The organism is Streptomyces sp. NPDC059900 (assembly GCF_050270335.1).
Taxonomy (GTDB): Bacteria; Actinomycetota; Actinomycetes; order Streptomycetales; family Streptomycetaceae; genus Streptomyces.
Genome location: NZ_JBNNJZ010000003.1, coordinates 1 through 57,352, shown reverse-complemented (window position 1 = coordinate 57,352; position 57,352 = coordinate 1). Strand labels below are relative to the sequence as shown.

The window sequence follows — 57,352 nt, the reverse complement described above, 5'->3', positions numbered from 1 at the left end:
GCGCACCACGGACCACGAAGGAGACCGCGATGCCGGGAGGCAGACTCACTCAGCAGGAACGCCAGGAGATCGGGCTCGGCCTGGCCGACGGGCTCGCCTACGCGGAGATCGCCAGGCGCCTCGACCGCCCGACCTCGACGATCACGCGCGAGGTGATGCGCAACGGCGGCCCCACCGCCTACCGCGCCGACCTCGCCCACCGCGCCACCGAACACCGCGCCCACCGCCGCCGGCAGTCCGCACCCCGTGACCCCAAGGCACCCCCGCAGGCCCATGGCCGGGACGCCGAAGCCGTTCACGAGTACGAGGAGCTGTTCACCACCGTCATGATGGGCTCGGGCATGCCCAAGATGATGGCCCGTGTGATGGTCTGTCTCACCATCACCGACTCCGGGAGCCTCACCGCCTCCGAGCTCGTCGAGCGCCTCCAGGTCAGTCCGCCCTCGGTCTCCAAGGCGATCGCGTTCCTGGAGAGTCAGGGCTTCGTCCGCCGTGAACGTGACGAACGCCGTCGTGATCTCTACATCGTCGACGACGACATCTGGTACCAGTCGATGATGGCCAGCGCCCGCTCCACCGCCCGCGTCGTCGACATCGCACGGCAGGGTGTCGGAGTCCTCGGACCGGGCACCGCTGCCGGTTCCCGACTCGAAAACGTCGCCCGCTTCCTCGACTACGTGAACGAAAGCCTCGCCAGAGCCGCGGACCAGGCCCGCGACGTCCTCTACACGAAACCGGAGCCGGGTTCGGACAGCACGACGTCGACCTGATCCGAGGCGGGCCGCGCCCGAACGCGGACGGGTGGCCGCCTTCTCCCAGTGGTCAGACCGGACTCCTCTCCCTCGAGTGGTGTCGGTTGTCTCGACTAAAGAAACCACGCGTGCGGTTTCTAAGTCAATCCATATGGCCTGGGACTTGTCCGCCGTCCACCGGGATTCGACCCTGCCCCGACCGCGTTGGGGCAGGGTTCTGAAGTACGCATGCCCTGTGACCACTTGAGAGTCGCTGGAGGAGTGGTGGAGAAGCGGCGTTCCCATAAGTAAACCGTCTGCGCGGTTTGTTAATCTCCTCGGGTCTTGGTGCCATTCGATCCCGAGGGAGCCCCCCACCATGGCGACGTTGCTCTACAAACTGGGCCGATTCACCTTCCGAAGGCGAGGCGTGACAGCACTGCTGTGGCTCCTGGTGCTCTTCGGAACCGGATTCGCGGCCTCGTCGGCGCCCACCCCGCCCGCTGACACCTTCTCCATGCCGGGAACCGAATCGCAGAAGGCCTTCGACCTCCTCGAAGAGAAGTTCCCGGCCGCGAGCGCCGAAGGAGCCAGCGCCCGGGTCGTCGTGCGCGCCCCCGACGGAGAGCGGATCACCACGCCGGAGCACAAGGCGGCCGTCGCCGACCTCGTCGCCGGCCTGGGCAAGGACCCCAAGGTCTCCCGGGTCACCGACCCGTTCGCGGGCGACGCGGTCAGCAAGGACGGCACCACCGCCTACGCCGTCGCCACGTACAAGGTGGCCGCCACCGAACTCGTCGACAAACAGCACGACGCCCTGGAGAAGACCCTTCAGTCAGGACGCGACGCGGGCCTGACGGTTGAGGCAGGCGGCGACGCGGTGAAGGTCGACGTCGCCATGGGCGGCACCGGCGAGCAGATCGGCGTGCTGATCTCCGCGGTCGTCCTCCTGATGACCTTCGGCTCCCTGATCGCCGCGGGCATGCCGCTGCTCACCGCCCTCGTCGGCGTCGGCGCGGGCATCAGCGCCATCACCGCCCTCGGCAGCACCCTCGGCCTCTCCGCGACCACCTCGAACCTCGCCATGATGCTCGGCCTCGCCGTCGGCATCGACTACGCGCTCTTCATCGTCTCCCGCTACCGCTCGGAGATGCTGGAGGGCCACGACCGCCAGGAGGCAGCGGGCCGGGCGGTCGGCACCGCGGGCTCCGCCGTCGTCTTCGCCGGACTCACCGTCATCGTCGCGCTCGCCGGTCTGAGCGTGGTGAACGTCCCGCTGCTCACCAAGATGGGCCTGGCCGCCGCCGGTACCGTCGCCATCGCGGTCCTCATCGCGATCACCCTGGTGCCCGCCCTGCTCGGCTTCGCCCCGGTCCGCGTCCTGCGCCGCCGCGACCGTGCCGCCTTCCGTACCAAGCCCCTGTCGGCCCGGCAGGAGCGCAAGGCGGCCAAGCGAGAAGCCAAGCGAGCCGGCAAGCAGGCCCCCGGCCAGGTGAAGGAGCGCTCCAACCTCGGTACGCGCTGGGCCCGTTACGTCCTGCGCCACCCCGTGGCCGTCCTGCTGGTCGGCGTCATCGGCCTCGGCGCCGTGGCCCTGCCCGCCGCCGACCTCGAACTGGGGCTGCCGGGCGAGGGCACGATGGCCACCGACACCACCCAGCGCAAGGCGTACGACATGCTGTCGGAGTCCTTCGGCGACGGCTTCAACGGCCCGCTGATGGTCACCGTCGAGTCCGACGACGCGGCGGCCGCCGCGAAGACCGTCGGAGACCGGTTCGCCGAACAGGACGGCGTGGCCTCCGTGGCCCCGGCCGCCGCCAACAAGCCGGGCGACACCGCGATCTTCAACGTCGTACCGGACAGCGGTCCCAACGAAGGCGCCACCGAGGAGCTGGTCCGCTCCCTGCGCAAGATCGCCGGCGGTATGGAGGGTGACACCGGCTCCGAGATCCTGATCACCGGTCAGACGGCCCTGTTCATCGACTTCTCCCGCACCCTGGACGACGCACTCCTGCCCTACCTCGGTCTGGTCGTGGGCCTTGCCTTCCTGCTCCTGATGCTGGTGTTCCGTTCGCTCCTGGTCCCGTTCAAGGCCGCACTGGGCTTCATGCTCTCGGTCGGCGCGGCTCTCGGCGCGGTCGTCGCGGTCTTCCAGAAGGGCTGGCTCGCGGACGTCTTCGGCGTCGAACAGCCCAACCCCGTCATGAGCACCCTGCCCATCCTCATGATCGGCGTGGTCTTCGGACTCGCCATGGACTACGAGGTGTTCCTGGTCAGCCGGATGCGGGAGGCGTACGCCCACGGCGCCACGGCGGGCGAGGCGGTCGTCGCCGGATTCCACTACGGCGGCCGGGTGGTCTCCGCTGCGGCCATCATCATGATCAGCGTCTTCTCCGGGTTCATCGCGGAGGACAACGACCTCATCAAGATGATGGGCTTCGCCCTCGCGTCCGCGGTGCTCTTCGACGCCTTCGTGGTCCGCATGGCCATCGTCCCCGCCCTGTTCGCCCTCCTGGGCACCAAGGCGTGGTGGCTGCCGAAGTGGCTCGACAGGCTGCTGCCGAACCTCGACGTCGAGGGCACGAAGCTGGGCGGCGGCGCGACGGCCGATGTGCCCGCCCCGCGCCGAAGCGAGCCGCGTGAGCACGAACTGATCCGCTGACTGATCGACTCACGGTTGGCGCCGCACCCTGCGGGACTCGTGTCCCGCAGGGTGCGGACGACGCAAGGCGCACCGCACGAAAGCCCTTGCCCAGATGTGACTTTGACGTGAAGATCCGAGATTGTGACTGACGCCGACAGAGCCGGACCTATATCCGGCGGCTCCGTGCCACCTGCCGCGCCCGGCGGCGCAATCGCCCTCGCCGACGTGCCCCCCGAGCCCGTCTCGCGGCCCGCCCACCGCGACACCAACGTGCTGCGCTGGCTCACCGCGTACTTCGCTTCGATCGTGGGCGACAGCGTCTACTTCCTCGCCCTCGGCTGGGCCGCCGCCCAACTCGCCGGCCCCGCACAGGTCGGCATCGTGCTGGCGCTCGGCGCGGTGCCCCGGGCGCTCCTCATGCTCCTCGGCGGTGTGATCGCCGACAGGTTCGACCCGCGCAAGGTCGTCATCGGCTCCGACGCCCTGCGGGCCGCGGTGATCCTCGCGGTGGCCGTCCTGCTGTGGCTCAGCACTCCGCAGCTGTGGCTCCTGATCGCGGTGGCGCTGGTCTTCGGCGTGGTGGACGCCCTCTTCATGCCGGCCGTGGGTGCGCTGCCGCCCCGGCTCACCGGACCCGACGAGATCGTCCGCCTCGTCGGCATGCGGCAGCTGGCGATCCGGATCGGCAAAGCCGTGGGGCCGCCCATGGCCGGGTTCGCGCTCGCCCACCACGGCGAGGCTGCATTCGCCCTCGCCGGGGCGCTGTTCGCGCTCTCCCTGGTCCTCCTGGTCTCCGTACGCATCGCGCCGCTGCCGCAGGGCCGGGCAGCCGGTGAAGCGGGCAGCGCCTGGCACGACTTGACCGACGGGCTTCGCTACATCAGGCGGCACCGGGTCGTCGGCCCGCTCGTGCTCGGCACCGCGCTGAGCGAGATCGGGTTCATGCCGCCGCTCCAGATGGGCGTGTTCCTGCTGACCAAGGAGCGGGGCTTCGGGGCCACCGGAATCGGCTGGATACTCGGCGCGTTCGCGGTCGGTGCGGGGCTCGGCGCCATCGGGCTCTCCTTCGCGGGGCGGATCCGGCGCGCCGGGCTGGTCCAGGTCTGCGCGATGGTCGTGGCCTCCCTGGCGATCGGCGCCATCGGGCTGCTGCCGACCGTGGCAGGCGCGGCGGCGGTGGCGGGCTTCGCGGGCCTGGTGGGCGGGGTGTGCGGCGGGCTCTCCGTCGCCCTGATCCAGCACAACACGGCCGCCGCCTACCAGGGCCGCGTCGCCGCGGTCCTCGCCCTCTCCCATGTCGGCCTCGCCCCGCTCGTCTTCCCGTTGTTCGGTCTGGCCGCCGGGGTGGTCGGGGTGGTGCCGATGTTCCTGGTCGGCGCGGGGATCAGCGCGTGCGCCGCCGTCGTCGGAGCGCTCTCCCGTGAGGTACGGCGGGCGGAACTGCGGGTGCGGTAGCGGACGATGACGGGTTCTGGCCAGCGGCGCCCGACAGGCCGTCGTACGGACCGGGGCCGTCCGCGATGGCCGCGTGCCGGTGGTGGCAGGTGTTTTCGGAGGAAGTGCCTCCGGTGGCGCGGTATCCGGAACCAGCGAATCCAGCCAGTTCTGGGTTGTGGGGACCCGACAGTCGGGGCGTGCCGGTACGGTCTGGCCCATGACGGTGTGCGGGGATCGGCGCGCTGCGGTGTGCCCTGCGCACGCCGGGGCGCGCGGCAGCGGGGCGGGCGTGCCCGGCGAAAGAGCGCGATGTGCTGTGTCGTACGACTCTTGGAGCTATGCCTCATACGGCTGTTGCGGTGCGGATGCGCCGGCGCGGGGCCGGACGCCGAGCAGGCTGCGCCGCGGCGTCGTTGGCGCGGTACAGCGGCCCGGCCGCTTGTCTGCGGTGCGCTTGTGTGCGGTGCGTGCGAAGAGAACCGTCGGCGGAGACGTGCCGTGGGGGGTGGCAGCCGCGCGGAGCAGCTCAGTTCAGGTTCAGCTGCTGGAGCGTGATGACGCCGGAGAAGACGCAGATGTCGTTCTGGACGGCGGTGACCAGGACCCTGTGCCGGTCGGGTCCGGCCATCGGCAGCAGGTCGGTGTGGATCCAGCAGGGCACGTCGAGTTCGGCGTAGCGGGCGAAGACGACGTCCATGCCGGTGACGCAGACGGGCGCGGGGTGGACCGCGGCGTGCGCGGACTGGCGCGCGGCTTCGAGGAGCAGCATGCCGGGGGCGTGGTCGACCGGGTGGTCGAAGAGTACGGGGTGCTTGAGGTCGATCCGGAGCTGGCTGCGGCGCGGCGAAGCGGTCGGCGAGAGCACGACGTCGTCGAAGGACTCGCGGGCCACCTGGGTGGGTGCGGTCGGCGGCGGAAGCGGCAGAGCGCGCGCGGTGGCCTCGGCAAGGTCCCCGTACGGTCCGCGCAGGCGCTTGTACAGCGCCGGGGCGTGGTTGGCGAACCGGGTCAGGCAGGTGCCGACGTGTATCCCGTCACGCACCACGTCGACCTCCATGTTCAGCGAGGCGAGCCGCTGTGATCTGCGGACGATGTCCCGGCAGGCGACCTGGAGTTCTAACTCCGGCGGCGTGGAGCCCACGGCGAGCGCCGCAGGGGCGAGCGAGTAGCTGAAGTGGCTCCAGGACTGGTGGTGGCCGAAGGGCACGTCGTAGGCCGCGTGGCTCAGGAGCGGCACGCACTGGCGGACCGACTCGGCAAGCAGCAGCGGATCGAGCAAGTTGTGCCGCGTACGGTAGAAGCCGTGGTCCTGCGGCCACTGCGCGCGGACGACGAAGTCATCGGCCCCGCTCCGGTGCCACTCCGTGAGGAGCGTCTCGGACGCGGTGTTCTTGTGGACCTGCTTGCTGGTGGCCGACGCCCATCCGGCAGGGCGGGCCGGAGCGGGCAGCATGGTGCTGTACATACGGAAATCCCCCTAGAACGTATGAGCACCTCGAGGCTCGTGGAACCTGGCGGAGCAGCGTGCTGTGGCTCGAGGTTTGCATGAGAGCACCTCGAATTTAGAGAATGCTCTCTTTTTTTGAGACCAATCAACAGCAAAGAAACCCCCACGGAAGGTTCAAGTCCTCATGGCATAAGGGGTAAAGCGGACTATGGGCCTGGAAATCAGAGGCTGACAGGAGGGTGGATCTAAAGTGAGCCATCCTCTAGATTAGAGATCGTTCTGTTTACTTTGGAGGGGCGATGCGGCAGCCGAAACAGCAGCGGGCCGTGGAGACACGCGACGGGATCTTGCGCGCCGCGGCCGAGGTCTTCGACGAGATGGGCTACGCGGGCGCCGGCATCAACCGGATCCTCGAGCGCGCCGGCGCCACCGCCGGGTCTCTGTACTTTCACTTCCAGTCCAAGGAGGGGCTCGCGCACGCGGTGATGGACCAGCAGGCGGACACGATCCTGCCGCTGCTGCGCTCCGAGGGCTTGCAGCGGCTGATCGACATCACCATCGTGTGGTCGCGTCAGTTGCAGACCAACGTCCTGCTGCGGGCCGGTGTCCGGCTCACCACCGAACAGAGCACTCTGGGCATGGGCGAGGCGGCCGGGCCGTACGTCGCCTGGGCCAAGGTGATGGAGGAGTGCCTGGTCGAGGCCCGCGAGCTGGGGGAGTTGCAGGCGGGAGTGGACCCCGCGCAAGTGGCCGACCAGGTCGTCGAGACGTGTACCGGCATGCAGCTCTACTCCGCCGCCGCCGTCGGACGCGCGGATCTGCCCGAGCGCGTGCGGCGGATGTGGCAGATCCTGCTCCCCGGCATCGCCGTCCCGGCCACCGTGGTGCGCATGGACCTCGACGCGCGCCGACTGGAGGACGCCGGGCTCGTCTGAGCCTCTTCCCGCCCCGGGTTCTCTCCCCGCTCCGCGTCCCTCCCTGTCCCGGCCCGGGGCAGCGGTGACGCGCGGTCAAGTGTGCCTGTACAGCGGCGTCTTACTGTGCGCGCACGGTGCCGCGCGGAGCAATGGCGCACGCTGCGGACCGGTCCACAGGTGCGCGAAGAGCGCGCCTCGCCCCGGCGGGGAGCCGGGGCCGAACCCGGGGAGAGTTCATGGGGCTCAGTGCCGGACAGCTACGGCTTGTCGCGGTCAACATCGACGGTGTCCTGCTCAGCGACACCTTCAGTCCTGTCATCCACGACTTCGTCGTCAGCCGTGGCGGGCAGTACACCGCAGAAACCGAACGGAGCATCTTTTCCCAGCCGCAGCGCATCGCGGGGGAGCGCATGGCCGATGCGGTCCCCGTGCCCCTCACCGGTGAGGAGGCGCTGCGGGTCTACTTCGCCGAGCGGGACGCGTACGTGGAGCGTCACCCGGTCACGGTGACGCCGGGTGCGGAGGAACTGCTGCGCCGCGTGCGGGATCTGGGGTTACAGGTGGTGTGCTACGGCGGTCTCGCCAAGGCGCACTTCGACACCCATCTGGGAGCGTACGGGGACCTGTTCGACGGTCCGGGGTATGTCTGCACGGACGGCTTCCGGCCCGGCATACACGAGATCATCACGCAGACCTTCGGCCTCAAGCACGACGAGGCGGTCTTCATCGACGACGTCGCCCGTGTGGCCGAGGAGGCCAGGGCGCTGAACGTCGCGTTCATCGGCCACCCCAGCAGCTATGAGCACAGCTTCCAGCGGCAGTTGATGCTGGAGGCCGGTGTGCGGCACCTGGTGGACCGGCTCGACCAGGTCGATGCCGAGCTGCTCGCGCGGGTCGGTGCCGAGGCGGCGGCGGGCCGGAGCTGGGAGCGATGAGCATGCTGGCAGGCAAGACAGTGATGATCACGGGTGCGTCGAGCGGCATCGGGGCGGCCGCGGCCCGCCTCTTCGCCGAACAGGGCGCCGCCGTCGGCGTCATGGCCAGACGCACGGAACTCCTCGACCGCCTGGTCGAGGACATCACCGCGGCGGGCGGCAGGGCCATCGCGGTCGGCGGCGACGTGACACGCGGGCAGGACGTGGCCGACGCCGTGGCAAGGACCGCCGATACGTTCGGCGGCCTGGACGCGGCGTTCAACAACGCCGGCTTCGCCACCGCGGGGAAGGCCCTCCACGAGATCGACGAGGAGACCTACGCGCGGACCATGGACGTCAACGTACGGGGCGTGTGGAACTGCCTCGCGCACCAGATCCCCGTCATGCTCAAGTCTGGGCGGGGCGGCGCCGTGGTCAACACCTCCAGCGTGGCCGGCGTGGCCGCCACCGGGGCCTCCGCCGCGTACGTGGCCGCCAAGCACGCCGTGATCGGCATGACGAAGGCGGCCGCGGCCGACTACGGGGCCCGCGGGGTACGCGTCAACGCGCTGGTCGTGGGCAGCACGCGTACGGAGATGATGGAGCAGGTCCTGGCCGCGACACCGCAGTTGGAGCAGGTCTTCATGGCCGCCGCGGTGCAGCAGCGGATGGCCGACCCCATCGAGGTGGCGCGGGCGGCGGCGTGGCTGTGCAGCGACCTGTCCTCGTTCGTCACCGGAGCGGCCGTGCCGGTCGACGGCGGCGCCACCGCGCTGTGTGACTGAGGGACCTGAGCGAGCATGACCCGGGCCGGGAGGCGCCGTCCGTCGGGCGGCCCTCCCGGCTTCGCCGTGCCGCGCACCACCGCGCCCGTGGACGGTTTTTTTAGAACGGTCGCCTTCAAATAATTAGAACGATCACTTTGCTTTGGGGTCGGGAGGTGGGTACTGTCTGCTCCAGAGGGGGGCGGACGGGCCGCCGCGGTCCCTGGAGGGCGCATGGTGACTCAGAACAGAGCCGCGCGTACGCGCGAGGCTCTCATCAGGGCTGCGGCCGCCGACGTGGACGCCAACGGGTACCACGGGGCCACCATGTCCTCGATCAGTGCGTCGGCGCGGGTCTCCATGGGCGCCCTGACGTTCCATTTCTCCAGCAAGCGTGCCCTGGCCGAGACGGTCGTCGAAGAGGCGTCGACCATCACGCGGGCGCGGGCCGCGACCGCGGTGGCCGGGTACGCGTCCCCGCTTTCGGCCGTGTTCGCCCTGATGCGGGGCCTTGCGGGCCTGCTCGACGAAGATGTCGTGGTGCGGGCGGCGGCCCTGCTGGCCCGTGAGCGGCCCAAACCGGTGCCGGGCTGGCACGATGCCTGGGTGCCCGTGCTCAACGGTCTGCTGCGGGAGGCGGACAAGGCGGGTGAGCTGCGCCAGGACGCCCGGCCCGACGCGGTGACGGCCCTGGTCGTGTACGTACTGACGGCAGTTGAGGCGTACCGCTGCTCCCCCGTGGGCGAGGGGCTCGGCGCGCAGGCCGCCCTGGAGCGGCTGTGGCCGTTCGTGTGGCGGGGCGTCACTGTCGCGACCGCCTGAGGGTGCAGAACCCGCCCCTGTTTTTACCTGATGCGTACCAAGCAGAGGGTTCCCGGGCCTCAAAAACAAAGAGAACGTTCTACATGTTAGTTACTTGCCTCTGGGAGGAGTGCGCTGTGGGGGCTACAACGGTCCGGGCGGAGGACATCTACCGCGAGGAACTGGCGAAGATCGGTGCGGACGACGGGCGTGTGGTGTGTGTCGAGGCCCTGCCCGGCGGCGCACACCACCCCTTCGAGTCGGCCCACCCGGACCGGTTCTTCCAACTGGGCGGTGTGGAGAGCGCCATGGTCAGCATGGTCGAGGGCCTGGTCACCGCCGGGTTCCGGGTGTTCGTGTGCGGCCTCGGGCTCGGCGCGGACACCAGGGTCTCCCGGCTTCCCCGCCTGACGGTCGCCTATCTGCGGGCGGGGGCCTCGGTCATGGTGCCGCACACGCAGACCGATCTGGCTCAGCTGCGGAGCATGCCGCGCGTTCAGATCGCCGTACCGAGCGGTGCGCGCGAGATCAGGGCGGTGCTGCGCGGTGCGGCCCGCTCGGGGCGGCCCTGCCACATCCGCATCGGCACGGAGACGTCCGACGCGGTGGCCGCGCCCTGGCCCGGAGCCGCCGACGGGGACATCCCCTCGGTCATCTGGGACGTGGCCGCGAAGCCGGGCGATGCGGCGGACACGGACACCTGCCTGGTGTCGATCGGCGAGGAGGGCACGCGGCTCGCCCTCGCGGTGCGGGAGCGGTCCGGGGACCTCGCGCACGCACACCTGGTGTACGTCGACGACAGTCACTTAGCGGCCGCGGCGGGCGAACTGGCCCGCCGCCACGGCCGATTAGTCGTGCTCGGAGGCTCGGCGGGGCCCGACGGAGCGGCGGAAGGCCTGCGCCGGCTGCTGCCCGGATGCACGGTCCTGGGCCTCTCGCACCCGGAGCCCGGCGGGTCGTTCGCCGCCGACGTGGAGCGCGCCCTCTCGATGGCCAAGGGCCCGGGGGAATGAGGGCGATGAGGACGACGAGTGCGACGAGGGGGACGGGGGCGACGAGGAGGACGAGGAGGACGAGCGCCGTTTCAGTCCTCGCGCGGGGCCTCCAGGAGTTCGGACCGGGCGAGCAGATAGGCGAGATGGGCCCGGCTGCGGCTGCCCATCAGCTCCGACGCCTTCTTGATGTGCGCGGAGACGGTCCTGCTGCTGATGCCCAGGCGCTTGCCCATCCCCGCGTCCGTATGGCCCTCGACCATCAGCTGGAGCACCGCCCGGCGGGTCTCGTCCGTCAGGAGCGGGGGCCGGCCGTTGTCGTGTGCGACGGTGACGGGCTCGGCGCGCTGCCAGGCGTGGTCGAAGACCTTGACGAGGTAGTGGATGAGGGCCGGGTGCTCCACGGCGAGCGCGGTCGTCTGGAGGTCGTAGCGCGGGTCGGGGATGAACGCGATGGAGCGGTCGTAGACGATGAGGCGGTCGACGACTTCGTCGAGTGTGCGCACCTGCGCCCCGGCCGCGGTCACCTGCTCGATGTAGGCCAGCGTCGGGCCGTGCGCGCGCACCGAGTGCTGGTAGAGCGTGCGTTGGCGTACGCCGCGGCTGTTCAGGCGCAGCGTGCGGGGCAGGGTCTTGCCCAGGGCGTCGGGGTCGCGGGCCCCGCCGGGATGGGCGGTCAGAAGCTCTTCGCGGCAGGCCTCCGAGGCCCGTTCGAGCGCCGCGTAGATGACGTCCGAGCCGTGCAGCAGCCGCACGGACGCGGCGGAGGCGCGCTGTTGGGTGCGGTAGGCGTCCTCGGCCGCGGACAGGGCGTCGTAGATGCCCGCCACGGTGTGCTGCTGCGCCAGGATCGCGCGCTCCAGGGGGCGGGTGAGCTCGTGCGACGCGATGTCGGGCGGTACCGCCACCCAGCGGTCGCCGGCTTCGGCCTGGCGCCGCATCAGGCCCAACTCGACCAGGCAGTCCGGGACTTCGCCGGACGTGGGGCCTTCCGCCAGCGTACGGCGGTAGCAATCAAGCCCGCGTTCGCACAGCTGTATGACGTTGGGTTGTGGACTTATGTCCGCATCTCTGCACACTTTTCCCCCTTGCTGCTTCGTGCAATGCGAGATCCCGAGCCTACCCGTCCATGGATTCCAGCCGTTTGTGAGCCATGCTGTTTGAGGCGGGAGGGCGAAACGCGAATTCCGTCATACGGGAGGGGAAGGAAATGCGACTGGAGTCAGTTCCGGTCATATCGCTTAGCCGGATGCCCGCACACGTTGCGGACTCCGATGACGACGAGAACTGGAAGGCGTTCGCCCGCCTGGGCCGCCGGGCGGAAGAGTAATCGGAATACGAATAAGACAAACAATTCGCATTCGCGGGGGGTGCAGCGAGCGTGATCCGTGACGAGGGAACTGTCGGCATCATTCTGGCCGGAGGCAGGGGGGAGCGCGCCAAACCGATCACCCTCAAGTCCTCGGACTACATCCGGAGCAAGGCGCTCATCCCCTTCGTCGGACGACGCCTGGTCGAGTGGATGATCGACGCCTGCCGCGAGCAGGGCATACGCCGGTTCTACGTCGTGACCCACGGCCTGGAGAACCGCAACCAGATCAAGCTGCTGCTCGGCCACGGCGAGCGCTTCGGGGTCGACATCACGTACTCGCGCTCCCGGTTCGACCGCTACAACGTGGGGTCGGCAGGGGCCACGCTGCACAATCTGGAGCAGTGGGACCTGCAAGGCCGCGCCCTGGTGCTGCCCGTCGACTCGCTCTTCGACTTCGACCTGGCGGCGATGGAGGAGACGCACCGCGAGCGCGGTGCGGTGGTCACGGTCGCCTCCGTGGCCCGTACTGCCGCCGAGATCGCCACCAAGTACGGCGTCATGCGCACCGACGAACGCGGTCTCGTCCAGGGCTTCGTGGAGAAGCCCGGCATGAGCGAACTGCGCTCGCTCTTCCCGCGCACCGGCGAGGACCCGGCCGCGACCCTGGCGACCAACGCGGGGATGTACCTGGTCGACTGCGGGCGCCTGCGGCTGCTGGCCCGGGAACCGGAGCTCTTCCGGCAGTCCCACCAGCGCCTGGACTGGGGCGGCGACCTGCTGCCCCACCTCGTCGAACGAGGAGTACCGGTGGCCACCCACACCATCGGACGCCTCGGCGACATGGGCAATGTCCCCGACTACCTCCAGACGGTCCAGCTCGTGCTCAACGGCGCGTACGAGCAGATGAACCGCCTGATGGAGGCACCCGGCAGAACCGATCCGCGCTGCTGGATCCACGAGACCAGCCTGCGCACCAAGGACGACGTCACGGGCACCACGCTGGCCCAGAAGATCGAGGAGGGCTCGGTCGTCATCGGGCCCGGAGTGCGCATCGGCCGGGACGTAGAGATCGGCCGCGGGGTGCGCCTGGAACACACGGACATCGGCGACGGGGCCGAGATCCGCGAGGGCGCCACCCTGGCCCGTTCCGCGGTGGGGGAGTCGGCGGTGGTCGGCAGCTGGGCCGACATCACCGACGCCTACATAGGCCCCATGGCCCAGGTGCTCTCCGAGCGCGTCAGGCCACTGCGCCTTGAACAGTTCTCGGCCATCGGCGACGGCGCCGTGCTCTGGCCGGGGTCGCGATTCTGCGGGGTCACCGTGTACCCGCGACTACGGGTGCCGGCGCTGACCGGTGTACCCGCTCAGACAGAGCTCAGGCGCGCCGACGACATCCTGCGCTGGGTGTGAAGGCGCTCATCCCTGGAGGGGACCATGCAGAGCCCCATTGCAGTTATCGGCGGGGCCGGCAGGACGGGCGTGCTCGTCACGCGCCGCCTGCTCGAAGAAGGCCACCGCGTACGAGTGATCAGCCGTGATCCGCAGCGCGCGGTGCTGCCGCTCGGAGTGGAGACGCAGCGTGCCGACGTCCGGTACACGGACTCGCTCGGCCCGGCGCTGCGCGGATGCTCCGGCATCGTGTTCACCGTCGAGCCGGGCACCGCGGACTCCGGTCCGCACAGCCCCGAGACCACCGTCTACGACGGCGTGCGCAACATGCTCGCCGCCGCGGCCGACGGCGCGCAGCGCCCGCACGTCGTGCTGGTCAGCCAGATCTTCGTGACGCGGCGCGAGCACCCGATGAACTCCTACGGACGGCTGCTCGACTGGCGGTTGCGGGGCGAGGACGAGGTCCGTGCCTCGGGCCTGCCCTACACCGTCGTACGGCCGAGCTGGCTGACGGACGACGAGGTCGCGGGCGCCCGGGTGCGCCTGGAGCAGCACGACCGCGGCGACGGCTGGGTCTCCAGGAAGTCGGTGGCGGAGGCCTGCGTGCAGGCACTGCGGCTGCCGGCGGCCGGCGGGACGACGTTCGAGCTCTACAACGAGCCGGGCCTGGCGCCCACCGACTGGGCCCCGCTGTTCGACCGGCTGATCCCCGACCGGGTCCCCGCCTACCAGGGCCCCGTCCACTGACAGATGCCCGGTGCCTCCTGACCGGAGGCTCCGGGGCATCCCGAACGGCGGGACGGAGTCTGTGAGGGGCCCGTCCCGCCCGTGACCTGCCGGTTCATTCCCCCGTCGCCGGCAGGCAAGGACACGGGGCCGGTGCGCGGCCCGCAGGGTGCTGCCGCACCGCTGTGCCGGTCCCGTGTCCGCATTCCCGTTCTTCGGCTTCACGCCGTCCCCGCATGACGCGCAGTCGCGCGCCGAACCCCGGCACGCGGCCATGCGGCCTGCCCGGATTCGGCCGTTCCGGCCGCCGCGTCATGGGGGCGCGGCTCACCGGAACGTGGTTCACGTATTTCTTGGAGAGGGTGGAAAGGTGTCCGCAGAAGAGCAGCAGACGCTTCCCGACGACATTTCGCAGAAAGAATTCACCGAGGTTCTCTCCGCTGCCCTGCGCTCCATTCCGCGAAGCGACCAGCGGCGTTGGGGAGAGCTTTATGTACGCGGGCTTCTCTCGGTCCGGGGCAAGAAGACGATGCGCGCTCTCGCCAATGGCGCGGGCGGCGGAGCCGAGCAGAGCCTCTACCAGTTCATCAGCAAGTCGCCGTGGGACGCCGACCTGGTCCGCGGGGACCTGGCGCGGCTGCTCATCCAGCGCGCGCAGCCCCGCGCCTGGGTCGTACAGCCCCTGGTCATCACCAAGGTGGGCCAGCACTCGGTCGGCGTGGAGCGCCAGTGGGTGTCGCAGATCGGCCGGGTCGTCAACTGCCAGCAGGCGATGAGCGTGTGGCTCACCACGGACCACGGGAGCTGCCCGGTGGACTGGGAGCTCGCGCTGCCCGAGTGCTGGACGGGCAAGGAGGAGATGCGCCGGCGGGCGTCCATCCCCACCCATGTCGGATCCACCCCGCCCGAGCGGTGCGCCGTCGACTCCGTGAGCAAGATGGCCAGGGAGTGGGGTCTGCGCGGCAGGCCGGTGGTGATGGACCTGCGCGAGACGGCCCCGCGTCCGGTCTGCGCGGACCTTGCTTCCCGTCAGATTCCCTTCGTGGTCCGCGTCGACCCCTCCGCCGTCCTGCCCGCGGGCGGCCCGTCGGGTCCGGCGCCCGCGCCGCGCGCGGCGGCCGACGGTGCGGCGGGCCGCGGCAACTCGGCCGATCTGTACACCGCGCTGAACAAGCAGCGCATGCCGGTGGAGTGGTTCGACCACGCCGCGGGGACCGTGCGGGCCACGTCCGTCGGCGCCGCCCGTGTCACCCTGCGCCGCGACCCGGCCGCCCCCCAGGGGCAGCCCGAGCGCCTCGACCTCGTCCTGCTGGGCGCCTGGACGGACCCGGCGCGGCGGACCCCGAGCGAGTTCTGGCTCTCCAACCTCGCGCAGTCGCAGCTGGGCACGGTGTACCGCACGGCGATGCTCTCGCGGCGCGTGGAGCGCGACCTCCAGGAGGAGAGCGACCGGCTGGGCATCCGCGACTTCGAGGGCCGCTCCTACCGCGGCTGGCACCACCACATGACGATGGTGTCGCTCGCCCATGCCGTCACCGTGCTCTCGCCGTCCCGCGCGCAGGACACCAAGGTTCCGGCGCGCTCCGCCGGAACTCCCGTGCGCGAGAACAGAGTTCGGGCGCGCGACACCACCGTTCCGGCGCGCGACGCCAAGGTTCCGGCGCGAGAGACAAAGGTTCCGGCACGAGACACGAAGGTGACTGCCGCATGACCGAGACAACGCAACGCACCCTGCCGCCAGGACGATCCGACGAGCTGCGCGTCGAGGACGTGGACCGCGTCACCGACGAACTGTGCCGGCTGCTGCCCGCCTGGCTGCCCGACCGGCGCTGGTACGCGGACAAGGGCCACGGCGTCCCCGTGGTCCGGCCGGTCCTGGTGGAGGTCGTCGCCCCCGGCACGCCCGCCCTGCTCCAGGCAGTGGTCCGCACCGACGATGGCCAGAGCTACCAGCTGCTCGTCGGCGCCGTGACCGGCCCGGCAGGCACCGGCCCCGGCAGGGGCGTGCCCCCGGACGCGGTCATCGGCACCAGCGCGCGACCGGACGCGGACGGGCGGTGGCTGACGCTCTACGAAGCCGGGTCGGACCCCGACCTGCTCAGCCGGCTGCTGGACCGCTTCGTCTCGGCCGAGCCGTGCGGGGCGCTCGAATACCACCACATCCCCGGCGCGACGATCCCGGCCGGGCTGCGGGCCAGGCCGCTCACCGCGGAGCAGTCCAACACCTCCGTGGCCTTCGGCGACCGGATGATGCTCAAGGTGCTTCGCCGCATCGTGCCCGGAGCCAACCCCGAACTGGAGATGCTCGCCGCCCTGGAGCGGGCCGGTGACGTGCCGAGCGCCGCACCGCTTGCCTGGGCGCAGATCGCGGGACGGCACGACGCGGAACCGACCACGCTCTGCATCCTCCAGGAGTTCGTGCCCTCACGCGGGGACGGCTGGAGCATCGCCACGACCCAGGCGGAGGACTGCATCCGCGGCACCTGCGAATCGGTCGCACCGCTCGGCGGCTTCTCCGACGAGGCGTTCGGCCTGGGCCAGGCCACGGCGCAGGTGCACACGGCGCTCGCCCAGCAGCTGGAGACCCGCCCCCTGAGCTTCGCGGAGGTGGCGGAGCTGACCGACACGCTCATCGAGCGCCTGGAGGACGCCATCGCGCAGGTGCCCGACATCACTCCCTACGCACGCGGCCTGCGCACCGCCTACCAGGACCTGCGCGAAGTGGCCCGGCGCGGCAACCCGCTGCCCATCCAGCGCATCCACGGCGACCTCCACCTCGGGCAGGTGCTGCGGGCCGAGGACGGCTGGATCCTCATCGACTTCGAGGGCGAACCGGGACACCCGCTGGCCGAACGGCGGCACCTCCAGCCCGCGGTGCGCGATGTCGCCGCCATGCTGCGCTCCTTCGACTACGCGGCACATCACGCCCTCGGCGAGATCCTCGGCGGCCCGCCGCGCGCCCAGGCGTCGCGCGACCTGCGCGCCACGCGCCTGGCCCGCCGGGCCGCTGCCTGGGCGGTGCACAGCAGGCGTGCCTTCTGCGCCGGCTACACCGCGGCGGGCGGCCAGGATCCGCGTACGAGCCCCGTACTGCTGCGCGCGTTCGAGGCCGACAAGGCCGTGTACGAGGTGCTCTACGAGGCACGCAACCGCCCCGAGTGGCTGCCCATCCCGCTCGCCGCCGTGCGCAGGCTCGCGCAGGCCGGCCAGGCGGCGGGCTGAGACCGCCGGGGGAGGAGGCAATGGACGTGGCAGCAAGTGAGCCCGACGGCACGGACGCGGCGGTGGTCGGCGGTGGCCCCGCAGGGCTTTCCGCGGCGCTGCAACTGGCCCGCTACGGACGCCGGGTGCTGGTCTTCGACACCGGGCACGGACGCTCGACCCACCACCAGACCAACCGCAACTACCTGGGTTTCCCCGACGGCATCGCCACCACACGGCTGCGCGAACTCGGCGTACGGCAGCTGGCACGCTACCCGCACGTCCGCTTCGCCCGCCACCACGTGACGGGCCTGACGGGCGACGCGCACCAGGGGTTCACCGTCCGGGCCCAGGGCCACCACTGGCGGGCCAGAACGGTGGTCCTGGCCACCGGTGTCCTCGACCACTTCCCGCACTTCCCCGACTGGCATACGTACGTGGGCCGTTCGATGTTCTGGTGCATCGCCTGCGACGGGTACGAGAACCGCGGGCGCCGCATCCTGGTCGTGGGGCACACCGACGCCGCCGCGGGCGAGGCCATGCAGCTGCACAGCCTCACCGACCGGATCGTGCTGCTCACCAACAGCCGCAGGAACGACATCAGTTCACCTTTCACGCGCCGTCTCGCGGTGGCGGGTGTCCCCGTCGTGCACGACCGCATCAAGGGCGCCGAGGGCGCGGACGGCCGGCTCACGGCCATCGTGACCCGGGGCGGCGAACGCCTCGACCTCGACGCCCTGTTCTCCATCCAGGGCGCGACCCCGGAGACGGCCGTGGCCCGCGGCCTCGGCATCCGGCTCAACCGGCACGGCTATGTCGAAGTGGACACCGAGCAGTGCACGTCGGTCCCCGGCGTGTACGCCGCGGGCGACATCACGGCACCGCATTCCCACCAGGTTTCGGCGGCGGTACACGAAGGCGCGCAGGCCGCATCGGCGGCCAACTACTTCCTTTATCCGCCGGAGTTAAAGGCTCCCTGACCGCGGAAAGTTCAGGAAGTAGGTTTTCCTTCTTTGCCCCCCTTGGTGGCCGCTGGACATCATGAGTGAGCCCATCCAAAGGAGAATCCGATGATCCACCAGTTCATTCTGGCTGCGCCCAAGCCGGGTATGACAGCACAGGAATTCCAGGACTACTGGGTAAATGTCCACGCGGTGCAGTACGCCTCGAAGATTCCGCAGATCCGCAAGTACATGGTCGACACGGTGGTGGAGATCGAGGGCAACCTCGGCAGTCCCGCCCTGCCGCACCAGGGCATCGCGGAGATCTTCCTGGCCAACGGCGAGGAGCAGCTGGCCTCGCTGCAGACCGAGGAGTTCCTCCAGGGCGCCCGCCTCGACGAGCCGAACTGGGCCGCGTTCTGGCAGACGATCGTCGTCGACACCACCGCGCACGAGATCGTCGCGGGACCGCCGCTCGCCAAGGGCCAGGACTGGGTCAAGCTCACCGTCCTGCAGAAGCGGCGTCCGGGCCTGGCCCTGGAGGACTACCGCAAGCAGACCCTCGACTCGTACGCCTCCGTGGTCAAGGGCACCCCGGGGCTGCGCCGCTATCTGCACGCCCACACCGTGGACGGCGCCTACGTTTTCGGCGAGGCGTCCTTCGACAGCGTCGAGCAGCTGTGGTTCGACGACGTGAACGCCCTCGAAGAGGCGCTGCGTTCGCCCTATTTCACCGAGCAGGTGAAGGCGGCGCGCGACGAGATCGTCGACGAGAAGTACGTCTTCTCGATCGCGTCGAAGGAGAACTGGATCATCGGCCCGCAGGCCCGCTGATCCCCCTGATCAGGTGGCTGAGGCGCCGCCCCCTTCCGTCGCGGCGCCCGGCCACCCATCCCGAACCGATTACCGAAGGAGCCGGCGTGGCCAGGAAGAACGCCAAGAAGATCCTCGTCATTCTGTCGGAGTACGGCTACTGGGGCGAGGAGCTCGTCGGCCCCCTGCACCACTTCGACCAGCGGGGCTACGAGGTTCAGTTCGCCACCCCGACCGGCAAGCGCGCCCACGCGCTGCCGCCGTCGATGGACCCGGAGTACATCGACCCGCCGCTCGGCCGCTCGGTCACCTCCGAGGCCGTCGCCAAGCTCACGCGCGAGGTCGACGAATCCGAGCGCCTTGACGACCCGACCGACATCTCCAGCTGGATCCCCGAGCGCCCCTACACGGCCGACGACGACTACCTGCGCAAGCTGGAGGCCTACCACCGGGCCGTCGACGTCGTGGCGCAGGAACTCGACGAGTACGACGCGCTGCTCATCGTCGGCGGTTCGGGCCCGGTCGTGGACCTCGCCAACAACGAGCGGGTGCACCAGATCATCCTGTCCTTCCTGCGCGCCGACAAGCCGATCGCGGCCGAGTGCTACGGCGTCGCGCCGCTGGCCTTCGCCCGCGACTGGGAGGACCGCAAGTCGATCATCTGGGGCAAGCACGTCACGGGCCACTGCAAGGAGTACGACTACAAGGACGGGACCGGATTCCTCGGGACCGACTTCGTGATCGGCCCGCCGCCGTACCCCCTTGAGTACATCCTGCGTGACGCCACAGGACCCGAGGGCCGCTATCACGGCAACTTCGGAAAAGAGACCTCGGTGATCGTGGACTACCCGTTCATCACCGGGCGTTCCACGCCGGATTCCTATCTGACCGGAGAAAAGGTCGTCGAGGTGCTCGAAGACGGCCTGCGCCGCTTCGGCTGGTAATGCGCGGCAACGACTGAGGAATCGAGAGAAGGCAGACATGGCCAGGCAGGGCAATGCGGCGATCATCGAGCAGTTCATTGCCGACGGAATTCCCTTTATGTTCGGCAATCCAGGGACGGTCGAGCAGGGATTTCTGGACGCGCTGGAGGACTATGACGACCTTCAGTACATCCTGACCCTGCAGGAGACCGTCGCCGTCGGAATCGCGGACGGCTACGCCCGCGCCACGGGCCGGCCCGCGCTCCTCCAGCTGCACAGCGGCGTCGGGCTCGGCAACGCCATCGGCATGCTCTACCAGGCCAAGCGCGGTCACTCGCCGATCCTGACGATCGCGGGCGAGTCGGGTGTCCAGTACGAGTCCATGGACGCCCAGATGGCCGCCGACCTGGTCGCCATGGCCAAGCCCGTGACCAAGTACGCCACCCGGGTCACCGACCCGCGTTCGGTCCTGCGGGTCCTTCGCCGGGCGATGAAGATCGCGATGACACCGCCGATGGGCCCGGTCTTCGTGGCGCTGCCTCTCGATGTACTCGACGCGCTCAACACCGAGCAGATCGTGCCGAGTTCGGCGCCCAGCACCAGGACCGTACCGGCGGGCGCGCTCGTGGAGCAGGCGGCGCGGCTCCTGACCGGCGCCCGGCGGCCGCTCGTCCTGGCCGGGGACGGCGTGGCGGCGTCCGGCGCGCAGGACGAACTGGTGCGGGTGGCCGAGCAGCTGGGCGCCGACATACACGGCGTCAACTACTCCGAGGTGAACCTCGACGTCACCCACCCGCTCTACCGCGGGGACCTGGGGCACATGTTCGGCGCGGTCAGCACGGCCGCCGTCCGGGACGCCGACGCGGTCCTGGTCGTCGGCACGTACACCTTCCCCGAGGTCTTCCCGGACACCGGCGACCCCTTCCGCGCGGACGCCCGGATCGTCCACATCGACCTGGACGACTACGAGATCGCCAAGAACCACCCGGTCACCCTCGGCCTGGTCGCCGACCCAAAGGAGACCCTCGCCGCGCTCAGTGCGCAGCTGGACCGCGAGTTGTCCGCCACCGACCGGGCGGCGGCGGCCGAACGCCTGGCGGCGCGCCGCGCAGAGCGGCCCGCGCCGGTTGCCGACGACGGCTCGCTGCTCCACGCCTTCCTGCGGGAACTGGCGGCCCAGGTCCCCGACGACGTGATGATCTTCGATGAGGCGCTGACCGCCGCCGGCGCCCTGAACGCCCATCTGCCGGGCCGCAGGCCGGGCCACTGGTTCTCCACCCGCGGCGGTTCGCTCGGCGTGGGCATCCCCGGAGCCATGGGCATCAAGCTGGCCCACCCGGACAAGACCGTGATCGGCTTCACCGGCGACGGCGGCTCCATGTACACCTTCCAGGCGCTCTACACCGCCGTGCGGCACGACATCGGCGCCAAGTTCGTCATCTGCAACAACCGCAGCTACAAGCTGCTCGACAACAACATCGAGCAGTACTGGCGGGAGCGGGACGTCGCCCCCCACGCGTACCCCACGCCGTTCGACCTCTCCCGCCCCGACCTGGGCTTCGCGCAGATCGCCGAGGGGTTCGGCGTCGACGCGCTGCGCGTCGACGACCACGACCAGGTCGGCTACGCGGTCAAGCGGATGCTCGCCGACGACAAGCCGTTCCTCATCGACCTGCGGACCACCGAAGGGGGAGACCGTGGCTGACGTACCGTCCCGTGACGGGGTGCTCAGCGGACAGAAGATCGCGATCCTGGCGGAGAGCGACTTCTACGAGCCCGAAATCGCCTACTACCAGCGCCGGTTCGCGGAGGAAGGCGCCCGCGTCGACTTCGTCACCCGGATGTGGGGCAACAAGTCCATCACCTTCACCGGCCACGAGCACCGCGCGCCCCTGACGGTGACCCGCAGCCTGGAGGATCTGGACGACCGCACGCTGCGCGAGTACAAGGCGCTGATCGTGCCCTCCGGCATGGTCGCCGACCGGCTGCGCTACACCGAGGACATCGAGCGCCTGGCGCCGGCCACGGACCTGCTGCGCCGGGCCTTCGCCCGCTCCGGAGTGGTCAAGGGGATCATCTGCCACGGCATGTGGCTGGCCTCCTCGATCCCCTACGTCGTGCGCGGACGCAAGGTGGTCTGCCACAACAACCTGCTCGGAGACGTACGCAACATGGGCGCCAACTACGTCGACCAGGACGTCGTCGTCGACGGCGACCTGGTGACCGCCCGCACCGGCGACCACTGCCATCTGTTCGCCAGGACCATCATCGACGAACTCGTGCTGCGAGGGGTGTGACAGCAATGCCAGAGATCTCACGGAACGTCGACTTCACCTTCTCGGACACCGTCGCGGGGCGGGTGACCGCGTTCGACGCCGAGACCCGGGTCTTCTCCCTGGTCACCGCCGACGGCCGGTTCTTCGACGTCGGCCTTGACGGCGGCCCGAGCGCCGAGCTCCTGCACAACCTGGGCGAGCCCTACCAGGACGCGTCGGCGCACGTGGACGAGCTGCTCACGCAGGACGCCTTCGTCATCGCGTACGGCATTTTCTACCCGCACAGCCAGGCGCTGCGCTTCGAGGCCAAGCGGCTGATCTTCCTGGGGCGCGACCCCGAGGACTACCGCTTCGAGGAAGCGGGCTGGTGGGTCCGGCAGATCAAGGAGATCGCCGGCTTCTACCGCAAGGCACAGTTCGGCGACGGGCCGGTCGACTTCGGCGACTACCGCACCGAGATCCGGCTCGGCGGCGACAAGACCGCGAGCCACGTCCAGGAGACCGACACCATCTCCCGGCTCGTCTACGGCATGGCATCCGCCTTCCTGCTCACCGGCGAGGACGAGTACCTGGAGGTCGCCGAGCGCGGCACCGAGTATCTGCGCGAGCACATGCGGTTCGTCGACACCGACGAGAACGTCGTGTACTGGTACCACGGCCTCAAGGTCGACGGCGACGTCGAGAAGAAGCTGTTCACGTCCGAGTTCTCCGACGACTACGACGCGCTGCCCGCCTACGAGCAGATCTACGCGCTTGCCGGCCCCGTGCAGACCTACCGCATCACCGGCGATCCGCGGATCAAGTCCGACGCGGACGCCACCATCCGCCTCTTCGACCGGTTCTACCTGGACCCCGAGGCGGGCGGCTACTACTCGCACATCGACCCGATCCTGCTCAGCCCCCACCACGCCTCGCTCGGCCCCAACCAGGGCCGCAAGAACTGGAACTCGGTCGGCGACCACGCGCCCGCGTACCTGATCAACCTGTACCTGGCGACCGGCGAGCAGAAGTACGCCGACATGCTGGAGTACACCTTCGACACGATCGTCGAGCGCTTCCCCGACCTCAAGAACAGCCCGTTCGTGCAGGAACGTTTCCACACGGACTGGTCGCACGACACCACCCACGGCTGGCAGCAGAACCGCGCGGTCGTCGGACACAACCTGAAGATCGCCTGGAACCTCATCCGGATGAACGCGCTGCGGCAGAAGGACGCCTATCTGGAGACCGCCGTCTCGCTGGGCGAGACCATGCCCGAGGTCGGCAGCGACCGCCAGCGCGGCGGCTGGTACGACGTGGTGGAACGCGTCAAGGTCGAGGGCGAGGACAGGTTCCGCTTCGCCTGGCACGACCGCAAGGCCTGGTGGCAGCAGGAGCAGGCGATCCTCGCCTATCTCATCCTGCACGGCGTCACCGGGCGCGCGGACTTCCGCACCGAGGCGCGCGACGCCCAGTCGTTCTACAACGCGTTCTTCCTCGACCACGACGAGGGCGCCGTCTACTTCAACACCATGGCCAGCGGCCTGCCGTACCTGCTCGGCGTCGAGCGCCTCAAGGGCAGCCACTCGATGTCGATGTACCACTCGGCCGAGCTGTGCTACCTCGCGGCCGTCTACAACAACCTGCTGATCAACGGCAAGGCGATGGACTTCTGGTTCAAGCCCGACCCCGCCCTGATCGAGGACCGCGTGCTGCGCGTATCGCCGGACCTGCTGCCCGCGGGCGCCGTGCGCATCGCGGCCGTGGAGATCGACGGCGAGGAGCACACCGACTTCAACGCCCAGGCCCTGACCGTCCGGCTGCCCGAGACCTCGGGCCGCATCAAGGTCAAGGTCCGCCTCGAACCCAACGCCCGCAAGGAGGTGACGGGATGACCGTCAAGGTCAGCTCGCAGGTGCTCGCAGGCGTCACCGTCGTCGCCCTCGAAGGCGAGATCAACTCCACCACGTCCGGGGGACTCCAGTCCCAGCTCCTTCCGTTCATCGGCCACGGCTCCACGGTCCTCATCGACCTCACCGGCATCTCGTACGTCTCCAGCGCCGGCCTGCGCACCCTGCTGATCGTGCACCGGCACGCCCAGCAGCTGGACGCCGGGATCACCCTCGTCGGCCTCTCCGAAGAAGTCTCGTTCGTCATGTCCGCCACCGGCTTCCTGGACTTCTTCAGGATCGCCGACGACCTGGACACCGAGCTGGAACGCGCGGGCCGATGACCACCCCCGACATGCGCGAGCGTATCGACGGCTTCCCGACGCACCGGATCGGTCCGTACCGGGTAAGGGCGGGCCGGCCCTTCCCCTACGGCGCCACTCCGGTGCCCGGCGGCGTCAACTTCTCGGTCTACTCCGACGGCGCGACCACGATGAGCCTGGTGCTCTTCGAACGGGGCGCTGCGCAGCCCGCCGCCGAGCTGGAATTCCCGCCGGAGTTCTGCATCGGCAGCGTGTACGCCATGACGGTCTTCGGGCTCGACCTGGAGAACCTGGAGTACGGCTTCCGCGCCGACGGCCCCTTCGACCCCGCACGCGGTGACCGCTTCGACGCGGGCAAGGTGCTCAGCGACCCCTACGCGCGCCTGATCTCGGGGCGCGAGGTGTGGGGCAGGGAGCCGGACTGGGACAACGTCTACCACTACCGCTCGCAGGTCGTGCACGACGACTTCGACTGGGGCGGCGACCAGCCGCTGCGCATCCCCACCGAAGACCTCGTGATCTACGAGACCCATGTGCGCGGCTTCACCCGGCACGCGTCCTCGCGCGTGTCGGCGCCGGGCACCTACGCCGGACTGCGCGAGAAGATCCCCTACCTCCAGGAGCTCGGGGTCAACTGCATCGAACTGCTCCCGGTGTTCGAGTTCGACGAGCTGGACAACCCGCGCACCGACCCGGTCAGCGGCGAGCGCCTGTACAACTACTGGGGCTACAACACCGTCTCGTTCTTCGCGCCCAAGGCCGGCTACGCGGCGACAGGACCGTTCGGCATGCAGGCCGACGAGTTCAAGACCCTGGTCAAGGAGCTGCACAAGGCCGGCATCGAAGTCGTCCTCGACGTCGTCTTCAACCACACCGCCGAAGGCAACGAGCAGGGCCCCACCATCTCCTTCCGCGGCCTGGACAACGCCACGTACTACATGCTCACGCCGCGCGGCGAGTACTACAACTTCAGCGGCACCGGAAACACCGTCAACTGCAACCACCCCGTCGTACGGGACTTCGTGCTCTCCTGCCTGCGCCACTGGGTCGCCGAGTACCACATCGACGGATTCCGCTTCGACCTCGCCGCCATCCTCGACCGGGCACCGGACGGCACCCCGCTGCCCAACCCGCCGCTGCTCGAACAGCTGGCGTACGACCCGATCCTGCGCCACACGAAGCTGATCGCCGAGGCGTGGGACGCGGCCGGGCTCTACCAGGTGGGCAACTTCCCCAACTACGGCCGCTGGTCGGAGTGGAACGGCAAGTACCGCGACACCGTACGCCGCTTCGTCAAGGGCGAGCCGGGCCTGGTCGGCGAGCTCGCGACCCGGATGGCGGGCTCGCCCGACCTCTACCAGGGCCGCACCTCGTCCGCCTCGGTCAACTTCATCACGGCGCACGACGGATTCACCCTGGCCGACCTCGTCTCGTACAACGACAAGCACAACGACGCCAACGGCGAGAACAACAACGACGGCGCCAACGACAACAACAGCTGGAACTGCGGAGAAGAAGGACCCAGCGCCTCCTCGCACGTCAGGGAGCTGCGGCTGCGGCAGATGAAGAACCTCCTGACCATCCTGCTCACCAGCCAGGGCATTCCGATGATCCTGGCCGGCGACGAGGTCGGCCGCACCCAGCTCGGCAACAACAACACCTACTGCCAGGACAACGACCTGTCCTGGTTCGACTGGGGCCTGGTCGACGTCAACGACGAACTCCTCGGCTTCGTCAGGTCGATGATCGCCTTCCGGCACGCCCACCCCGTGCTGCGCACCAGCGACCACCCCACCGGCACCGACCGGGTCGGCAGCGGCTACCCCGACGTGAGCTGGCACGGCGTGCGCGCCTGGGCGCCGGACTGGGCCGACCACTGCCGGGTGCTCGCCATGATGCGGTGCGGCAAGCACGCCAAGTCCGGCAGCGTCGCCGACGACCACGTGTACGTCGCCGTGAACGCGCACTGGGAGGCGCACGACCTGGAGCTGCCCGCACTGCCCGACGGACAGCGCTGGCACCTCTTCGCCGACACCGGCACCACCGTCCACCCCGTCGGCGCCGAGCCGCAGCTCCAGCACCCCTGGCGCTACCACCTGGGCGCCCACTCCGCGGTCGTCCTGGTGGGCCGGGAGGCCGGCCAGGACCACCATCTGACGCAGAAGGAGAACCACCGTGGCTTTTGACGTGCGGCTCAGGATCAACGACAAGGTCGCCACCATCGAGCTCAAGGGCGAGCTCGACGCCTCCACGGCGGGCGAGTTCCACGAGACCGTCGGCAAGGCCGCGGGCGCCGGCGCCGTCGAACTGGTCATCCGCGCCGAGCAGCTCGGCTACCTCTCCAGCGCGGGCCTGCGCTCCCTGGTCTTCGCCCGCCAGAAGATGGGCGACGGGGTGCGCATCGCTGTCGTCGGCGCCTCCGAGCCGGTGGCGAGGACCATCCGGCTCGCCGGCTTCGACCACAGCATTGATCTCGTCGACGCCTGAAGGGACGAGCCGAGATGACGTTCGACTTCAGGACCGCAGAGGCTCCGGGGACCGCGGAGGCGGGAAAGGCGGCGGGCGTCGCTCAGGCGCCCGGGTGCGGCAGGGCGAACGCACTCCGCATCCCCGCATCGGTCGAATCCCTCGAACCGGTGTCCGACTTCGTGCTCGGTCTCGGCAACCGGGCCCGCCTGCGGGAGAGCTCGCTCTACCGGCTGCGCCTCGCCGCCGACGAGCTGGCGACCAACATCGTCATGCACGGCTACCGCGGTGAGCCCGGCGAGATCACGGTGGACGGCGGGATCGATCCCGGCGAGGTCTGGGTCCGCTTCCAGGACGACGCCCCGGCGTTCGACCCGAGGCAGGGCATGCGGGCACCGGCGCTCGACGTGCCCCTGGAGGAGCGGCCCATCGGCGGCCTCGGCGTCTTTCTGGCCTTCACAGCGGTGGACACCTTTGAGTACGAGCTCGTCGCGGGGCGCAATGTGAGCACCCTCGTGATGCGCCGGCCGACAGCGGACTAGACGAGGCGGAGATGGCGCAGACGAAGGTGCTGATACTGGACGAGCGGCGCAACGTGCCCTCAGGCCTGGCCAAGGCGCTGGACGCCGTGGGAGCCGAGACGCACACCTGCACCCCCGGCGACGTACTGGCGGCGTCGCCGGGGCGGATGCCCGCGGTGACCGCGCTGCTCGCACACGCCACACTGTCGCCGCACACGGTCAGATCGGTGGCCCGGCGCCTCGCGGACGAAGGCCAGCAGCCGACCGTGGTGGCCTACGCCGACCGCGACCTGCACCTCCTGGACGGCCATGTGCGCGCGGGCTCCGACTACCTGATCCCGCCGTTCCACCCCGTCCTGGTCGAGGCACGGCTGCGCGACTGCCACCAGCACGCGGAACACAACCGCAACTTGGAGGAGGTCGCCGCGCACGCCGAACTGCTCAGCTATGAGCGGGAGTTGGAAATAGGCAGGGAGATCCAGCTCGGCTTTCTGCCGGACTCGCTGCCCAGCCCCGACGACTGGCACATCCGGGTGCGCTTCCGGCCCGCGCGTACCGTCGCCGGGGACTTCTACGACGTCTTCGAACTGGTCAACCGCAGACGCCTCGCCCTCGTGGTGGCCGACGTGTGCGACAAGGGAGTCGGCGCCGCCCTGTTCATGGCGCTCATCCGGTCGCTCCTTCGCCACACGGCCGAGCAGAGCGGCCTGCAGAACCTCATCGCGGCGGACCTCATGGGCGAGGAGCCCGGCTGGGCCGAACACACCAGGGCCATCCCGGTCGTGGGCGCGACACCCCTGCTCAACGCGGTCGTGGGCACCAACAGCTATCTGACCCGCAACCACATCAAGCAGGGCTACTTCGCCACCATGTTCTTCGGCGTCCTCGACCCCGTCACCGGCAACCTCGTCTACATCAACGGCGGCCACAACCCGCCCGTCCTGGTCAGCGGGAGCGGCGCCGCACCCGTGCTGCTCCAGCCGACGGGACCGGCCGTGGGCGTCATGCCCGACTGCACCTTCTCCCTGGGATACGCGCAGATCAGCCCCGGAGACACCCTCTTCATCTACACCGACGGGGTCACCGAGGCCCGCTCGGAGACGGGCCGGTTCTTCGGCGAGGACCTGCTCCTGGAGCAACTGACGGACGCCGCGGGGCGGGGGGAGGAGCTCCTGGACCACATGGACGGCGCGCTCAGCGAGTTCGTCGGCCAGGCCGAACAGTCCGACGACATCACGATGATGGCCGTGCACTGGCGGGCGCCGGCCACGACCGCCGACTGACCGGAGCCGCCCGCCGGCCGACGCGCGAACGAGCAACAACTGTCAGGTGGAGAACATGTCGCAGATCATCACGGTGCACTCCTATCGAGGGGGCACCGGCAAGTCCAGCACGGCCGCCAATCTCGGGTTGCTGCTCGCCGCCTCGGGTCTGCGGGTCGCGTTGGTGGACACGGACATCCAGACGCCCGCTCTGGACGTGATGTTCGGCGATGCGACGGCCCCGGCCCGGCGCTCGCTCACCGACTACCTCATCGGCCGCTGCGAGATCGAGGAGGCGGCCTACGCCGTCGACCGCACCGGCGGGCACGAAGGACTCTTCCTGGTCCCGGCCAGGAGCCAGGCCACCGGCGTCAACGAGATCATGGGCCGCGGCTACGACGTGGGCCTGCTGAGGGAGGGCTTCGACCGGCTCATCGACACGCTCGCGCTCGACGTGCTGCTGCTCGACACCCACGCCGGGTTCAACAACGAGACCGTCACCGCCATGGCCAGCTCGGACGGCCTGGTCGTGGTGACCCGCGCCGACCGGCTCGACCTCGCCGGCGCCAAGGAGACGATGGCGCTTGCCGGGCGCCTGGGCCTGGGCAGCATGAGCATCGCCGTGAACATGGCCCCCGACGGCACCATGGCCGACCGGCTGCGCGGCGAGGTCGAGACGGCCTACGACACCCGCATCACCACCGTGCTGCCCTACGCGCCCGAGATGGCCTCACTCGCGGGTGAGCAGCTGTTCTCCACGGCGTACCCGCACCACCCCCTGGTGTCGGGATACCGCCGGATCATCTCGGAGGTCAGCAACGGAACCACCGCGATCCGGCGCTGACCGCGCCCGCAGGCCGACGCGACCCGCTCGCACCGCCGAACACCCCTGTCCAGCGACCGCACCCCGGTGCGAGGAGGCACGAGCACTATGGAGGGCAAGCCCATGCAGCGCGACACGACGCGCCCGACTGCCGGAGCCGCACCGCCGCCCGGCGGGCCGACGGGCACAAGGCGGCGGCCCTGTGTGGGCCGGATCCCCGTCGTCGACGTGCTGCCCTGTGTGGACGGCGGCCTGACCCCCGCCCGTGCCGTACCCGACGAGGTCTTCGAGGTCTCCGCCACGGTCTTCAGGGAGGGACACGACGCGGTCGGCGCCGGCGTCGTGCTCACCGACCCCGACGGCACCGCGCAGGTCTTCACCCCCATGCGCCTGGTGGCCCCCGGCACCGACCGCTACACCGCGTGGATCAGCGCGGGATGCGAGGGCGACTGGACCTACCGCGTGGAGGCCTGGACCGACCCCTGCGCCACCTGGCGGCACAACGCCGACATCAAGGTGCCCGCCGGAATCGACACCGAACTGGTCCTGGAAGAAGGGGCGTTGCTCCTCGAAGAGGTCGCCGGACGGGTCCCCGCCGACGCGGCGGCGCAGCTGACCGACGCGGCCGCGCGCCTGCGGGACGGGCGCCTGGACCCCGAGGAACGGCTCGCCGCCGTCGACGCCCCCGAAGTGAGCGCCCTGCTGACCGCCCACCCGATACGGCGGCTGCTCACCCGCTCGTCCGAACTGCCCCTGCGGGTCGACCGCCAACGCGCCCTGTACGGCGCCTGGTACGAGTTCTTCCCCCGCTCCGAGGGCGCCGTCATGCCCGCCGTGCGGGACGGCGTGCCCGAGCCCGCCAGGCCGGGCACCCTGCGCACCGCGGCCAAGCGCCTGGAGGCCGTCGCGGACATGGGCTTCGACGTGGTCTACCTGCCGCCGGTCCACCCCATCGGCAGCACCCACCGCAAGGGCGCGGGCAACACCCTGGAAGCGGGCCCGCACGATCCCGGCTCGCCCTGGGCGATCGGCTCCGCCGACGGCGGACACGACGCGATCCACCCCGAGCTCGGCACCCTCGACGACTTCGACCACTTCGTGGCGCGCGCCGGTGAACTGGGACTCGAAGTGGCGCTCGACTTCGCCCTCCAGTGCTCCCCGGACCACCCCTGGGTCACCGAACACCCCCAGTGGTTCAAGCACCGCGCCGACGGCTCGATCGCGTACGCCGAGAACCCGCCGAAGAAGTACCAGGACATCTACCCGATCGACTTCGACACCGACCCCGACGGACTGCACGCCGAATGCCTGCGCGTGCTGCGGCACTGGATGGACCACGGGGTGCGGATCTTCCGCGTCGACAACCCGCACACCAAGCCCGTCGCCTTCTGGGACCGCCTGATCGACGCCGTCCACGAGAGCGACCCCGACGTGCTCTTCCTCGCCGAGGCGTTCACCCGCCCCGCCATGCTCCACGCCCTGGCCCGCGCGGGCTTCCACCAGTCGTACACGTACTTCACCTGGCGCAACTCCAAGGAGGAGGTCGAGTCCTACCTCTCCGAGCTGGCCGGACTCGACGGCGAGGAGAGCTCCGCCTATCTGCGGCCCAACCTCTTCGTGAACACCCCCGACATCCTCAACGCCTACCTCCAGTACGGCGGCCGTGCGGCCTTCGCGGCCCGCGCGGTGCTCGCCGCCATGGCCGGGCCGACCTGGGGCGTCTACGCCGGATACGAGCTGTACGAGAACGTGCCCACGGGACCCGGCAGCGAGGAGTACCTGGACTCCGAGAAGTTCCAGCTGCGCCCGCGCGACTGGGCGGCTGCCGAGGCCGCGGGCGACTCCCTGGCCCCCCTGATCCGCTCCCTCAATGACATCAGGCGCGCCCACCCCGCCCTGCACCAGCTGCGCAACCTGCGCTTCCACCGCACCGACAACGACGCGGTGCTCTGCTTCTCCAAGCGGGCCGCCGGCGGCGACTGGGTCCTTGTCGTGCTCAACCTCGACCCGCACGAAGCACGCGAGGCGACGATCACCCTCGACCTGCCGGCGCTGGGCCTGGAGCGCTCCGAGACCTTCCAGGTGCACGACGCCCTGTCGGGCGCGAGCTACCGCTGGGGCCGCGACAACTACGTACGCCTCGATCCGCGGCACCAAGTGGCCCACATACTCACGGACGGGACCCCGCAGTCGTGACCACCGCACAGCACCCAGCGGCCCTGGCCGCCACCCACCTCAAGCGGCTCACCACCGGCGACGTCAGCGATCCGCACGCCCTGCTCGGACCGCACCCGGGCGCGGCGGGCGTGAGCGTGCGGGTGCTGCGCCCGCTGGCCGACGCGGTGTCCCTGACCACCCCGTCCGGCGAGCCGCTGCTCGACCTCGACCACGTGGGCGAGGGCGTGTTCGCGGGCCGCCTGCCGGGCACGGTCGTCCCCGACTACCGGGTGCGCGTCCGCTACGGCACGGACGTCCACGACTACGACGACCCCTACCGCTTCCTGCCCACCCTCGGCGAACTCGACCTGCACCTGATCCGCGAGGGCCGGCACGAGCAGCTGTGGCGGGTGCTCGGGGCGCGGGTGTGCGAGCACCAGTCCGGCTGGGGCACGGTCGCGGGCACGGCGTTCGCCGTGTGGGCCCCCAACGCCCGCGCCGTGCGGGTGGTCGGCGACTTCAACCACTGGGACGGCCGGGCGCACGCCATGCGCTCGCTCGGCGTCAGCGGGGTGTGGGAGCTGTTCGTGCCGGGCGTCGGCGAGGGCTGCCGGTACAAGTACGAGATCCTCACCCCGGACGGCCGCTGGATCAAGAAGGCGGACCCCCTCGCCGCCTCCGCCGAGGCGGCGCCCGGCACCGCCTCGGTCGTCTTCCGCTCCCGGCACCGCTGGAGCGACGACGCCTGGATGGCCCGGCGCGGCGAACGCACCGTGGACCGCAGCGCGATGAGCGTCTACGAAGTCCACCTGGCCTCCTGGCGCCCCGGCCTCGGCTACCGAGAGCTCGCGGTCGAACTGCCCGCCTACGTGAAGGCGCTGGGCTTCACGCACGTCGAGTTCATGCCGGTGGCCGAGCACCCCTTCGGCGGCTCCTGGGGCTACCAGGTCTCCTCGTACTACGCCCCGGCGGCCCGTCTGGGCGGCCCCGACGACTTCCGGGCCCTGGTCGACGCGCTGCACCGGGCGGGCATCGGCGTCATCGTGGACTGGGTGCCCGCGCACTTCCCCAAGGACGACTGGGCCCTGGCCCGCTTCGACGGGACCGCGCTGTACGAACACCCCGACCCGCGCCGCGGCGAACACCCCGACTGGGGGACCCTCGTCTTCGACTACGGGCGCAACGAAGTGCGCAACTTCCTGGTCGCCAACGCCGTGTACTGGTGCGAGGAGTTCCACGTCGACGGCCTGCGCGTCGACGCCGTCGCCTCCATGCTCTACCTCGACTACTCGCGCGCCGAGGGCGAATGGCTGCCCAACGTGTACGGCGGCCGGGAGAACCTGGAGGCCGTGGAGTTCCTCCAGGAGATGAACGCCACCGTGCCCCGGCGCTGCCCGGGCGTCCTGACCATCGCCGAGGAGTCCACCGCCTGGGACGGCGTGACCCGGCGCACCGACCACGCGGGCCTCGGCTTCGCCCTGAAATGGAACATGGGCTGGATGCACGACTCCCTGTCGTACATGGCGCAGGACCCCGTGCACCGGCAGCACCACCACCACGCCATGACCTTCCCGATGGTGTACGCCTACGCGGAGAACTACGCGCTGCCCATCAGCCACGACGAAGTGGTGCACGGCAAGGGCTCGCTGCTCACCAAGATGCCAGGCGACCGCTGGCAGCAGCTGGCCAACCTGCGCGCCTACCTCGCCTTCATGTGGGCCTTCCCCGGCAAGCAACTCCTCTTCATGGGGCAGGAGTTCGCCCAGGACACCGAGTGGTCCCACGAGGCGGGCCCCGACTGGTCCATGCTCCGGCACGGCGCGCACACCGGGGTGCGCGACCTGGTGCGCGACCTCAACCGCAGCTACCTCGCCGACCCGGCGCTGTGGAGCCAGGACACCCGCCCGGAGGGCTTTCGCTGGATCGACGCGGACGCAGCCGAGGACAACGTCTACTCCTTCGTGCGGTACGGCGAGGACGGCGAGGCACTGGTGTGCGTCTTCCACTTCCAGCCCGCCGTCCGGCACGGCTTCCGCCTCGCGCTGCCCGAGGAGGGCGCCTGGACGGAGGTGCTCAACACGGACGCCACGCAGTACGGGGGCTCCGGGGTCACCAACCCCAGGCGTATCCACGCCGCTCCCGAGCCCCGGCAGGGATGGCCGGCGAGCGCGACGGTCGTCCTGCCGCCCCTCGGCGCCGTGTGGTTCCGCAAGCAATGACGCAGACCGAAGGAGAGACATCATGCCTGCACCCCGCCTGAGGACCACCCCGTTGCCCGGCATCGGGGTGCAGTACGAACTGACCACCCGGCGCCACGACACCCTGTCGGTGATCGCCCACCGCGACCGCAACCGCACCCTGAACGTCCACCACGACGACGACCCCGACTCGGCGGGCCTCTCCCTGGTGCTCACCGGCGCGGAGGCCCTCTCCCTCGCCGACGCCCTGCTGCCCAGCCACAACAACCCGAACCTGCTGCACACCAGCGACTTCGGCCTGATCGCCGAACAGGTCACCATCACCGGCGGCTCGTACTGGAACGGACGCACCCTGGGCGAGACACGGATGCGCACCGACACCGGGGCCTCGATCGTGGCCGTCATGCGCCGGTCCCACGCGATCCCCTCGCCCAGCCCCGACTTCCGGCTGCACGGGGGCGACATCATCATCGTCATCGGCACCCGGGAAGGCGTGGACGGCGCCCACGAGATCCTCGAGCGGGGCTGATCGCGTGCACTCCGCAGTCTTCCTGATCGAGTTCGGCGCGGTGGTCCTCGCCCTCGGTCTGCTCGGCCGCTTCGCCGTGCGCCTGAAGTTCTCGCCGATCCCCCTCTACCTCCTCGCGGGGCTCCTGTTCGGCGCGGGCGGCGTCGTCCCGCTCGGTGGCAGCGAGGAGTTCATCGAGGTCGGCGCCGAGATCGGCGTCGTCCTGCTGCTCTTGATGCTCGGCCTGGAGTACACCGCGGGCGACCTCGTGGGCCACCTCAAGACCCATGCCCCCGCGGGAGGCGTCGACTTCCTGCTCAACGCGCTGCCCGGCGCCGCGGCGGCCCTGCTGCTGGGCTGGGGCCCGGTGGCCGCCGTGGTCCTCGCGGGCGTCACCTGGGTCTCGTCCTCCGGGGTCATCGCCAAGGTGCTCGGCGATCTGGGCCGGCTCGGCAACCGGGAGAGCCCGGTCATCCTCAGCATCCTCGTGCTCGAAGACCTCGCGATGGCGCTGTACCTGCCCATCCTGACCGCGCTGCTCGCCGGCACGGGCCTGCTCGCGGGCGGTCTGACGCTGGGCATCGCGCTCGCCGCGGTCGGCACCGTCCTGCTCGTCGCCGTGCGCTACGGTCGGGTCATCTCGCGCTTCATCTCCAGCGACGACCCGGAGAAGCTGCTGCTCGTCGTCCTCGGCATGACGCTCCTGGTGGCCGGTGTCGCCCAGCAGCTCCAGGTCTCGGCGGCCGTGGGGGCGTTCCTCGTGGGCATCGCCCTGTCCGGGGAGGTGGCCGAGAACACCCACCATCTGCTGATGCCGCTGCGGGACCTGTTCGCGGCGGTGTTCTTCGTGTTCTTCGGCCTGAGCACCGATCCCACCACCATCCCCTCGATGCTGCTGCCCGCCCTCGCCCTGGCCGCGCTCTCCATCCTGACGAAGGTCGCCACCGGGTACTGGGCCGCGAAACGCGCCGGGATCGCCGAGCGCGGCCGGTGGCGGGCGGGCGGCGCCCTGGTCGCGCGGGGCGAGTTCTCCATCGTCATCGCCGGGCTCGCGGTCTCCTCCGGGACGGTCGCGCCCTCCCTCGGACCGCTGGCCACCGCGTACGTGCTGCTCCTGGTCATCATGGGCCCGCTCGCCGCCCGCTTCACCGAGCCGATCGCGCAGCGCGTCATCCTGTGGCGCGGCAAGGAGTACCCCGGCGCGGGAACCCCCGCCAAGCCGGTGCCGGACCCCGTGCCGGAGCGGACGGCCGCGGCCCCCGAGTGACGCCGGCGGCGGGGGCCCGGCCCGCGACGGGACGAAACGGAAGCTTCGCCACCATACGGAATCACGTCAGTCACCTACGAAAGTCGCTGCCTTCACATAGGTAATTTCAGCCCCGAGGCCCGACCGTCACATCACGGTTCACCTGTGCTTTTGCGATCCGCAGGCGATTTCGAGCCCTCGTCGGGCACCCCAACTCCCGCTCAGATCCAGCCATATGGTCCTCAACGCCCGCCGGGGCACACCCGGCGTTTCCGCAGTTCGAAACGAGGACCCCATGCATCTGACGCATGCCCGCCGACGGCTCACCGCCTGCGCTCTCGCGCTGGCCTTCGCACTCGCCGCGGGACTCACCGCGCCGGCCACCGACGCCAGCGCGGACGCAGCGGCCCCCGGTGCCGCCGAAGCCGTCACCGTCAGCCGCGCCGTCGCCCTGCCCGGCAACCAGGCCTACCCGGAAGGCATGGCCACCGACCCGAAGAACGGTGACCTCTACATCACCTCGTTCGCCACCGGAGCGGTCTACCGCGCCCCCTCCGGCCAGACCCAGGCCACCGAGTTCCTGCCCGCGGGCACCGACGGCCGCACCCAGGCCATGGGCACCGAGGTCGACAAGCACGGCCGGGTGTGGGTCAACGACGCGGACGGAGTGACCCTGTACAGCACGGCGGACGGCAAGCGCCTGGCCCGCTTCGTCAGCCCCACGCCCGGCAAGTCCGTGCTCAACGACGTCGACCTGACGCCGGACGGCACCGCCTACGTCACCGACTCGCTGCGCCAGCTCGTCTACCGGCTGCCCGCCGCCACCATCGAGAAGACCGTCACCGCGCGCGGCACCGACACCCTGTCCACCGGGTTCGACCTGAACGGCGTCGTGGCCCCCCACCCCGACGGGGCCATCACCCTCAACGGCATCGAGTCCGACGCAACGGGCAAGTACCTGCTGACCGTCGACATGGCCTCCGGCGACCTGTTCCGCCTCGAACCCGCCACCGGCGGCATCCGCAAGCTGACGGTGACCGGCGGCAAGCTCGTCTCGGCCGACGGGCTGCTCTGGGAGAAGAACCAGCTGTGGGTCGTCCAGTTCGACTCGGACAGCATCAACCGGCTCACCGTCTCCTCGGACGTCACGTCGGCGTCCGTCGTGGCTCACGCCACCGATCCGGCCCTCCAGCACCCGACGACGCTCATACGCAAGAGCGGGTCGCTGCACGTGATCCGCTCCCAGTTCGGCTCGGCCACCCTCGACCTGCCGTTCTCGGTGGCCAAGGTGAGCGGCATCTGAACGACGAAGCCCGTTGCCGCGACGCCATGGTGCGTCACGGCAACGGGCTTCGTCCCGTGTCCGGTTGCCGCTCAGTTCCTGCCGCTCAGTTGCTGCTGCTCAGCTGGGCATACCGGCCCGACGCGACGGTGGTCTTGTCGATGGCGGCCAGGAAGTCCTGGGTCTGCGAGGCGCCGAAGAAGCCCTGCATGGTGGCGTCGGCGTCCTGGACGGTGGCCCAGTGCACGATCACCAGATACTCGCCGTCGTCGCTGCGGGTCACCTCCCGCGAGACGAAACCGGGCTGCTTGGCCATGTAGTCGTTCTCGACCGACCGGTCGAGGTCGGCGAACGCGGCGGCGTCGAAACCGGGAGTGAGCTTGAAACGGACGGTCTCCACAGTGGTGGTCACGGCGGGTACTCCTTCAGAGGTCGGGTGATGTTGATGGGGGCGGTTCAGCGGAAAGCGCTCGCGTGCTGCTGCGCCCACTGCTCGAAGGTGCGGGGCTCGCGGCCGAGCAACTCCCGTACGGTCGGCCGTACCCGGGAGTCGTCGAGGGTGCCGTCCGCGTAGTAGCGGAAGAAGGCCTCGATGTAGGGCGCGGGAACGCCCTGCCCGACCATCTCGCTGCGGGCCTCCTCGTCGGACTGGCCCTCGAAGCGCAGCTTGCGGCCGAGCACCTCGCCCAGGACGCGCACCCGGTCCGCCGGCAGCAGGGGCTCTGGGCCGCTGAGGGCGTGGGCCAGGCCATGGTGGGCGTCGTCGAGCAGGACCCTGGCGGCGACGGCGCCGATGTCCGCCGGGTCGATCATGGCGACGGCGACATCCGGGAACGCCGCACGCACGGTGTCGCCCGCGGCCAGCTGCTCCGTCCACTGGAAGGTGTTCGACATGAAGCCGCTGGGCCGCAGGATCGTCCACGGGATGCCGGAGGCGCGTACGGCCTCCTCGGAGCCAATCATCATGGCCGAGATCGCGTTGTCGAGGTCGCCGTCGGGCGCGGCGATGCTGGAGAGCAGCACCACATGGCCGACCCCCGCCTGACGCATCTCGGCGAGCAGCCCCGGCATGTCCGGGTAGCCCGGCAGCAGGAACACGCCGTCCACCCCGTCGAGCGCGGGGCGCAGCGAATCCGGCCGGTTCAGATCGCCCCCGACGGCCTCGACCGTCGGCGGCAGGTCGGCCTTGGCGGGATCACGCACCAGGGCCCGGGGCGGAGTGTCCGCCGCGGGCAGCAGATGGGCGAGGACCTCGCCGCCCACGTGCCCGGTGGCGCCGGTGACCAGGATCATCGGGCTTCCTCATTTCTCTGGTTGGGGGTCGGGCCCTTGTGGGGGCAGGTCAGCGCAGGTCGAGGACCAGACGGCCGCGCACATGGCCCTGCTCGCCGATCTCGTGCGCGCGGGCGACCTCGGTGAGGGGCAGCACCTCCTGCACGTACGGCTTCAGCGTGCCGTCGGCCAGCAGGGGTGCGGCCTGCTCCAGGACGGCCCGGTCCGGGTGCACATAGGTGAAACCGGCGCGCACCGCGCGGGCGTCGGCGGCCGACCGGTGACCGTCGGCCTCTCCCTTGAGGGTGACGACGATCCCGCCGGGGCGCACCACGTCGAGCAGCCGCAGGAAGTCGGCGCCGCCCCGCGGGTCCACCGCGATGTCGACGTCCTTGGCGGCGCGGCCCACCGCGTCGTGCTCGACCACGTCGTGCGCGCCGAGGGAGCGCACGAAGCCGTGGTTCGCGGCGGACGCGGTGCCGATGACCTCGGCTCCGGCCGCCGCGGCCAGCTGGACGGCGATGTGTCCGACGCCGCCCGACGCGCCCTGCACGAGCACACGGTGTCCGCTCTCCAGGCCGCCGTGCTCGTACAGCGACTGCCAGGCGGTGAGCACGACCATCGGCGCCGACGCGGCGACGACGTCGTCGACTCCGGCGGGCTTGAGCGCGAGCTCGTTCTCGTCGGCGACCGCGAACTGCGCGTACCCGCCCGCGAGACCCGGGAAGCGGGGCATGCCGAACACGGCGTCGCCCACCCGCAGCCGTGAGGTGCCGGGCCCGAGCGCGGTGACGGTTCCCGAGATGTCCCAGCCGAGGACGGCGGGGAAGACGGGCACGCCCACCCCCTGGCCCGCCCTGGTGGCCCAGTCGATCGCGTTGACGCCCGCGGCATGGACGCGGACGAGGACTTCCCCTTCGCCCGGTACCGGCACGGGCTGTGGTGCGGTGTGCAGTACGCCGGGTGCGCCGAAGCCGTCGATGACGGCTGCCTGCATGGTGTCCTGGCCGGCCATGCCGTTCGCCTCTCTGTTTTTCTGTCGGACCTTCAGGCGCCGCGCGGGGCGGCAGACCGCCGGGCGCCTCCCGCCGGAGGCGCCCGGCGGGACTCACAGCGACAACTGCAGGTCGTGCTGGGGGGCAAGATCCACGATCTGTCGCTGCTGTTCCGGAGTCAGGGGCAGCGGCGCCTCCCCGGCACGTGCCTCCTGGCCGATCTCCATGAAGAACTTCTCCAGGTAGGCCGGCGTGAACATGAACAGCAGCCGTGCGGTCTGCACGCCGACGTTGCGGAACCGGTGCCGGGTGCCGCGCGGCACGAACACGAAGTCCCCGTCACCGGCGACGAACGTCTTCTCGCCGTTGAGGAACTCGATGGTCCCGTTGAGGATGAAGAACGCCTCGTCGGCCCGGGGGTGGATGTGCGGCGGCGGGCCGCCGCCGGGCGGCACGGTCGCCTCGGCGAGCGTCAGCGACCCGTTGGTGTTCTCGCGCGTCGCCTTGAAGGTGTAGATGGCGTCGCCGAACCAGATGGACTGGCCCTCGCCCGCGGGCTGGTGGATGACGTTGCCCTCCGGGTGGTAGGGCGCCTCGTCGGCCCCGAGGGGCTGGGCTGTGGTGGTCACGGGCATCTCCCGATCGTCGTACGAGCAGGGCTGGTTGGGAACGAACCGTCTGGTGGAGAACGGACCGTCAGAGCCGGAACAGGCCGGGGTCGGCGACCATGACGTCGAGCAGGACGGGGCCTTCCGCGTTCAGGGAGTCCCGGAGCGCGTCCTGGAGGCCCTCGGGCGTCGTGATGCGCTCGCCGCGCACCCCGAAGCCGCGGGCCAGCTGGGCCATGTCGACGCCGCTGAGGTCATAGCCCTTCTCCCAGGACTTCTGGTCCTGGAGGTAGTACTTGAGCGAGAGATAGCCGGAGTTGTCGGGGATCACGAACGTCACCGGCGCGTTCTGCTGGGCCGCCGTCCACAGCGCGTGCAGCGTGTACTGCGCGGAGCCCTCGCCCACGACGACCACGGCGCGCCGGTCGGGCTTGGCGATGGCGTAGCCGACGGCCCCGGCGAACGGGAAGCCGAGCGCACCGCTGGCCGTGGCGAAGTAGCCGTTGTCGGCGCCCAGCGGAATCTGCTCGTGGAAGTCGGCGCGGGCGATCGGCAGCTCCTCGAACAGCACCGCGTCGTCCGGGAGTTCCTTGGACAGCAGGTGGAAGAGGTACGCCTGGGTCAGCGGCGTGGACGGCTCGGGCACCGCCACGGGCTCGCGCACGGGGGCGAGTTCGACCCGCTCGCGCTGCGTGACACGCGGGACGAGGGCCTTGACGACCGCGCCCGGCGGCGCCACGAAGCTGTGGTCGGCGAGCGTCGCCGCGGCGGCCTGCGGGTCGTCCGTCACGTGCAGGAACCGCACCGAGTCCGGCAGCGTCGGCCGCGGGCTGCGGTCGAGGTCGGCCGGCGCGGTGGAGAACAGGTCCCAGGCCGTGAACAGGGTGAACGCGGGTCCGCCGAACACCACGACCACGTCGTGCTGCGCCGAGAGCCGCTCGCTGATCAGCTCGGGGATGGGCGGCAGGACCCCCGCGAACAGCGGGTGGTTCTCGGGGAAGGCGCCGCGGTTCCACACCGGCGCGCCCCAGACCCGGGCGTTGAGCTTCTCGGCGAGTTCGATCAGGGCGCCGCGGGCCCCCTGCGCGTCGACCGGGCCGCCCGCGACGATGCCGGGCCGCTCGGCGCCGTCCAGGGCGGCGGCGATCTCCGCGAGCGCCTCATCGGACGGCGCGACCGCGCTGGTCACCTGCGCGATGCGCACCGGGTTCGGGTCGGCGGGCCTGACCCAGTCGTCCTCGGGGACGGACACGAAGACCGGGCCCTGGGGGGCCTGCTTGGCGATCTGGTACGCCTGGGCGATCATCGCCGGGACGTCCTGCGGGCGCGCGGGCTCACCGGCCCACTTGATGTACGGCTTCGGCAGCTGCGTGGAGTCCTTGGCGACCAGGAACGGCTCGCCGAGCAGCATCTTGCGGGCCTGCTGCCCGCCGAGGATCACCATCGGGGTCTTCGCCGACGCGGCGGTGTAGACGCTGCCCATGGCGTTGGCGAGGCCGGGGCCGCCGTTGATGATGACCAGGGAGGGCTCGCCGGTTGCCTGCGCGTAGCCGTCGGCCATGCCGACGACCGAGGCCTCCTGAAGGCCCATGACGAAGCGGAACTCGTCGTCGGGCCAGGCCTCGAACAGCTTCATCTCGCTGTGGCTGGGATTGCTGAAGATCGTGGTGAGGCCCAGTTGCCGCAGTACATCCAGGGTGGCTTCGCGTACGGTCTGGTGGCCGGTGTCGGTCACGTCGTTACTCCTGACGGGGATTTCTGGGATGCGGGGCGTGTTCCGGGACTCAACTGCTCGCGGACACAGGGGCGTTGTCGCTCGCGGCGGCGGCCGGCGCGGAACCGGCGGCCGGACCCGGTGCGACAGGCGCCTTGAGGAATCGCGTGGCCCATACGGCGGGCAGCGCGATGACGGAGAAGACCAGCGCGGTCAGCGGGACGTCGCCGATGCCGAAGGAGGCAAGCGCCCAGCCGCCGACCGCGGCGCCCGAAGCGACGCCCACGTTCGCGGCGGACGCGCCCAGCGTGGCGCCCAGGTCGGCGCCCTCGCCGGCCAGCGAGATGACGCGCAGCTGGAGCGAGGGGGTGACGCCGAAGCCGACGATGCCCCAGGCCGCGAGGGCGATGCCGACGAGCAGCGGGCTCTCCCGGAAGAAGTACAGGCCGAGCAGGGCCACGATGAGCACGCTGTTGCCGACGAGCAGGGTCCGCGAGGCGTTGATGTCGGCGAAGCGTCCGCCCGCGATGGTGCCGATGGCGCTGAACACACCGAAGATCATCAGGAAGGCGCTGACCGCGGCGCCCTCGATGCCGGTGACGTCCTCCAGGAACGCCGCCAGATAGGTGAAGGCGATGAACTGGGAGCCCATGAGCAGCACTTCGGCCGCCAGCATGGCGAGCACCCGGGGGTGGAAGGCGTGCCTGGCCTGCGAGGCGAGGTCGGTCGATCCGGTGCTCGGCACGGACGGCACCCAGACCATGATCACGACGAGGGCGATGAGCCCCAGGACGACCACACCGGCGAACGTGGCCTGCCAGCCCAGGTTCTGGCCGAGCAGCGTACCGAGCGGCACACCGAGCACCGTCGAGACGGAGATGCCGCCGAAGACCAGGCCGACGGCCTGACCGCGGTGCTCGGGGGCGACCAGGCTGGTGGCGACGGCGGACGCCGCGCCCAGGAACAGGCCGTGCAGCGCGCCGCACAGCACACGGGCGACGACGAGCAGGCCGAAGACACCGGCGAAGACCGCGGCGAGGTTGCCGAGGACGAAGACGACGAGCGCCCCCCACAGCAGGGTGCGGCGCGGCACCTTGATGGTGGCGGCCGTGACGATCGGGCCGCCGATGGAGATGCCGAGCGCGTAGGCGGTGACCAGCAGGCCCGCCGTGCTCAGCGAGACGTCCAGATCGTCGGCGATGAGATTGAGGACGCCGACGATGACCAACTCGGCGGTGCCGATGACGAAGGCGCCCAGGCCGAGGGCGCCCAGGGCGAGCTTGTTGCGGGTCTCGCCGGGCCCCGTTGCGGTGGCGGTACTCATGAGGGCCACTCCTTGTGAGGGGGACGGAAGCGATCAGGCGTACTGGAGGTTGAGCTTGGCTATGCGGCCGTCGCGCACCTGGAACTCGTAGTTGGCCTCGAAACCGCCGGTGCCGCCGGGGGCGAAGCGCACGAGCAGCGTGGTGCCGTTGCTCTGGGGGGTGTTCTTCAGGACGGTGAGCTTGCCGCCGATCACCTCGTCGTCGGCCCAGTCACGTATCTCGTCGTGACCGTTGAACTCCCGCCCCACGTCCGTGAGTTGTGCGTCGGAGTGGAAGGCGTCCACCAGTCCTTCGAGGTCCTCGTCGGCCACGGCGTCGACATAGGCCTGGGCTGCGGGGTCCACTCCGTCGTCCTTCCGGTCCGCGTTCTTGGTGTCCTGGCCGGCCTTCTCGCCGGCCTTCTCACCGGCCTTGTCCGGTGCCGCTGCCTGTGTGGAGCCGGAGGGGCTTTCCGACTGGTCGTCGGAACCCTCCGAGCAGCCGGCGAGGAGCAGGGCGGCGGACAGGGCGAGAGCGGGTATCAGGGGTCGGGTGCTCGGCATGGAGGCTCCTGAGGGCGTCGGTGGGTCAGGCGTAGCGCAGGGTGATCCGGGTGATCAGGTCGTTCTCGACGTCGAACGTGTAGCGGGCCCGGAAGCCGGCCATCAGCCCCTCGGGATCGAAACGGAGGAGCACCGTGGGCCCTTTCGGCCCGTGCGTGGTGCGCAGCACGGTCAGCTCGCCGCCGACGACCTCGTCCCGTGCCCAGTCCCCGATCGCCGCGCGACCGCGGAAGCTGCGTCCCGTGTCGGAGACGGTGGCGTCCGGCGCGAAGACGGTGACCAGGGCGTCGGCGTCCTGTGCGTCGACGGCCTCGACATAGCCGCGCACGGCCGGTTCGAGCGCGGCGAGGGCCGCCGGGTCGTGCGCGGACGGGGTGTCGCGGACGGCTTCCTTGGCGACCGCGCGCACGTAGTCGCTCGTCATGATCGTCACGGTGAGGGCGGCGACGGCGATGGCCACCACGACCGCGGCCGCACGGAGCGCGCTCACCAGTCGATCCTTCTGCGGTTGCGGAAGAAGCCCCCGGTGGGCCCCGAGTCGGGCAGCCGCGCCAGCCAGGCCACGGTGTCCGCGCCCTTCTCGACGCTGGTCGGCGCGCCCCGGCCGCCCATGTCCGTACGGACCCAGCCCGGACAGACCGCGTTGACCTTCACGCTCTGCGGGACCGCGGCGGACACCACCAGGGTCAGCGCGTTGAGCGCGGCCTTGGAGATGCCGTAGGCCGCGGGCGACGGCACGTTCTCGGTGAGGGCGCCGAGCCCCGAAGAGACGTTGACCACCCGGCCGTAGCCGCGCCGCACCATGTCGGGGACGAAGGCCTGGCAGGTGTGGAAGGCCCCCATGAGGTTCACGTCCAGGGCCCGGCGCATCACGTCCTCGTCGAGCGAGAAGTACGAGACGGTCGGATAGACCCCGGCGTTGTTGACCAGGACATCGACCTCGACCCCGGCCTGGTCGAGCCGCTCCGCGCAGCGCTGGACGCTCTTGGCATCGGTGACGTCCAGTTCCTCCGCCCGGATGCGCGGGCTGTTCAGCGTCCGTGCGGCCGCCCGGCCGCGCGCGAGGTCGCGCGAGGCGAGCACGACGTCGAGACCCGCCAGGTCCAGCTGACGACAGGTCTCCAGGCCGATGCCTCGGTTGGCCCCGGTGACAAGGGCGGTGCGGTTGCGTTCCCGGTTCACGTCCTCGGACTCCCCGCGCCGGGTCAGACCTTGTAGCGCTGCTTGACGTCCTCGGCGAAGCCGAGGTAGTCGCGCAGCGGCCAGACGGTCTCGAACTCCAGGTACTCCCGCATGGGGAGCCGGCCGAGCGCGGTGCGGTCGAGCTCCTCGGCGTCCGGCGAGTCGATGATGGCGATCACGCGCTTCTGCGCGGCGACCTTCCAGATGCCCACGCAGAAACCGGAATCCACGGTCTCCTGCGCGTGGGCCGCCTCGTCCTGCTCGAGCTCCCACAGCTCGTCGAGGGTGATGCGTCCCTCGTGCTTCCACTTCATCTGGACGTAGAACAGCATGCTGCAACTCCCTGCCTGTGCAGAGTCGTCGGGGCGTGGATACGGGTCAGCTGGTGGCGCGCGTGCGGATCAGGCCGGTGAGCGCGTGGTCGGCGCCGAACACCTCGACGGCGAGGTCGAGCGGCGTCTTGCCGTCGTGGCCGACCAGGTCGAGCCGGGCGCCGGCCTCGACGAGCGTGCGCGCGCACTCCTCGTAGCCGTGCCACAGGGCGTCGTGCAGCGGGCTGTACCCGTTGGTCGCGCCCTGGAAGTCGAGGTCGATGCCGCTCTGGCGGACCAGGTCGGCGGTGATGCCCGCATGGCCGTTGTAGACGGCCTTGTGCAGCGGCACGGCTCCGAAGGTGGGCTCGACGGCGTTCACGTCGGCGCCCGCGGCGAGCAGCAGCCGCACGATCTCGTCGTGACCGTCGCGGCAGGCCACGAGCAGCGCGGTGTGGCTGTCGTTGAAGCCGCTCAGGTTGGGGGAGCGCTCGTCGACCTCCGCACCGGCCTCGATCAGCTTGCGCACCCGCTCGGTGTCGCCCTCTGCGGTCGCGGCCATCAGCTCCTGGCGGGCCACCGCGCGCTCGTCGGCACCGCGGCGGGCGCCCAAGTGCTCCTCGGCCTTGAGCAGCTTGTCCTTGCCGAACGTGTTGACGTTCAGCTCGTACGCGAAGTGCTGCTCCAGCGAGAAGCCGTAGTGCGTGTAGACCTGGAGCACGGTGCCCTGCGCGAGGAGGTACTCGGCGATGTCCGGGTACTTGTACCAGAGGGCGTCCATCAGGGCGGTGTGCCCGGTCGTGGGCGCCACCGCGTCCACGAAGGCCCCGGCCTCGACGAGCGCCTTCACGACGTCGAGGCTGCCGCCCTGGCAGGCCTTGTGCAGCGCGGTCGCGCCGGCCCTGCTGTCGGCGGTCAGGACGTCGGCGCCGCCCTCGATCAGGACGCGGACGGTGGGGGCGTCCGCCTGGCCCGCGGCGATCATCAGGACGGTGAGGCCGGTGCCGGACTCGCGGTGACTCGCGTCGGCGCCGTCCGCCAGCAGCGCCAAGACGCGTGCGGTGTCCCGGCCGCGTACGGCGGTGATCAGTTCGGCACTCATCAGGCGGCCTCCTGCCCCGACTTGTCGCCCCGCAGGGCCCGGATGATCTGGGACGGATCGGTGTAGGACTTCCAGCGGGCGATCTTGCCGTCGCGGACCGTCAGCCACTGGATGAACTCGATCTCGAACTCGACGCCGGTGCCCCGCACGGTCGACATCTCGTGGATGACCCCGGCGGCCTGGTCGCCGTCGACGACCAGGTTCACCAGCTTCTCGAAGCGCACGTCCACGGCGCCGGTGAAGATCTGCAGGGTTTCCAGAACGGCGTCGCGTCCGCGGTAGCTGCCGATCCACTTCATGTCGTCGTTGTAGCCGGGCACCGGCGTGTAGTTGATCCACTCGACGTCCTCGGCGAGCGTGTCGAGTGCGGTCTCGAAATCGCCCGACGTCAGTGCGTCGAACCACCGCTGGACGACTTTCCTGGTCTCTTCCGTGGTGTTGCTCATGAATGCTCCTAGAAATGGAAGGAATCCCGGGGAAATCCTGATCGAGGCAATCAGGAGCCAGCAAGAAACAGGTGGTCGACTTCCTGAGATTGCCCGGCGTACCGCCGCGATATCGCCGCTGTACCGCCGCTCAGGAATACGCGGGTCTATGCCTGCGCGGCGGCCTCGGCCTGCGCGGCGGCGCGCGCGAAGAGGTGCTGGTTGCCGTCGGCCCACGTGGTCGTCATGACGATGCCGTTGATCCGCCAGCCGCCCGCCGTGCGCTCCAGGTCGATGCGGTAGGTGCCGCCCAGGGTCCACAGCGGGCCGCCGTGGTCGTTGGGCATGCGGTGGGTGGCCTGGAACATGGCGGTCGTCACCGCCGTGTCGCCCTGCACGTCGACCAGGAAGTTGCTGAGCAGGTGCTGGGTGGCGGCGAAGTTGCCGAGCAGCCCGGACCAGGCGGCGACCAGCTCCTTGCCGGTGACGGTGCCCGGCTCGCCGCCGTTGAGGCTGGTGTAGTCGAGCTTGATCTCGTCACTGAACACATCGGCCAGCGAGTCCCACTCACGCTGGTCGATGTACCAGCCCATGCGGGTGCAGGTCTCGATGATGTCCAGGCGATCCACCGCGGAACTCATGGAGTCTCCTTCTCTTTTTCTTGATTCATTGATGTAAGTGCGCCGCACTGATACGGGCGCGCCTCACTGATATAGATGCGCCATCTGCTTGGTCCAGCGGTGATCGCTGAGCAGGGCGGTGCCGATCAGGACACCGAGCAGCACGACTTCGGCCACCGCCGTTCCGTAATGGCCCACGGGAATGGCGGCCACGGCGAGCAGAGCGGCCGTGAAATGGAAACGCTGCGGGCCGATTTTGAGAATTCCGTGGAACCAGGCGATCCCGGCGAGGTAGAGCGCGACACCACAGGCGAGGGCTATGGACGGGGCCAGGGCCAGCGGGTCGTAGGGGTGCACGATCGTCTTCTTGACCGCGGCGGCGATCAGGATCAGGCCGAGCAGCATCGGCACATGGGCGTAGAAGAACGCGGCGAGCGCGAGCCGGGAGCGCTCGGCCGCGGCCTGCCGCTCCAGGGCGAGTTCGGCGCGCCGGGCCTTCTCCGCCTCGTCGAAGTACACCCACCACAGGCAGGCGGGGATGACGAAGATGAGCATGGCCGTGGTCACGACGCCGAAGCCGGCCTGGCCGCCGTTGGTGCCGATGCCGAGCGCGAGGAACGAATCGCCGAGCGCGATGATCATCAGCAGGCCGTGCCGCTCCACGAAGTGACCCGGCTTCAGCTCGAAGCCGGACACCCCGGTGACCATCGGCGCGATGATCTCAAGGACGACGGCCGCCGCCCACAGCGCGTACACGATCCATCCGTCGAGGAATCCCGCCCCGATGATGAGCAGGGCGCCCACGGTGTGGAACGGCGCGATGCGCAGCATGTTGCGGGCCGCTCCCGGACCGCCGAACGCGAAGAGCGCGGCGTGCACGGAGACGATCAGCAGATATCCGATGCCGAACGCGACACCGTCACCGCTGAAGGCGTTGGGCGTGGCAAGACCGATGACCAGGAAGGAGGCCATGCCCAGAAGCAGCAGGACCCGGTGGTGCCTGCGCTGCGGCGGCAGATGGTTGGTCAGCCAGGCGTAGCCGCCGTACATCCACCACAACAGCCAGAAGATGAGCAGTACTTGGACGACTCCGCGCAGCGACATGTCACGGCTGAGCACCCTGGCCAGCTGGGTGAAGTTGAAGACGAACGCGAGGTCGAAGAACAACTCCAGGGTCGTGACCCGGGTTTCGCTCTCGGGGGCGGACTCGTCCTCTGCGGACCCGGCCACGGACCCGACATTCTCCGGGACGACGCCGCTTTCTGCATCGTGCGCGGAAGTCGTGTGAGACATGTCTGGGAACGTAACGGCGGCGCCGGTGGTGCGGTCAACGAGATCAAACAGACAACCAGAGGTTGCGGCGCGGTGGTTCTCGTGCCGGCGGGGATCAGCGGATCAGTGGCGGGTCACCAGGGGATCAGCGGTGGATCAGTGGCGGATCACCGGTGGATCAGCGGTGGCCGCGCAGCACGGAGCGGTACACGGCGTGTGCCCGCTGCGCGGCCACCTCCCAGCCGAACTCCTTCTGGGCCCGCGCGAGCCCCGCCGCCCCCAGCCGGTCCGCGTGGTCCGGGTCGGCCAGGAGCCGGTTCACGGCGGCCGCCAGGTCAGAGGCGAAACGCTGGGGCGCGAGCGGCGTACCGCTGCCGTCCTGCTCCTGCTCGATGGGGACGAGGAGCCCGGTCTCGCCGTCCGACACCACCTCCGGGATGCCGCCTGTCGCCGTGGCCACCACGGCCGTGCCGCACGCCATGGCCTCCAGGTTCACGATGCCCATCGGCTCGTACAGGGAGGGGCAGACGAAGACGGACGCATGGGTGAGCAGCTGGAGCAGCGAGTCCCGGTCGAGCATGCCGTCGATACGGACGACCCCGTCGCGCACCCGGCGCAACTCCTCGACCAGCGCCGCCGTCTCGGCCCCGATCTCCGCCGTGTCGGGCTGACCGCAGCACAGCACGAGCTGCGCGCGCGGATCGAGTTCGAACGCCGCGCGCAGCAGGTGCGCGAGACCCTTCTGCCGGGTGACACGGCCGACGAACAGGACGATGGGGCGATCGGGGTCCACGCCGAACCGCTCAAGGGCCGCCGTGCCGTGATCGGGGTGGTAGATGCGGGTGTCGATGCCGTTGTGCACCACGTGCACGCGCTCCGGGTCCACCTCCGGATAGACGCGCAGGATGTCCTCGCGCATGCCGTGCGACACCGCGATCAGCGCGTCGGCGCTCTCCAGCGCGGAGCGCTCCACCAGGGACGACAGCGCATAGCCGCCGCCCAGCTGCTCGGCCTTCCAGGGGCGCAGCGGTTCGAGGCTGTGCGTGGTGGCGACGTGGGGTGTGCCGTACACGACCTGGGCGAGCCGGCCTGCGGCGTTGGCGTACCAGGTGTGGCTGTGCACCACGTCCGCTCCCTCGCACGCCGCGGCCATCTCGACGTTGGCCCCCAGGGTGCGCAGCGCGGGGTTCCCGTCACCGGGCAGCTCCGGTTCCGCGTAGGCCGTCACGTCCGGGGCCTCGCGGGGCGCGCCGAAGCAGCGCACCCGCAGATCTACCAGTGCGCGCAGTTCGCGGGAGAGTTCCGCGACATGGACGCCGGCACCTCCGTAAATCTCCGGCGGGAATTCTTTGGTCAGCAGGTCGACGCGCATTCGGGACGGCTCAGACGGATCGGCGGGCGACTGAAGATGCATGTCGACTTCCTGAGGTCGGTGGACGTTGACGGGCTCTCTGCACCGGCGACGGCGCCGACCGCCCATGGAATAAGGGCAGTTCGGCGCCGCTCCGACAGTTCCTTTGCACAGGCTACTGAAAGCTCGCGTCCTGCCGCATCGCACCGCACCGCCGACGGAGGCCGCCCCTGCTGCCCGGGCCGATCCGAATTCCTCAGAGCATGATGAGCAGACGCGTCTTCGGCTTCAGCTTCCTGTTCACCGAACGGCTCTGTACGTAGACCTCCAACTTGGGATTGTTACCCGCCTTCACCGACACGGTTCCCTGAATTCCCGTACCGAACAGAAGGCTGCGTGCCGCATCTCCCGTATAAGCGCGGTCGGTTTCCTTCTCGACCACGATGACTTCCTTGTTCGGCTGGACCTGGGCCCGCGCACCCAACTGGTAATAGCACGCGCCGCGCTCGTACGTGACGCCCGGATGCGAATCGACGAAGGGGCGGATCTCGATCTCCTTGTCGACCTTCAGGAGCCGGTACCTGTCGGCCGGTATCGGTTCCAGATTCGCCCGCACCTCGTCGATCGATATGTCCTGGCCGACGGCGAAGAGGTTCTTCGTGCCGCGCACGCCCTGCTCGCGGGCCCGCAGGAAGCTGGTGGCGGCGGCGCGAACGGTGCCTATCGCCTCCTCGACGCCTTCTTGCGAATCCGCGTCCCAGATGGCGATGTTGCCCGCCGGGAAGCCGTAGTTCTGGGCGGTCCGCTTGGCCAGTGAGTTCGGCACGAGGATGGCCGACGTCCAGTGGCCGGGAAGCCCGCCCATCTTCGCCGAGATCCTGTCGAGCCAGGGTCCCAGGATGGTCATGTCGCCGTCGTGCCGCCGGTCGCCGCCGGAGGCGTTCTCCTCGCCGTCTGTCACGACGATCTGGAGGAAGCTGTGCTCTCCGTATTCCTCCCAGATGTGTCCGAGGTCGTCCAGGGACTTCAGCGAGGCTTCGATGAGCGCCGTAGCACCGTTGTTGACCTGATAAAGCCCGCGCATGGACGGAAGGTGCTTCACGTCCATGTCCCAGACCAGATTCTCCACCCTGTGATCGAAGGAATAGAGGCTGATCCGGGTCTCGTGTCCGAGGCTGTCCGACTCGGCCTTCAAGCCCGCCACGAACTCGTCCACGACACGGATGAGTTGATTCTCGTGCGGGCGCATGGAACCCGAACAGTCCACTACCAGAGCGACGTGATTCACCTTGTGCTGAATCCTGTTGGCGGACATGCTTCTGCTCCTTCTCCGAGGGCTTCTCCGAGAGCTTCCCGAGTGATTTCACTCTATGCGGAGGCACTGACAATCCCCCTCGCCGAACGATCACCTCCCCTTCGGCGGTACAGCCCCGGGAGGTGCCGGGCCAGGGCGAGTACGGCGAGCGACGCGACCAGCGCGCACACCCCCGGCCACCCCGCCCGGCCGTAGGCGCGTACGCCCAGCCAGGAACCCGCGCTGCCGCCCAGGTATACGCACGTCATATAGGCGGTGTTGAGCCTGCTGCGGGCTTCGGGGCGCAGGGCGAAGACACGCGCCTGGTTGGCGACCATGCCGGACTGCATGGCGATGTCGAGCAGCAGCGTGCCGAGTACCAAGGCGGTCAGCCCGAGTGCTCCGCCGCACGCGCCCGCGGTGAGGATTGCGGCCGCGACGAGAGTCCCGACCAGGCAGACGAGGTTGACGGGGTCGGGGCCCCTGCGGTCCACCAGGCGTCCGGCGAACGGGGTCCACAGCATGGTCGCCGCACCGACCAGGGCGAGCATCCCCACCGCCCGCGCGTCCAGACCGTAGGCCGGACCGGCGAGGAGGAGCGCCAGACAGGTCCAGACGGCAGAGAACCCGGCGAAGACCGTTGCCTGGTAGAGACAGGAGCGCCGCAGCTCCGGCTCGCGCAGGAGCAGGCGCAGGGGCTCGGCCAGGAGCGCCGGGTACGGCTGGCGCGAGGGCGGTGTCGTGGCCGGCAGCATGCGGGCCAGGACGGCGGCGAGGATCATCACCACGACCGCGGCCACCAGATAGGGGGCGCGCCACCCCAGCCATTCGCCGAGCGTCCCGCCGAAGGTACGGGCCAGCAGCATGCCGCCGATAGACCCGCTCAGGAGGGTGCCCATGACCGCTCCGTGGCGGTCGGCGGCGACGAGTCCGGCCGCCAGCGGGGCGATGATCTGGGCGGCCACGGTGGTGACGCCGACGAGCGCGCCGGCAGCGACGAGCGGCGGCAGGGCCGGAGCACAGCCGGCGGCGAGCAGGCCCGCCCCGGTGAGGGCGAGCAACGTGACGAGGAAGGGGCGGTGGGGGAGCCGGTCGCCGAGCGGCACCAGCAGGAAGATTCCGGCCGTGTAGCCGACCTGGGTGGCGGTCACCACCATGGCTGCGGAATCGGGCGGCAGATGAAAACCGGCGGCGACCAACGGGCTGATCGCCTGCGGGAAGTAGACATTGCCCACGCCGACGGCGCAGGTCAGGGCCAGGAGCAGGACCAATCGGCGGCTCATGCTCAGTTGACCGGCCCGCCTGCGACATAGATGACCTGGCCCGACACGAACCCGGCTCCGGGACTGGCGAGGTACGACGCGGTGTGCGCGATGTCCTCGGGTTCACCGACACGGCCGACCGGGATGGACTGCGCGGCGAGACGCCGGTGCTCCTCGAAGGAGCGGCCCTGTCGCCGGGCCGTCGCCCTGGTCATGTCGCTCACGATGAATCCGGGAGCGATGGCGTTGGCGGTGACACCATGCGGGCCGAGTTGGAGCGCGAGCGTCTTGGTGAAGCCGATGAGACCGGCCTTCGCACTGGCGTAGTCGGCGCGACCGGCATCGCCGAGCGCGGAGATGCTCGACATGTTGATGATCCGGCCCCAGCCGGCCGCCTTCATGTACGGGCTCACCGCCCGCGCGAGGAAGAACGGGCCTCGCAGGTTGACCCCCGTGACCGCGTCCCACTGCTGCGTCGTCATCTCCGTGATGCCGACGTCGGCACAGCCGAAGCCGGCGTTGTTGACCAGCACGGTCGGCGGTCCCAGCTCAGCGGCTATCCGGGCGACGGCCGCCGTCACCGCCGACTCGTCGGCGACATCGGCGGCGACCGCTGCCGCTGTTCCGCCGTTGCCCGTGATGGCGTTCACGGTGCCGGCGCATTCCGCCTCGTGCCGATCGACCACGCCGACCGCAAAGCCGTCCCGCGCGAGTTGCCCGGCTACAGCGGCACCGATGCCGCGGGCCGCTCCGGTGACGATGGCCACGCGCCGGGCTTGAGCCGCACGAACCTCAGCTGTCTCTGTCATGCGGGGAAGTTCACGGCACCCGCACACCGCTGCCAATCGATGTAGCTTATGGCTTAATGATCAGCTTCGAGCTCGGCGTCGAGGATCTCGCGGACACGCGGTTCGCCGTATCGCCCCTGCACGAAACCGTGCTCAGCCTGCGCGTGCTGCGCGAGCCGGGGCTGTCCGCGCTGCACCTCCCCTGGCGCAGGTCCGTGTTCGGCGGATTGGACGCGCTCGACACTGACCTGCTCATGTCCCTGGCCTCGGCCAGGCGCACCCTCCCCGACTTCCTGACGCCGAGGCCCACACGGTTCGCCCCGACCTTCGAAGAAGAACTGGCCGTCGTCCGCGCGACCTCCCCCGCCCAGATCCGCCGCGATCTGCTGGCCACGCACGCGCCCGACCCGATCCCCGACGCTCTGCACGCGGCCACCGCCGCCGACGACGCACCGGTCGTCGAACTCTGCGACACCCTGTGCGAACTCCTGCGTCAGCTCTGGGAAGCCGCCATCAAGCCGACCTGGCCGCAGATGCAGCTGCTGCTGGAAGCCGACATGACCTACCGCGCACGGCAACTGGCCATGGGCGGCGCACGTTTGCTGTTCGCCGACATGCACCCCAATCTGAGGTGGCACGACGGCGTGCTGCACATCGACAACATGACCGGCAGCCACCGCGCCACGGCGTCCGGCCGGGGGCTGCTGCTCGTACCTTCCGTGTTCGCCCACAGGCCCTCGCCCCCCGTCAGCCCCGATGAACCGCTGATGCTGGCGTATCCGAGCCGGGGAGTGGCAACGCTCTGGGCCGCGCCGCCCGTCGCCGACGCGACCGCTCTCGTATCCCTCCTGGGCGCACCCAGATCGCGACTCCTCGCCCTTCTCGAAGAGCCGCTGTCCACGGCCGAGCTCGCCCGCCGCCTCAGAGTCACCCCGAGCGCCGTCTCCCAGCACCTGCGCGTACTCCACGCCACCGGCCTCGTCACCCGGGCTCGCGCGGGCCGGCAGGTCCTGTACCGCCGCAGCGCACTCGGCGACCAGCTGATCGCTGGCCCGCCCCGGTCGATCTGACCTGTCCCGATCGATCTAGCCTGTCCCGATGACGTATGAGGGGGACTTCCGGGTCGGTGACGTGCTGTCGGTGGCCTGCCCGTTCACGCCCGCCAGAGTCGAACGAGGCCTGACATGGGGCCATGTGTCGGTGCGATGGCCGTGGTGGGGCATCGATGCCGGCAGCGACTTCTACCACTGGAACGGGATCGTGGCCCTGGGCGTCGACAGCGGCGGGCACACGCCGCCCGAGGTCGATGCCGAGCTCTTCCGGACCGACCCGCCTGCCGAGCACCTTCAGGCAGGGGACACCTGCCGGGTAGGAGTGCCTCCGACCGTGGTCCATGTGACGACAGTCGACCACCACGAACCGCCGCTGGAAACGGGCTGGCTCCCCCGTCCCCGGCTGACGGTTGCCGTGCTGCGGCGAGGCCGTTCCTACCGGGACTACCCGAGCGAGAGTCACCTCAGCGGCGCGGGATACACCCTGCACCCCGGCGACGGGATCCCGTACACCATCGAGCTGTTGATGCGGCCCTACATGTTCCTGAGCCCCGGCGACGAGGCCGCCGACGCCGCCGGGCGCGCGTGGCGGTTCAACGGGCCCTGGGACTGGACCGCCTTCGACGGGGCGGGGCCTGGCACCGTCCCTCAGTGGCCGCTGATCCTGCTGACCCGCTCGGACGTGCCCTGTTCCCCCGAGGACGCGGAAACGGTGGCCGCAGCCACGGCAACCGGCTCCCACGAGGAGACGGTACGACACTGGATGACGCTCACCGAGGCTTCACCGACGCCGTGAGCGCCCCATGCTGCCGGGTGCTTCTCACTCAGTACGATGCATCGGTGATTCCCCGCAGAGTCGGCAGTGCGCGGCGGTTGCTGGTGGTCGGCTGCACAGTTGTCGTCGTTTTGGCCGCCGTGCCCGTGGGTTGGTATGCCACGCAGAGTGTGGGTCCTGAGTGCGTCGTCGGCATCTCGAAGATCACCGACGCCGAGGGCGGTCGCGTGGGGTCGGACAAGGAACTCATCGACCGCGCCTACCAGCAGGCCATCGACTCGGGGCACTGCGATCCGCCCCGCGCACGCTGGAAGCAGTGGCTGGACTGAGTGGATCACCGCACACGTCGACTGGTAGGCCCGTATGGGGAGTTGACGGCGTGGGTACGGTGGTGGGGAAACGCATCAATGCCTGTCCCGTGCCGTGAGCCGGGTGGGCCGGATGGGGGAAGAAAGGTGCGTGCCCGATGGCGATCGGGCTCCTCTCCACGATGGCCGCGATGCTCTACGGAGGCACGGTCTCGATCCTCGCTTTCACCGCGACCTTCGCCCGCCGCCGCACGCTGCGGCGCGAAGCGCGCAAAACCCTTGCCGTACTGGTACCGGGGAGGGTGGTGGAGACGCAGCAAGCAGAGGGGGCAGCGGGCGGCGGCACCAGCGGCTGAGCGGCCCGGGAAGGCCCCGGGGGACGCATGCGGCTGGTTTACCGCGGTAAACCAGCCGCGGTAGCCGCGCCGGGAGTTGAGTCCGCTTCGGGGCACGTGAGCAGCCGGGGCGGGAAAATCGCGTGCCGTCGCCGGCCTTGCACCGCTAGCGTGAACCTCGTTCAGGTGCGCAGGCTGCGGCTACTTCTCCTGTCAAGAGAGCAACGCGGGTTCGAATCCCGTCGCCGGCCCCGGCCGGTGTCGTCCAGCGGCCAAGGACGCTTACGTTGCCGCCGCCGAATTTGATCTCTGAACACCCAGACATGAGCCGTCCGCCGGGAAACCCGCGGGCGGCTCTGTGCGTGCCGCACCCGACTAAAGTCGGGGGTGGTTGCGCACTTTCGCCGGTGCCGGGCGCCACCCCGCCGTTCATACGCTCCCGGACATGACCAGAAACCGCACCCAGCGGCGCGGAGCCGCAGTAGCCGTGGCCTCCCTCGCTTCCATCGCCTCCCTCGCCCTCCTCACTCCGGCATTCGCGGACGGAGCGGCATCCGTGCCTGCGTCCGTACCTGCGTCCGCGTCCGCGTCACCCCCGGCGGCGCAAGAAGCCGCGCTCTCCCTGCCGCGCCCCTCCGGGCCCCACAGCATCGGACGGGACACCCTCCACCTCGTGGACAAGAGCCGCCGCGACATGTGGGTGCCCTCGTCGGGGGCCAGGGAGCTGATGGTGTCCGTCTTCTACCCGGCCCGGCCCGGCGGCGACGCCGACAGTGCTCCTTACCTGGGAATCAAGGAAGCCGAACTGCTCCTGAAGGGGCAGAAGTTGGACCAGGTCATCGATGACGACAAGGTCGCCGCCGTACGGACCAATGCCATGCCCGCCGCCCGTCCGGCCAAGGGCAGGCACCCGCTCGTGGTCCTCTCCCCGGGCTTCACCCTGCACCGCGCCACCCTGACCGGCCTCGCGGAGGAACTGGCCTCCCGGGGCTACCTCGTAGCTGTCATCGACCATGCGTACGAGTCCTTCGGAACGGAGTTCCCCGGCGAGGACATGCGTACCTGCGTCGCCTGCGACAAGGTCGAGGACGCGCCGAACGGCGACGCGGGGGAGAAGCGGATGATGGCCAAGGCCGCCAGGAACCGGGCCGCGGACCTCTCCTTCGTCATCGAGGAGCTGACCCACGGCCGGACCCGCGCCGGCCACGGACAGCACCCCGACTACCCCGCCCTGATCGACCCCCGGCGGATCGGCGCCGCAGGCCACTCCCTCGGCGGCAACGCGGCAGCCGCAGCGATGGGCACCGACCACCGTATCCGCGCCGCGGCCAACATGGACGGCACCTTCTTCGCCCCGATCTCAAGTGCCGCCACCGACCGCCCCGTGCTCATGCTCGGCACCCGCAGCGGCCACAACCCCACCGCCGAGGACACCTCCTGGCCGCGCGAGTGGCGGCGCCTGCACGGCTGGAAGCGCTGGCTCACCGTCGTCGACTCCGGGCACCTCACCTTCACCGACATGCCGGTACTGGGCGGTCAGCTCGGCATGACCGACCCCGAGGCCCCGCTGTCCGGCAAGCGCTCGGGCGAGATCACCAATGACTACGTGACTGCCTTCTTCGACCGGCATCTCCGGTCGCGGAACGCACCCTTGCTCGACGGCCCGTCGGAGGAGAACCCGGAGGTCGCCTTCCACGCCCCCTGATCCCCCGCTGTCCGCACTCCCGGGTCTTCAGCCATCCTCCAGGGCCCCGGTCGGGCCGATCTTCAACCCGGTGAAGGGGGCGTCCACGCGGATCTTGGGAATCCGCAGCCGAATGGGGGCGGAGCGCGGCATGACCGGGCTGTTCATCGAGGTCTCGCCGGGTTCGGACGAGGCAGAGGCGTGCGGTCGAGCGGGTTGTGGTGCGGCCGCCGGGGCCTGTTTCGTCACAGAA

General features: G+C 70.2%; 53 protein-coding genes, 1 tRNA gene and 1 pseudogene. 35 read left to right on the top strand and 20 right to left on the bottom strand.

The features are described from left to right. The first annotated feature begins 29 nt into the window (after window positions 1–29). From ACQKIP_RS01310 to ACQKIP_RS01300, 3 genes are all read left to right on the top strand, one after another. Window positions 30–770, top strand: coding sequence for a helix-turn-helix domain-containing protein (locus tag ACQKIP_RS01310; RefSeq protein ID WP_427741859.1), 741 nt, complete (start codon window positions 30–32; stop codon window positions 768–770). Window positions 771–1,110: 340 nt separating this feature from the next. Further along, on the top strand, window positions 1,111–3,393 hold the full coding sequence (locus ACQKIP_RS01305; RefSeq protein ID WP_365865542.1) for an MMPL family transporter: 2,283 nt from the start codon (window positions 1,111–1,113) through the stop codon (window positions 3,391–3,393). Between the two features lie 207 nt (window positions 3,394–3,600). Then, window positions 3,601–4,830: an MFS transporter gene (locus ACQKIP_RS01300; protein WP_427741857.1), complete on the top strand. Its 1,230-nt coding sequence runs from the start codon at window positions 3,601–3,603 to the stop codon at window positions 4,828–4,830. A 508-nt stretch (window positions 4,831–5,338) separates the two neighbouring features. Here the strand turns inward: ACQKIP_RS01300 and ACQKIP_RS01295 are convergent. Further along, window positions 5,339–6,277, bottom strand: coding sequence for a ScbA/BarX family gamma-butyrolactone biosynthesis protein (locus ACQKIP_RS01295; protein ID WP_365865546.1), 939 nt, complete (start codon window positions 6,275–6,277; stop codon window positions 5,339–5,341). Window positions 6,278–6,558: 281 nt separating this feature from the next. Between ACQKIP_RS01295 and ACQKIP_RS01290 the strand changes: the two genes are divergently transcribed. The 5 genes from ACQKIP_RS01290 (at window position 6,559) to ACQKIP_RS01270 (ending at window position 10,668) form a co-directional block, all read left to right on the top strand. Beyond that, the gene (locus ACQKIP_RS01290) at window positions 6,559–7,194 is read left to right on the top strand and encodes a ScbR family autoregulator-binding transcription factor (protein ID WP_365865548.1); all 636 of its coding nucleotides are present in this window, start codon (window positions 6,559–6,561) and stop codon (window positions 7,192–7,194) included. A 218-nt stretch (window positions 7,195–7,412) separates the two neighbouring features. Beyond that, on the top strand, window positions 7,413–8,111 hold the full coding sequence (locus ACQKIP_RS01285; RefSeq protein WP_365865550.1) for an HAD family hydrolase: 699 nt from the start codon (window positions 7,413–7,415) through the stop codon (window positions 8,109–8,111). A 2-nt stretch (window positions 8,112–8,113) separates the two neighbouring features. Then, window positions 8,114–8,875, top strand: a complete 762-nt coding sequence (locus ACQKIP_RS01280; RefSeq protein ID WP_365865672.1) for an SDR family NAD(P)-dependent oxidoreductase — start codon at window positions 8,114–8,116, stop codon at window positions 8,873–8,875. Window positions 8,876–9,088: 213 nt separating this feature from the next. After that, on the top strand, window positions 9,089–9,676 hold the full coding sequence (locus ACQKIP_RS01275) for a TetR/AcrR family transcriptional regulator (RefSeq protein ID WP_365865552.1): 588 nt from the start codon (window positions 9,089–9,091) through the stop codon (window positions 9,674–9,676). A gap of 116 nt (window positions 9,677–9,792) precedes the next feature. Further along, on the top strand, window positions 9,793–10,668 hold the full coding sequence (locus ACQKIP_RS01270; protein WP_365865554.1) for a transketolase: 876 nt from the start codon (window positions 9,793–9,795) through the stop codon (window positions 10,666–10,668). A gap of 71 nt (window positions 10,669–10,739) precedes the next feature. On the opposite strand, the gene ACQKIP_RS01265 is transcribed toward ACQKIP_RS01270, so the two are convergent. Then, window positions 10,740–11,726 (bottom strand): helix-turn-helix transcriptional regulator, encoded by a 987-nt coding sequence (locus tag ACQKIP_RS01265; protein WP_365865555.1) that lies wholly within the window; start codon window positions 11,724–11,726, stop codon window positions 10,740–10,742. A gap of 302 nt (window positions 11,727–12,028) precedes the next feature. Here ACQKIP_RS01265 and ACQKIP_RS01260 point away from each other — a divergent pair, with 302 nt between their 5' ends. From ACQKIP_RS01260 to ACQKIP_RS01160, 21 genes and pseudogenes are all read left to right on the top strand, one after another. After that, entirely contained in the window at window positions 12,029–13,369 is a 1,341-nt protein-coding gene (locus tag ACQKIP_RS01260; RefSeq protein WP_365865557.1) for an NDP-sugar synthase, read from the top strand. A gap of 24 nt (window positions 13,370–13,393) precedes the next feature. Beyond that, on the top strand, window positions 13,394–14,095 hold the full coding sequence (locus ACQKIP_RS01255) for an SDR family oxidoreductase (protein ID WP_365865559.1): 702 nt from the start codon (window positions 13,394–13,396) through the stop codon (window positions 14,093–14,095). Window positions 14,096–14,444: 349 nt separating this feature from the next. Further along, window positions 14,445–15,671 (top strand): annotated as a pseudogene (locus ACQKIP_RS01250) (IS701 family transposase); the annotation flags it as partial. A gap of 110 nt (window positions 15,672–15,781) precedes the next feature. Next, window positions 15,782–17,296: a maltokinase N-terminal cap-like domain-containing protein gene (locus tag ACQKIP_RS01245; protein ID WP_365865563.1), complete on the top strand. Its 1,515-nt coding sequence runs from the start codon at window positions 15,782–15,784 to the stop codon at window positions 17,294–17,296. Window positions 17,297–17,322: 26 nt separating this feature from the next. Beyond that, a complete protein-coding gene (locus ACQKIP_RS01240; RefSeq protein ID WP_365865565.1) occupies window positions 17,323–18,255 on the top strand; it encodes an NAD(P)/FAD-dependent oxidoreductase in 933 nt (310 codons plus the stop codon). A gap of 90 nt (window positions 18,256–18,345) precedes the next feature. After that, window positions 18,346–19,050 (top strand): EthD domain-containing protein, encoded by a 705-nt coding sequence (locus ACQKIP_RS01235; protein ID WP_365865566.1) that lies wholly within the window; start codon window positions 18,346–18,348, stop codon window positions 19,048–19,050. A gap of 86 nt (window positions 19,051–19,136) precedes the next feature. Next, window positions 19,137–19,973, top strand: a complete 837-nt coding sequence (locus tag ACQKIP_RS01230) for a type 1 glutamine amidotransferase domain-containing protein (RefSeq protein ID WP_365865568.1) — start codon at window positions 19,137–19,139, stop codon at window positions 19,971–19,973. A gap of 37 nt (window positions 19,974–20,010) precedes the next feature. Next, the gene (locus ACQKIP_RS01225; RefSeq protein WP_365865570.1) at window positions 20,011–21,657 is read left to right on the top strand and encodes a thiamine pyrophosphate-binding protein; all 1,647 of its coding nucleotides are present in this window, start codon (window positions 20,011–20,013) and stop codon (window positions 21,655–21,657) included. Beyond that, on the top strand, window positions 21,650–22,249 hold the full coding sequence (locus tag ACQKIP_RS01220; protein WP_361196143.1) for a DJ-1/PfpI family protein: 600 nt from the start codon (window positions 21,650–21,652) through the stop codon (window positions 22,247–22,249). The genes ACQKIP_RS01225 and ACQKIP_RS01220 overlap by 8 nt, the downstream gene beginning before the upstream one ends. A 5-nt stretch (window positions 22,250–22,254) precedes the next feature. Continuing rightward, complete coding sequence (locus ACQKIP_RS01215) at window positions 22,255–24,102, top strand: AGE family epimerase/isomerase (RefSeq protein ID WP_365865572.1); 1,848 nt, start codon at window positions 22,255–22,257, stop codon at window positions 24,100–24,102. Further along, window positions 24,099–24,440, top strand: coding sequence for an STAS domain-containing protein (locus ACQKIP_RS01210; RefSeq protein ID WP_365865574.1), 342 nt, complete (start codon window positions 24,099–24,101; stop codon window positions 24,438–24,440). Before ACQKIP_RS01215 ends, ACQKIP_RS01210 begins: the two co-directional genes overlap by 4 nt. After that, window positions 24,437–26,605 (top strand): glycogen debranching protein GlgX, encoded by a 2,169-nt coding sequence (gene glgX, locus ACQKIP_RS01205; protein ID WP_365865576.1) that lies wholly within the window; start codon window positions 24,437–24,439, stop codon window positions 26,603–26,605. Before ACQKIP_RS01210 ends, glgX begins: the two co-directional genes overlap by 4 nt. Then, entirely contained in the window at window positions 26,595–26,906 is a 312-nt protein-coding gene (locus ACQKIP_RS01200) for an anti-sigma factor antagonist (RefSeq protein ID WP_190085640.1), read from the top strand. Before glgX ends, ACQKIP_RS01200 begins: the two co-directional genes overlap by 11 nt. A 14-nt stretch (window positions 26,907–26,920) precedes the next feature. Further along, the gene (locus tag ACQKIP_RS01195) at window positions 26,921–27,427 is read left to right on the top strand and encodes an ATP-binding protein (RefSeq protein ID WP_365865578.1); all 507 of its coding nucleotides are present in this window, start codon (window positions 26,921–26,923) and stop codon (window positions 27,425–27,427) included. Window positions 27,428–27,438: 11 nt separating this feature from the next. Next, window positions 27,439–28,689, top strand: a complete 1,251-nt coding sequence (locus ACQKIP_RS01190) for a PP2C family protein-serine/threonine phosphatase (RefSeq protein WP_365865579.1) — start codon at window positions 27,439–27,441, stop codon at window positions 28,687–28,689. A 55-nt stretch (window positions 28,690–28,744) separates the two neighbouring features. Then, window positions 28,745–29,512, top strand: a complete 768-nt coding sequence (locus ACQKIP_RS01185) for a MinD/ParA family ATP-binding protein (protein WP_361196133.1) — start codon at window positions 28,745–28,747, stop codon at window positions 29,510–29,512. Between the two features lie 87 nt (window positions 29,513–29,599). Continuing rightward, window positions 29,600–31,687, top strand: a complete 2,088-nt coding sequence (locus ACQKIP_RS01180) for a maltotransferase domain-containing protein (protein ID WP_365865581.1) — start codon at window positions 29,600–29,602, stop codon at window positions 31,685–31,687. After that, window positions 31,684–33,867, top strand: a complete 2,184-nt coding sequence (gene glgB, locus ACQKIP_RS01175) for a 1,4-alpha-glucan branching protein GlgB (RefSeq protein WP_365865583.1) — start codon at window positions 31,684–31,686, stop codon at window positions 33,865–33,867. The genes ACQKIP_RS01180 and glgB overlap by 4 nt, the downstream gene beginning before the upstream one ends. Before the next feature lie 22 nt (window positions 33,868–33,889). Further along, window positions 33,890–34,375, top strand: coding sequence for a cation:proton antiporter regulatory subunit (locus tag ACQKIP_RS01170; RefSeq protein ID WP_365865585.1), 486 nt, complete (start codon window positions 33,890–33,892; stop codon window positions 34,373–34,375). Between the two features lie 4 nt (window positions 34,376–34,379). Then, window positions 34,380–35,621 carry a cation:proton antiporter gene (locus ACQKIP_RS01165; protein ID WP_365865587.1) on the top strand — a complete coding sequence of 414 codons (1,242 nt, stop codon included), beginning with the start codon at window positions 34,380–34,382 and terminating at the stop codon, window positions 35,619–35,621. 274 nt (window positions 35,622–35,895) lie between these two features. Further along, the gene (locus ACQKIP_RS01160) at window positions 35,896–36,903 is read left to right on the top strand and encodes a superoxide dismutase (protein WP_365865589.1); all 1,008 of its coding nucleotides are present in this window, start codon (window positions 35,896–35,898) and stop codon (window positions 36,901–36,903) included. An 85-nt stretch (window positions 36,904–36,988) separates the two neighbouring features. Here ACQKIP_RS01160 and ACQKIP_RS01155 read toward each other — a convergent pair whose 3' ends face one another. The 18 genes from ACQKIP_RS01155 to ACQKIP_RS01070 all read right to left on the bottom strand — a co-directional run bounded on the left by ACQKIP_RS01155 (window position 36,989) and on the right by ACQKIP_RS01070 (window position 52,966). Continuing rightward, window positions 36,989–37,294, bottom strand: coding sequence for an antibiotic biosynthesis monooxygenase family protein (locus tag ACQKIP_RS01155; protein ID WP_365865590.1), 306 nt, complete (start codon window positions 37,292–37,294; stop codon window positions 36,989–36,991). A gap of 44 nt (window positions 37,295–37,338) precedes the next feature. Then, window positions 37,339–38,175: an NAD(P)H-binding protein gene (locus ACQKIP_RS01150; RefSeq protein WP_365865592.1), complete on the bottom strand. Its 837-nt coding sequence runs from the start codon at window positions 38,173–38,175 to the stop codon at window positions 37,339–37,341. A 49-nt stretch (window positions 38,176–38,224) separates the two neighbouring features. After that, a complete protein-coding gene (locus ACQKIP_RS01145) occupies window positions 38,225–39,169 on the bottom strand; it encodes an NADP-dependent oxidoreductase (protein WP_365865594.1) in 945 nt (314 codons plus the stop codon). 93 nt (window positions 39,170–39,262) lie between these two features. Then, complete coding sequence (locus ACQKIP_RS01140) at window positions 39,263–39,778, bottom strand: cupin domain-containing protein (RefSeq protein ID WP_365865595.1); 516 nt, start codon at window positions 39,776–39,778, stop codon at window positions 39,263–39,265. 67 nt (window positions 39,779–39,845) lie between these two features. Then, window positions 39,846–41,492, bottom strand: a complete 1,647-nt coding sequence (gene mdlC / locus ACQKIP_RS01135) for a benzoylformate decarboxylase (RefSeq protein ID WP_365865596.1) — start codon at window positions 41,490–41,492, stop codon at window positions 39,846–39,848. A gap of 49 nt (window positions 41,493–41,541) precedes the next feature. Then, window positions 41,542–42,795 carry an MFS transporter gene (locus ACQKIP_RS01130; RefSeq protein ID WP_365865598.1) on the bottom strand — a complete coding sequence of 418 codons (1,254 nt, stop codon included), beginning with the start codon at window positions 42,793–42,795 and terminating at the stop codon, window positions 41,542–41,544. A 33-nt stretch (window positions 42,796–42,828) separates the two neighbouring features. Then, window positions 42,829–43,338 (bottom strand): nuclear transport factor 2 family protein, encoded by a 510-nt coding sequence (locus ACQKIP_RS01125; protein WP_365865600.1) that lies wholly within the window; start codon window positions 43,336–43,338, stop codon window positions 42,829–42,831. A 25-nt stretch (window positions 43,339–43,363) separates the two neighbouring features. Next, window positions 43,364–43,828 carry a nuclear transport factor 2 family protein gene (locus tag ACQKIP_RS01120; protein ID WP_365865602.1) on the bottom strand — a complete coding sequence of 155 codons (465 nt, stop codon included), beginning with the start codon at window positions 43,826–43,828 and terminating at the stop codon, window positions 43,364–43,366. Next, complete coding sequence (locus tag ACQKIP_RS01115; protein WP_361196107.1) at window positions 43,825–44,520, bottom strand: SDR family NAD(P)-dependent oxidoreductase; 696 nt, start codon at window positions 44,518–44,520, stop codon at window positions 43,825–43,827. The genes ACQKIP_RS01120 and ACQKIP_RS01115 overlap by 4 nt, the downstream gene beginning before the upstream one ends. Window positions 44,521–44,543: 23 nt before the next feature. Continuing rightward, window positions 44,544–44,852, bottom strand: a complete 309-nt coding sequence (locus ACQKIP_RS01110; protein WP_161304493.1) for a muconolactone Delta-isomerase — start codon at window positions 44,850–44,852, stop codon at window positions 44,544–44,546. Between the two features lie 46 nt (window positions 44,853–44,898). Then, window positions 44,899–45,933: an ankyrin repeat domain-containing protein gene (locus ACQKIP_RS01105; RefSeq protein ID WP_365865604.1), complete on the bottom strand. Its 1,035-nt coding sequence runs from the start codon at window positions 45,931–45,933 to the stop codon at window positions 44,899–44,901. Continuing rightward, window positions 45,933–46,379 (bottom strand): nuclear transport factor 2 family protein, encoded by a 447-nt coding sequence (locus ACQKIP_RS01100; RefSeq protein WP_365865605.1) that lies wholly within the window; start codon window positions 46,377–46,379, stop codon window positions 45,933–45,935. The genes ACQKIP_RS01105 and ACQKIP_RS01100 overlap by 1 nt, the downstream gene beginning before the upstream one ends. Window positions 46,380–46,525: 146 nt before the next feature. Continuing rightward, window positions 46,526–46,999 (bottom strand): nuclear transport factor 2 family protein, encoded by a 474-nt coding sequence (locus ACQKIP_RS01095; protein ID WP_365865607.1) that lies wholly within the window; start codon window positions 46,997–46,999, stop codon window positions 46,526–46,528. 63 nt (window positions 47,000–47,062) lie between these two features. Beyond that, window positions 47,063–48,271 (bottom strand): low temperature requirement protein A, encoded by a 1,209-nt coding sequence (locus ACQKIP_RS01090; protein WP_365865609.1) that lies wholly within the window; start codon window positions 48,269–48,271, stop codon window positions 47,063–47,065. Window positions 48,272–48,428: 157 nt separating this feature from the next. Next, the gene (gene glgA / locus ACQKIP_RS01085) at window positions 48,429–49,622 is read right to left on the bottom strand and encodes a glycogen synthase (RefSeq protein ID WP_365865674.1); all 1,194 of its coding nucleotides are present in this window, start codon (window positions 49,620–49,622) and stop codon (window positions 48,429–48,431) included. Window positions 49,623–49,857: 235 nt separating this feature from the next. Then, window positions 49,858–50,916, bottom strand: coding sequence for a vWA domain-containing protein (locus ACQKIP_RS01080; RefSeq protein ID WP_365865611.1), 1,059 nt, complete (start codon window positions 50,914–50,916; stop codon window positions 49,858–49,860). A 53-nt stretch (window positions 50,917–50,969) separates the two neighbouring features. Then, window positions 50,970–52,178, bottom strand: a complete 1,209-nt coding sequence (locus tag ACQKIP_RS01075) for an MFS transporter (protein WP_365865613.1) — start codon at window positions 52,176–52,178, stop codon at window positions 50,970–50,972. A 2-nt stretch (window positions 52,179–52,180) separates the two neighbouring features. After that, on the bottom strand, window positions 52,181–52,966 hold the full coding sequence (locus ACQKIP_RS01070) for an SDR family oxidoreductase (RefSeq protein WP_365865615.1): 786 nt from the start codon (window positions 52,964–52,966) through the stop codon (window positions 52,181–52,183). Window positions 52,967–53,022: 56 nt separating this feature from the next. Here ACQKIP_RS01070 and ACQKIP_RS01065 point away from each other — a divergent pair, with 56 nt between their 5' ends. From ACQKIP_RS01065 to ACQKIP_RS01040, 6 genes are all read left to right on the top strand, one after another. After that, a complete protein-coding gene (locus ACQKIP_RS01065) occupies window positions 53,023–54,015 on the top strand; it encodes an ArsR/SmtB family transcription factor (RefSeq protein ID WP_365865617.1) in 993 nt (330 codons plus the stop codon). 28 nt (window positions 54,016–54,043) lie between these two features. Further along, on the top strand, window positions 54,044–54,793 hold the full coding sequence (locus ACQKIP_RS01060; protein WP_365865618.1) for a hypothetical protein: 750 nt from the start codon (window positions 54,044–54,046) through the stop codon (window positions 54,791–54,793). 44 nt (window positions 54,794–54,837) lie between these two features. Then, a complete protein-coding gene (locus ACQKIP_RS01055) occupies window positions 54,838–55,101 on the top strand; it encodes a hypothetical protein (RefSeq protein ID WP_365865619.1) in 264 nt (87 codons plus the stop codon). A gap of 137 nt (window positions 55,102–55,238) precedes the next feature. After that, window positions 55,239–55,436: a hypothetical protein gene (locus ACQKIP_RS01050; protein ID WP_365865620.1), complete on the top strand. Its 198-nt coding sequence runs from the start codon at window positions 55,239–55,241 to the stop codon at window positions 55,434–55,436. 89 nt (window positions 55,437–55,525) lie between these two features. Then, window positions 55,526–55,669: transfer RNA gene (locus ACQKIP_RS01045), tRNA-Asp, on the top strand. Window positions 55,670–55,860: 191 nt separating this feature from the next. Next, entirely contained in the window at window positions 55,861–57,120 is a 1,260-nt protein-coding gene (locus tag ACQKIP_RS01040; RefSeq protein WP_365865622.1) for an alpha/beta hydrolase family protein, read from the top strand. Window positions 57,121–57,352 lie beyond the last annotated feature (232 nt).

Bases quoted from the DNA above. Each gene is read 5' to 3' on its own strand.
- ACQKIP_RS01310 (WP_427741859.1), top strand. From the start codon at position 30: ATGCCGGGAGGCAGACTCACTCAGCAGGAACGCCAGGAGATCGGGCTC.
- ACQKIP_RS01305 (WP_365865542.1), top strand. From the start codon at position 1,111: ATGGCGACGTTGCTCTACAAACTGGGCCGATTCACCTTCCGAAGGCGA.
- ACQKIP_RS01295 (WP_365865546.1), bottom strand. From the start codon at position 6,277: ATGTACAGCACCATGCTGCCCGCTCCGGCCCGCCCTGCCGGATGGGCG.
- ACQKIP_RS01290 (WP_365865548.1), top strand. From the start codon at position 6,559: ATGCGGCAGCCGAAACAGCAGCGGGCCGTGGAGACACGCGACGGGATC.
- ACQKIP_RS01285 (WP_365865550.1), top strand. From the start codon at position 7,413: ATGGGGCTCAGTGCCGGACAGCTACGGCTTGTCGCGGTCAACATCGAC.
- ACQKIP_RS01280 (WP_365865672.1), top strand. From the start codon at position 8,114: ATGCTGGCAGGCAAGACAGTGATGATCACGGGTGCGTCGAGCGGCATC.
- ACQKIP_RS01275 (WP_365865552.1), top strand. From the start codon at position 9,089: ATGGTGACTCAGAACAGAGCCGCGCGTACGCGCGAGGCTCTCATCAGG.
- ACQKIP_RS01255 (WP_365865559.1), top strand. From the start codon at position 13,394: ATGCAGAGCCCCATTGCAGTTATCGGCGGGGCCGGCAGGACGGGCGTG.
- ACQKIP_RS01245 (WP_365865563.1), top strand. From the start codon at position 15,782: ATGACCGAGACAACGCAACGCACCCTGCCGCCAGGACGATCCGACGAG.
- ACQKIP_RS01235 (WP_365865566.1), top strand. From the start codon at position 18,346: ATGATCCACCAGTTCATTCTGGCTGCGCCCAAGCCGGGTATGACAGCA.
- ACQKIP_RS01225 (WP_365865570.1), top strand. From the start codon at position 20,011: ATGGCCAGGCAGGGCAATGCGGCGATCATCGAGCAGTTCATTGCCGAC.
- ACQKIP_RS01215 (WP_365865572.1), top strand. From the start codon at position 22,255: ATGCCAGAGATCTCACGGAACGTCGACTTCACCTTCTCGGACACCGTC.
- ACQKIP_RS01210 (WP_365865574.1), top strand. From the start codon at position 24,099: ATGACCGTCAAGGTCAGCTCGCAGGTGCTCGCAGGCGTCACCGTCGTC.
- glgX (WP_365865576.1), top strand. From the start codon at position 24,437: ATGACCACCCCCGACATGCGCGAGCGTATCGACGGCTTCCCGACGCAC.
- ACQKIP_RS01195 (WP_365865578.1), top strand. From the start codon at position 26,921: ATGACGTTCGACTTCAGGACCGCAGAGGCTCCGGGGACCGCGGAGGCG.
- ACQKIP_RS01190 (WP_365865579.1), top strand. From the start codon at position 27,439: ATGGCGCAGACGAAGGTGCTGATACTGGACGAGCGGCGCAACGTGCCC.
- ACQKIP_RS01185 (WP_361196133.1), top strand. From the start codon at position 28,745: ATGTCGCAGATCATCACGGTGCACTCCTATCGAGGGGGCACCGGCAAG.
- ACQKIP_RS01180 (WP_365865581.1), top strand. From the start codon at position 29,600: ATGGAGGGCAAGCCCATGCAGCGCGACACGACGCGCCCGACTGCCGGA.
- ACQKIP_RS01170 (WP_365865585.1), top strand. From the start codon at position 33,890: ATGCCTGCACCCCGCCTGAGGACCACCCCGTTGCCCGGCATCGGGGTG.
- ACQKIP_RS01160 (WP_365865589.1), top strand. From the start codon at position 35,896: ATGCATCTGACGCATGCCCGCCGACGGCTCACCGCCTGCGCTCTCGCG.
- ACQKIP_RS01150 (WP_365865592.1), bottom strand. From the start codon at position 38,175: ATGATCCTGGTCACCGGCGCCACCGGGCACGTGGGCGGCGAGGTCCTC.
- ACQKIP_RS01145 (WP_365865594.1), bottom strand. From the start codon at position 39,169: ATGGCCGGCCAGGACACCATGCAGGCAGCCGTCATCGACGGCTTCGGC.
- ACQKIP_RS01130 (WP_365865598.1), bottom strand. From the start codon at position 42,795: ATGAGTACCGCCACCGCAACGGGGCCCGGCGAGACCCGCAACAAGCTC.
- ACQKIP_RS01125 (WP_365865600.1), bottom strand. From the start codon at position 43,338: ATGCCGAGCACCCGACCCCTGATACCCGCTCTCGCCCTGTCCGCCGCC.
- ACQKIP_RS01110 (WP_161304493.1), bottom strand. From the start codon at position 44,852: ATGCTGTTCTACGTCCAGATGAAGTGGAAGCACGAGGGACGCATCACC.
- ACQKIP_RS01105 (WP_365865604.1), bottom strand. From the start codon at position 45,933: ATGAGTGCCGAACTGATCACCGCCGTACGCGGCCGGGACACCGCACGC.
- ACQKIP_RS01100 (WP_365865605.1), bottom strand. From the start codon at position 46,379: ATGAGCAACACCACGGAAGAGACCAGGAAAGTCGTCCAGCGGTGGTTC.
- ACQKIP_RS01095 (WP_365865607.1), bottom strand. From the start codon at position 46,999: ATGAGTTCCGCGGTGGATCGCCTGGACATCATCGAGACCTGCACCCGC.
- ACQKIP_RS01090 (WP_365865609.1), bottom strand. From the start codon at position 48,271: ATGTCTCACACGACTTCCGCGCACGATGCAGAAAGCGGCGTCGTCCCG.
- glgA (WP_365865674.1), bottom strand. From the start codon at position 49,622: ATGCGCGTCGACCTGCTGACCAAAGAATTCCCGCCGGAGATTTACGGA.
- ACQKIP_RS01080 (WP_365865611.1), bottom strand. From the start codon at position 50,916: ATGTCCGCCAACAGGATTCAGCACAAGGTGAATCACGTCGCTCTGGTA.
- ACQKIP_RS01075 (WP_365865613.1), bottom strand. From the start codon at position 52,178: ATGAGCCGCCGATTGGTCCTGCTCCTGGCCCTGACCTGCGCCGTCGGC.
- ACQKIP_RS01070 (WP_365865615.1), bottom strand. From the start codon at position 52,966: ATGACAGAGACAGCTGAGGTTCGTGCGGCTCAAGCCCGGCGCGTGGCC.
- ACQKIP_RS01065 (WP_365865617.1), top strand. From the start codon at position 53,023: ATGATCAGCTTCGAGCTCGGCGTCGAGGATCTCGCGGACACGCGGTTC.
- ACQKIP_RS01060 (WP_365865618.1), top strand. From the start codon at position 54,044: ATGACGTATGAGGGGGACTTCCGGGTCGGTGACGTGCTGTCGGTGGCC.
- ACQKIP_RS01050 (WP_365865620.1), top strand. From the start codon at position 55,239: ATGGCGATCGGGCTCCTCTCCACGATGGCCGCGATGCTCTACGGAGGC.
- ACQKIP_RS01040 (WP_365865622.1), top strand. From the start codon at position 55,861: ATGACCAGAAACCGCACCCAGCGGCGCGGAGCCGCAGTAGCCGTGGCC.